The organism is Fervidobacterium sp., assembly GCA_026419195.1.
Classification (GTDB): Bacteria; Thermotogota; Thermotogae; order Thermotogales; family Fervidobacteriaceae; genus Fervidobacterium.
Map to the genome: position 1 here is coordinate 1 of JANZZV010000011.1, position 57671 is coordinate 57671.

General features: G+C 35.7%; 61 protein-coding genes and 5 tRNA genes. 17 read left to right on the forward strand and 49 right to left on the reverse strand.

Translation table 11 applies throughout. The features are described 5' to 3' along the window. Positions 1–269, forward strand: a 269-nt coding sequence (locus N2Z58_08165; protein MCX7654633.1) for a PD-(D/E)XK nuclease domain-containing protein, incomplete at its 5' end; no start/stop codon positions are given. Positions 270–1459: 1190 nt separating this feature from the next. On the opposite strand, the gene N2Z58_08170 is transcribed toward N2Z58_08165, so the two are convergent. Genes N2Z58_08170 through N2Z58_08200 form a run of 7 tightly spaced genes read right to left on the reverse strand, consistent with a single transcriptional unit; the run spans position 1460 to position 8372 of the window. Beyond that, complete coding sequence (locus N2Z58_08170) at positions 1460–2308, reverse strand: protease modulator HflC (protein ID MCX7654634.1); 849 nt, start codon at positions 2306–2308, stop codon at positions 1460–1462. Next, the gene (gene hflK / locus N2Z58_08175; protein ID MCX7654635.1) at positions 2305–3225 is read right to left on the reverse strand and encodes an FtsH protease activity modulator HflK; all 921 of its coding nucleotides are present in this window, start codon (positions 3223–3225) and stop codon (positions 2305–2307) included. Before hflK ends, N2Z58_08170 begins: the two co-directional genes overlap by 4 nt. Before the next feature lie 7 nt (positions 3226–3232). Then, positions 3233–4954, reverse strand: a complete 1722-nt coding sequence (locus N2Z58_08180; protein MCX7654636.1) for a hypothetical protein — start codon at positions 4952–4954, stop codon at positions 3233–3235. Continuing rightward, positions 4939–5358: a ribonuclease III gene (locus tag N2Z58_08185; GenBank protein ID MCX7654637.1), complete on the reverse strand. Its 420-nt coding sequence runs from the start codon at positions 5356–5358 to the stop codon at positions 4939–4941. Before N2Z58_08185 ends, N2Z58_08180 begins: the two co-directional genes overlap by 16 nt. Beyond that, positions 5321–5695: a DUF1667 domain-containing protein gene (locus tag N2Z58_08190; GenBank protein MCX7654638.1), complete on the reverse strand. Its 375-nt coding sequence runs from the start codon at positions 5693–5695 to the stop codon at positions 5321–5323. Before N2Z58_08190 ends, N2Z58_08185 begins: the two co-directional genes overlap by 38 nt. Beyond that, positions 5692–6930: an NAD(P)/FAD-dependent oxidoreductase gene (locus tag N2Z58_08195; protein ID MCX7654639.1), complete on the reverse strand. Its 1239-nt coding sequence runs from the start codon at positions 6928–6930 to the stop codon at positions 5692–5694. Before N2Z58_08195 ends, N2Z58_08190 begins: the two co-directional genes overlap by 4 nt. After that, on the reverse strand, positions 6927–8372 hold the full coding sequence (locus tag N2Z58_08200; protein MCX7654640.1) for an NAD(P)/FAD-dependent oxidoreductase: 1446 nt from the start codon (positions 8370–8372) through the stop codon (positions 6927–6929). The genes N2Z58_08195 and N2Z58_08200 overlap by 4 nt, the downstream gene beginning before the upstream one ends. A 114-nt stretch (positions 8373–8486) precedes the next feature. Here N2Z58_08200 and tmk point away from each other — a divergent pair, with 114 nt between their 5' ends. Beyond that, positions 8487–9104, forward strand: a complete 618-nt coding sequence (tmk, locus tag N2Z58_08205) for a dTMP kinase (GenBank protein MCX7654641.1) — start codon at positions 8487–8489, stop codon at positions 9102–9104. Here tmk and fliQ read toward each other — a convergent pair. From fliQ to N2Z58_08260, 11 genes are read right to left on the reverse strand one after another with little or no spacing between them, the layout of a single operon-like run. Further along, positions 9101–9367 (reverse strand): flagellar biosynthesis protein FliQ, encoded by a 267-nt coding sequence (gene fliQ, locus N2Z58_08210; GenBank protein MCX7654642.1) that lies wholly within the window; start codon positions 9365–9367, stop codon positions 9101–9103. The genes tmk and fliQ overlap by 4 nt on opposite strands. A gap of 26 nt (positions 9368–9393) precedes the next feature. Further along, positions 9394–10149, reverse strand: coding sequence for a flagellar type III secretion system pore protein FliP (fliP, locus tag N2Z58_08215; GenBank protein MCX7654643.1), 756 nt, complete (start codon positions 10147–10149; stop codon positions 9394–9396). Beyond that, on the reverse strand, positions 10146–10478 hold the full coding sequence (locus N2Z58_08220) for a flagellar biosynthetic protein FliO (GenBank protein MCX7654644.1): 333 nt from the start codon (positions 10476–10478) through the stop codon (positions 10146–10148). Before N2Z58_08220 ends, fliP begins: the two co-directional genes overlap by 4 nt. Before the next feature lie 8 nt (positions 10479–10486). Then, complete coding sequence (gene cheY, locus N2Z58_08225) at positions 10487–10846, reverse strand: chemotaxis protein CheY (GenBank protein ID MCX7654645.1); 360 nt, start codon at positions 10844–10846, stop codon at positions 10487–10489. Position 10847: 1 nt separating this feature from the next. After that, complete coding sequence (locus tag N2Z58_08230) at positions 10848–11291, reverse strand: chemotaxis protein CheW (GenBank protein ID MCX7654646.1); 444 nt, start codon at positions 11289–11291, stop codon at positions 10848–10850. A gap of 10 nt (positions 11292–11301) precedes the next feature. Beyond that, a complete protein-coding gene (locus N2Z58_08235; protein MCX7654647.1) occupies positions 11302–13323 on the reverse strand; it encodes a chemotaxis protein CheA in 2022 nt (673 codons plus the stop codon). 14 nt (positions 13324–13337) lie between these two features. Next, positions 13338–14726 (reverse strand): hypothetical protein, encoded by a 1389-nt coding sequence (locus N2Z58_08240; protein MCX7654648.1) that lies wholly within the window; start codon positions 14724–14726, stop codon positions 13338–13340. Further along, on the reverse strand, positions 14723–15517 hold the full coding sequence (locus N2Z58_08245; GenBank protein ID MCX7654649.1) for a TlyA family RNA methyltransferase: 795 nt from the start codon (positions 15515–15517) through the stop codon (positions 14723–14725). The genes N2Z58_08240 and N2Z58_08245 overlap by 4 nt, the downstream gene beginning before the upstream one ends. Then, entirely contained in the window at positions 15481–16539 is a 1059-nt protein-coding gene (locus N2Z58_08250) for a hypothetical protein (protein ID MCX7654650.1), read from the reverse strand. The genes N2Z58_08245 and N2Z58_08250 overlap by 37 nt, the downstream gene beginning before the upstream one ends. Next, complete coding sequence (gene truA, locus N2Z58_08255) at positions 16536–17279, reverse strand: tRNA pseudouridine(38-40) synthase TruA (protein MCX7654651.1); 744 nt, start codon at positions 17277–17279, stop codon at positions 16536–16538. Before truA ends, N2Z58_08250 begins: the two co-directional genes overlap by 4 nt. Next, complete coding sequence (locus N2Z58_08260; GenBank protein MCX7654652.1) at positions 17276–18922, reverse strand: GGDEF domain-containing protein; 1647 nt, start codon at positions 18920–18922, stop codon at positions 17276–17278. The genes truA and N2Z58_08260 overlap by 4 nt, the downstream gene beginning before the upstream one ends. Positions 18923–19056: 134 nt before the next feature. Here N2Z58_08260 and N2Z58_08265 point away from each other — a divergent pair, with 134 nt between their 5' ends. Beyond that, entirely contained in the window at positions 19057–20253 is a 1197-nt protein-coding gene (locus N2Z58_08265) for a type III PLP-dependent enzyme (protein MCX7654653.1), read from the forward strand. Positions 20254–20312: 59 nt separating this feature from the next. Here N2Z58_08265 and N2Z58_08270 read toward each other — a convergent pair whose 3' ends face one another. The 7 genes from N2Z58_08270 to N2Z58_08300 form a co-directional block, all read right to left on the reverse strand. Continuing rightward, positions 20313–21686 carry an MFS transporter gene (locus N2Z58_08270; protein MCX7654654.1) on the reverse strand — a complete coding sequence of 458 codons (1374 nt, stop codon included), beginning with the start codon at positions 21684–21686 and terminating at the stop codon, positions 20313–20315. Then, positions 21683–23101 (reverse strand): RtcB family protein, encoded by a 1419-nt coding sequence (locus N2Z58_08275; GenBank protein ID MCX7654655.1) that lies wholly within the window; start codon positions 23099–23101, stop codon positions 21683–21685. The genes N2Z58_08270 and N2Z58_08275 overlap by 4 nt, the downstream gene beginning before the upstream one ends. A gap of 124 nt (positions 23102–23225) precedes the next feature. Beyond that, complete coding sequence (locus N2Z58_08280; GenBank protein ID MCX7654656.1) at positions 23226–24944, reverse strand: proline--tRNA ligase; 1719 nt, start codon at positions 24942–24944, stop codon at positions 23226–23228. Beyond that, complete coding sequence (cysS, locus tag N2Z58_08285; protein ID MCX7654657.1) at positions 24941–26359, reverse strand: cysteine--tRNA ligase; 1419 nt, start codon at positions 26357–26359, stop codon at positions 24941–24943. Before cysS ends, N2Z58_08280 begins: the two co-directional genes overlap by 4 nt. 27 nt (positions 26360–26386) lie before the next feature. Next, on the reverse strand, positions 26387–27793 hold the full coding sequence (gene gltX / locus N2Z58_08290; GenBank protein ID MCX7654658.1) for a glutamate--tRNA ligase: 1407 nt from the start codon (positions 27791–27793) through the stop codon (positions 26387–26389). A gap of 89 nt (positions 27794–27882) precedes the next feature. Beyond that, on the reverse strand, positions 27883–28044 hold the full coding sequence (locus tag N2Z58_08295; GenBank protein ID MCX7654659.1) for a rubredoxin: 162 nt from the start codon (positions 28042–28044) through the stop codon (positions 27883–27885). 52 nt (positions 28045–28096) lie between these two features. Further along, positions 28097–29296 (reverse strand): MFS transporter, encoded by a 1200-nt coding sequence (locus N2Z58_08300; protein ID MCX7654660.1) that lies wholly within the window; start codon positions 29294–29296, stop codon positions 28097–28099. A 215-nt stretch (positions 29297–29511) separates the two neighbouring features. Between N2Z58_08300 and N2Z58_08305 the strand changes: the two genes are divergently transcribed. The 6 genes from N2Z58_08305 (at position 29512) to N2Z58_08330 (ending at position 31839) form a co-directional block, all read left to right on the forward strand. Then, positions 29512–29588, forward strand: a tRNA-Cys gene (locus tag N2Z58_08305). A 6-nt stretch (positions 29589–29594) separates the two neighbouring features. Next, positions 29595–29670 (forward strand) — tRNA-Met (locus N2Z58_08310). Positions 29671–29808: 138 nt separating this feature from the next. Next, positions 29809–30195, forward strand: a complete 387-nt coding sequence (gene rpsF / locus N2Z58_08315; protein MCX7654661.1) for a 30S ribosomal protein S6 — start codon at positions 29809–29811, stop codon at positions 30193–30195. Positions 30196–30197: 2 nt separating this feature from the next. Then, the gene (ssb, locus tag N2Z58_08320) at positions 30198–30608 is read left to right on the forward strand and encodes a single-stranded DNA-binding protein (GenBank protein ID MCX7654662.1); all 411 of its coding nucleotides are present in this window, start codon (positions 30198–30200) and stop codon (positions 30606–30608) included. A gap of 37 nt (positions 30609–30645) precedes the next feature. Then, entirely contained in the window at positions 30646–30876 is a 231-nt protein-coding gene (gene rpsR, locus N2Z58_08325; GenBank protein ID MCX7654663.1) for a 30S ribosomal protein S18, read from the forward strand. Between the two features lie 66 nt (positions 30877–30942). Next, entirely contained in the window at positions 30943–31839 is an 897-nt protein-coding gene (locus N2Z58_08330) for an endo alpha-1,4 polygalactosaminidase (protein MCX7654664.1), read from the forward strand. A gap of 22 nt (positions 31840–31861) precedes the next feature. On the opposite strand, the gene era is transcribed toward N2Z58_08330, so the two are convergent. The 16 genes from era to N2Z58_08410 form a co-directional block, all read right to left on the reverse strand. After that, positions 31862–32770 carry a GTPase Era gene (gene era, locus N2Z58_08335; protein MCX7654665.1) on the reverse strand — a complete coding sequence of 303 codons (909 nt, stop codon included), beginning with the start codon at positions 32768–32770 and terminating at the stop codon, positions 31862–31864. A 1-nt stretch (position 32771) separates the two neighbouring features. After that, on the reverse strand, positions 32772–33788 hold the full coding sequence (locus N2Z58_08340) for a DNA polymerase III subunit delta (protein ID MCX7654666.1): 1017 nt from the start codon (positions 33786–33788) through the stop codon (positions 32772–32774). Continuing rightward, a complete protein-coding gene (locus N2Z58_08345; protein MCX7654667.1) occupies positions 33766–34074 on the reverse strand; it encodes a hypothetical protein in 309 nt (102 codons plus the stop codon). Before N2Z58_08345 ends, N2Z58_08340 begins: the two co-directional genes overlap by 23 nt. Further along, positions 34071–34769: an ABC transporter ATP-binding protein gene (locus tag N2Z58_08350; protein MCX7654668.1), complete on the reverse strand. Its 699-nt coding sequence runs from the start codon at positions 34767–34769 to the stop codon at positions 34071–34073. The genes N2Z58_08345 and N2Z58_08350 overlap by 4 nt, the downstream gene beginning before the upstream one ends. 5 nt (positions 34770–34774) lie before the next feature. Further along, entirely contained in the window at positions 34775–35251 is a 477-nt protein-coding gene (coaD, locus tag N2Z58_08355; GenBank protein MCX7654669.1) for a pantetheine-phosphate adenylyltransferase, read from the reverse strand. 44 nt (positions 35252–35295) lie between these two features. Next, entirely contained in the window at positions 35296–36636 is a 1341-nt protein-coding gene (dnaB, locus tag N2Z58_08360) for a replicative DNA helicase (GenBank protein ID MCX7654670.1), read from the reverse strand. Between the two features lie 24 nt (positions 36637–36660). Beyond that, positions 36661–38133 carry an apolipoprotein N-acyltransferase gene (gene lnt, locus N2Z58_08365; protein MCX7654671.1) on the reverse strand — a complete coding sequence of 491 codons (1473 nt, stop codon included), beginning with the start codon at positions 38131–38133 and terminating at the stop codon, positions 36661–36663. 38 nt (positions 38134–38171) lie between these two features. Then, positions 38172–39311: a DegT/DnrJ/EryC1/StrS family aminotransferase gene (locus N2Z58_08370; protein ID MCX7654672.1), complete on the reverse strand. Its 1140-nt coding sequence runs from the start codon at positions 39309–39311 to the stop codon at positions 38172–38174. Positions 39312–39374: 63 nt separating this feature from the next. Then, a complete protein-coding gene (locus N2Z58_08375; protein ID MCX7654673.1) occupies positions 39375–40394 on the reverse strand; it encodes a hypothetical protein in 1020 nt (339 codons plus the stop codon). Continuing rightward, positions 40333–41268 carry a cation diffusion facilitator family transporter gene (locus N2Z58_08380; GenBank protein ID MCX7654674.1) on the reverse strand — a complete coding sequence of 312 codons (936 nt, stop codon included), beginning with the start codon at positions 41266–41268 and terminating at the stop codon, positions 40333–40335. The genes N2Z58_08375 and N2Z58_08380 overlap by 62 nt, the downstream gene beginning before the upstream one ends. A 76-nt stretch (positions 41269–41344) precedes the next feature. After that, positions 41345–41701 (reverse strand): 50S ribosomal protein L20, encoded by a 357-nt coding sequence (gene rplT, locus N2Z58_08385; GenBank protein MCX7654675.1) that lies wholly within the window; start codon positions 41699–41701, stop codon positions 41345–41347. A gap of 28 nt (positions 41702–41729) precedes the next feature. Continuing rightward, positions 41730–41933, reverse strand: coding sequence for a 50S ribosomal protein L35 (gene rpmI / locus N2Z58_08390; GenBank protein ID MCX7654676.1), 204 nt, complete (start codon positions 41931–41933; stop codon positions 41730–41732). A 61-nt stretch (positions 41934–41994) separates the two neighbouring features. After that, complete coding sequence (gene infC / locus N2Z58_08395) at positions 41995–42525, reverse strand: translation initiation factor IF-3 (protein ID MCX7654677.1); 531 nt, start codon at positions 42523–42525, stop codon at positions 41995–41997. A gap of 163 nt (positions 42526–42688) precedes the next feature. Then, a tRNA-Lys gene (locus N2Z58_08400) sits at positions 42689–42764 on the reverse strand. A gap of 5 nt (positions 42765–42769) precedes the next feature. Further along, positions 42770–42844, reverse strand: a tRNA-Arg gene (locus tag N2Z58_08405). A 27-nt stretch (positions 42845–42871) separates the two neighbouring features. Then, positions 42872–42946, reverse strand: a tRNA-Glu gene (locus tag N2Z58_08410). A gap of 147 nt (positions 42947–43093) precedes the next feature. Between N2Z58_08410 and N2Z58_08415 the strand changes: the two genes are divergently transcribed. From N2Z58_08415 to N2Z58_08445, 7 genes are all read left to right on the forward strand, one after another. Then, complete coding sequence (locus N2Z58_08415; protein ID MCX7654678.1) at positions 43094–44347, forward strand: HD domain-containing protein; 1254 nt, start codon at positions 43094–43096, stop codon at positions 44345–44347. A gap of 2 nt (positions 44348–44349) precedes the next feature. Beyond that, the gene (locus N2Z58_08420; GenBank protein MCX7654679.1) at positions 44350–44721 is read left to right on the forward strand and encodes a CoA-binding protein; all 372 of its coding nucleotides are present in this window, start codon (positions 44350–44352) and stop codon (positions 44719–44721) included. A gap of 23 nt (positions 44722–44744) precedes the next feature. Beyond that, a complete protein-coding gene (locus N2Z58_08425) occupies positions 44745–45674 on the forward strand; it encodes a CBS domain-containing protein (GenBank protein ID MCX7654680.1) in 930 nt (309 codons plus the stop codon). An 86-nt stretch (positions 45675–45760) separates the two neighbouring features. After that, positions 45761–46420 carry a hypothetical protein gene (locus tag N2Z58_08430; protein ID MCX7654681.1) on the forward strand — a complete coding sequence of 220 codons (660 nt, stop codon included), beginning with the start codon at positions 45761–45763 and terminating at the stop codon, positions 46418–46420. A 73-nt stretch (positions 46421–46493) separates the two neighbouring features. Beyond that, positions 46494–49187 (forward strand): hypothetical protein, encoded by a 2694-nt coding sequence (locus N2Z58_08435; GenBank protein ID MCX7654682.1) that lies wholly within the window; start codon positions 46494–46496, stop codon positions 49185–49187. 34 nt (positions 49188–49221) lie between these two features. Continuing rightward, on the forward strand, positions 49222–50388 hold the full coding sequence (locus tag N2Z58_08440) for a hypothetical protein (protein MCX7654683.1): 1167 nt from the start codon (positions 49222–49224) through the stop codon (positions 50386–50388). Between the two features lie 28 nt (positions 50389–50416). Next, positions 50417–51094, forward strand: a complete 678-nt coding sequence (locus N2Z58_08445) for a hypothetical protein (protein ID MCX7654684.1) — start codon at positions 50417–50419, stop codon at positions 51092–51094. Positions 51095–51124: 30 nt separating this feature from the next. On the opposite strand, the gene lepB is transcribed toward N2Z58_08445, so the two are convergent. From lepB to ffh, 8 genes are read right to left on the reverse strand one after another with little or no spacing between them, the layout of a single operon-like run. Then, a complete protein-coding gene (gene lepB, locus N2Z58_08450) occupies positions 51125–52021 on the reverse strand; it encodes a signal peptidase I (GenBank protein ID MCX7654685.1) in 897 nt (298 codons plus the stop codon). 1 nt (position 52022) lies between these two features. After that, on the reverse strand, positions 52023–52370 hold the full coding sequence (gene rplS, locus N2Z58_08455) for a 50S ribosomal protein L19 (GenBank protein ID MCX7654686.1): 348 nt from the start codon (positions 52368–52370) through the stop codon (positions 52023–52025). A 39-nt stretch (positions 52371–52409) separates the two neighbouring features. Further along, entirely contained in the window at positions 52410–52985 is a 576-nt protein-coding gene (locus N2Z58_08460) for an RNA methyltransferase (protein MCX7654687.1), read from the reverse strand. Beyond that, positions 52978–53715, reverse strand: coding sequence for a tRNA (guanosine(37)-N1)-methyltransferase TrmD (trmD, locus tag N2Z58_08465; GenBank protein MCX7654688.1), 738 nt, complete (start codon positions 53713–53715; stop codon positions 52978–52980). The genes N2Z58_08460 and trmD overlap by 8 nt, the downstream gene beginning before the upstream one ends. Continuing rightward, positions 53712–54242 (reverse strand): ribosome maturation factor RimM, encoded by a 531-nt coding sequence (rimM, locus tag N2Z58_08470; GenBank protein MCX7654689.1) that lies wholly within the window; start codon positions 54240–54242, stop codon positions 53712–53714. Before rimM ends, trmD begins: the two co-directional genes overlap by 4 nt. Before the next feature lie 5 nt (positions 54243–54247). Next, positions 54248–54472: a KH domain-containing protein gene (locus tag N2Z58_08475; protein MCX7654690.1), complete on the reverse strand. Its 225-nt coding sequence runs from the start codon at positions 54470–54472 to the stop codon at positions 54248–54250. Between the two features lie 17 nt (positions 54473–54489). Then, complete coding sequence (gene rpsP / locus N2Z58_08480; GenBank protein MCX7654691.1) at positions 54490–54762, reverse strand: 30S ribosomal protein S16; 273 nt, start codon at positions 54760–54762, stop codon at positions 54490–54492. A 40-nt stretch (positions 54763–54802) separates the two neighbouring features. Further along, entirely contained in the window at positions 54803–56107 is a 1305-nt protein-coding gene (ffh, locus tag N2Z58_08485) for a signal recognition particle protein (GenBank protein ID MCX7654692.1), read from the reverse strand. A 268-nt stretch (positions 56108–56375) separates the two neighbouring features. Between ffh and N2Z58_08490 the strand changes: the two genes are divergently transcribed. After that, a complete protein-coding gene (locus N2Z58_08490; GenBank protein MCX7654693.1) occupies positions 56376–57650 on the forward strand; it encodes an MFS transporter in 1275 nt (424 codons plus the stop codon). Positions 57651–57671 lie beyond the last annotated feature (21 nt).

A 57671-nucleotide genomic window follows, 5' to 3' on the forward strand; every position in this document is an offset into this window, starting at 1 on the left:
TAATAAGTGGGATACTGATGGGTAGTGGGATATATCATGAGATAGAAGTAGAGGTAGCGGGGGGAATAATAGACATACTGATAGAGAACAATGGAGTGGTGTATATAATAGAGTTGAAGGTAGACAGAAGTGCAAAAGAAGCAGTTGAGCAGATAAAAGAAAGAAGGTATTATGAAGGCTTTGCAGGTAGGAAATGCTATTTGATAGGAGTGAATATAGACAGTAGTAAGAGGAACATATCGGAATGGGAATATGAGGTGGTAGTTTAAAGTAATGAACAGACAAGTTTTACCCTATTTTAAGCTTCTCTGGAGAAGGAATACGATAATGTAAATTTTAGGATAGAACAGGTGAAGTGTTCCACAGAAAGCTTGTGCGAACAAGCGATGCGGAAAACCATATAACTGTTATGTTGCCATATTCGTAAACGCTTAAAACTCAAGAAACAAAGGAAAAGACTTCAATCTTAAAAATTAAACGATTAGGAAGTAATTGTATTTGCAAGATATATTATTGGCTAACGGATTTGATACGTGTTTTTGTCGTTGATTTGTTCATTTTAGCCATTTCTGTATAAACTCAAAAACAGTTACTCGATCTTTTCTTAATTTTCTTTACAGTTGGGTACCAAGTCGGAAAAGTCTCTGTATTTTTGTCTTTTAGAAAATTTCCTTTCCTATGTCTGCAAACTTTGCTTATTATATTGCAGTTAGTACTTGTTAGATCTTTTATACTTTTTTACAACGTTTTCTTGGACTTGTAGTATTATAAAGCTTTTTTGCACAAACCACTTTTACAAATTCTTTAGCCCTTCACGTAGTTTTGTGTTTCAACTTTGCGCTTTTGATAGTTAAAAAACTCAAAGATGTTACAAAATTGCCGAGGTATTTTCTTTGTGTTGTGTTCAAGTTTTAATTTGACCGCTTTGTATCTATCTTTTTGAACATTGCATGTAATAAACACAAATTCTACATTGTTTTTCCTCTTATTGTCTACTTTCTCTTTAAAACCCGAGATTCCCAATTTTTCTTTCAGTTTTTTTAGTTTCTCTTCACTGAGATTAAGTTTGTTTTCAATTTTCTATAGTTTGATAAGAAGTTTGTCTAATTTCTCTTGCTTTTGAAATTTCTTAGCTCTTTATAGTAATCTAAAATATTAAAAACTGTTTGCTATTTTTATCATTGCTACAAACCCCGAGGAAAAAACGAATATTCATCAAAATTACCGTAAACAGAATACTTTCTGTTTTGCAAGTAATGAATTTAGAACGGAAATTCTCCGATATTTATACTTGCACAAATGGTGCTTCTATTGATTGAAGGAATGTTCCAGTAGATTTTGTTAATAAAACAAAAGTCTCACATTTCTATGAATTAATGCTAGGTTACTATCCAAAACTTAACGCATATTCGAGAAAATTTTGCAGTTTTTTATGAATAAATATTGCATGGTATTTATTTTATTTCATATACTGTAATATCTCCATGTCTTTACCTATGATAATCGTACTACCAGGAATTATTTCCTTGTAGCTTTCCAAAATTTTCCAGAGTTTGTAAAACTTTTCATCTTTTTCGTAAGCTTCTGCATAAATTTTTGTCGCACTTGCATCCCCCGTACCTTTTATGTATTCTGCTCTGCTAAGTGCCTCTGCTTTTATAATAGCAGCCTTTTTATCTGCCTCTGACTTTATTCTTTGTGCTTCTTTTTCACCTTCTGCCCTTATGAGTGCAGCTATGCTCTGTCTTTCAGATTTCATTCTTTCAAAAACGGCATTCCTATTTTCAAGTGGAAGATCTGTTCGTTTGACCCTTACATCCATTATCTCTATACCAAATTCTTTCACGTTGTTTATAGAGAACTCGAGTACCTCCTTAAGGAAAGCCCTTTCTTGTGTAACAATTGTATCCATATCCAACTTTGCGAGAGTGTTTCTCAAACCAGAATAAACTATGTCATCAAGTCGTGACAATGCAAGATTTTCAGTTCTCATGCTTTCAAGAAATAACTTTGGATTAGAAATTTTCCATATTATGAACGAATCAACCACAAGGGTCTTTTTATCCTTAGTTATCACTCGTTCCGGAGGATTATCGTATATGGAATACCTTTTATCAAACTTTACTACGTTGTCTACAAAAGGTGTTTTGAAGTTCAAACCTGGTTTGTCTATTACCTGTTTTATTTCCCCAAATCTAAGTATTACAGCATACTGTGTTTCATCAACAATTACAACAGATAGGGAAATGAATATTATAAGTAGGACACTTAAAACTATCACGCTTATTACTACTAATTTTCTCGTCATTTTTCATCACCACCGAGTAATTTGTCCAAAGAAAGTAGGTTAATTTTCTGCGAATCATCGAGCATGATAATCTTTTTTGTCTTTGCAAGAACTTCTTGTAAAGTAGCAAGTTTTAGTCGTGTTTCTGTTACACGTGGAGATTTTTGGTATTCCTCAAGAAGTGCTAAATATCTCTGAGTTTCTCCTTTGGCTTTTAACACTTGTTGCTGCGCGTATGACTCAGCTTCTAAGATTATTTTCAAAGCCTCTCCTTCTATTTTTGGTATAAGGTCGTTTGCATATTTATTAGCTTCATTTATGTAACGTTCTTTGTCTTGTTTTGCATTGTTTACGTCATCAAAAGCAGATACAACTTCTGCTGGAGGCACTACTTCTTGAAGTAAGACATTGACTATTTTTATTCCGGCTTGGTATTTATCAAGCAAGTCTTGGACAATCAATAAGACCTCATCTGCAACTTTTTCACGTTCTTGGGTGAGGATTTCATCAACTGTTCGTTTTGAAATTCTGTCTCGTAAAGCGGATTCAGTAACAAATTTTACAAGATTACTCGGATCCTTTATCCTAAATGCAAATTTTACGGGGTCAGAGACTTTATACGACACAACAGCTTCAACACTTACTATGTTACCATCACCTGTAAGCATTAACGCTTCCAATTCTTTTGCCTCATATTTCCTGTCATCAACCGTTTTAAAACCTATTTCTTCCTTTCTTATACTTTGTACATCAACAATCACATGTGTCTGAAACGGAACAGGGGCATGCATATGGATACCTGGTCCGACTGTTGACGTGAATTTACCAAATGTTTTTATTAATGCAACTTCAGAAGGATTTACTTGGAAGATTCCAGTACCTAAGTAAATTAACAAGAGAATAACTATTATTGAAAATAAAATTACTCCTTTTTTCATATAGTTCTCACATCCTCTCAATTATTTTGTACAAAGTCTTTGCTGCAAGATAAGTTCCTTCCTTTTCATATCCTTCAACTCCGAGCATTGTTCTAATTTCACCAACTCTTACTCCTGTCTCAAACATTCTTTTTAAGAATATTTGTGCTATTTCATGATGTTTTTCTTTTCTTTGAACTGCTCCAAATGGATTGGCAAAGTAACTTTCTGTGAGTCCTTCCTCTGAAGTTGTACCTTTCGACATACGTTTACCAGCTGAGAATACTTCTAAGGCTTCCTCTAATTCATCAAAGAGTACTATCCGTTCATTATCATCTTTTACTTCTGTATAATTATTTGCGTACAGGAAGAAATCTATAGGTGTTGGTTTCACTATCTCTTTGTAATTGTTAAATGGAACAATAACCCTTGCGTTTATCTTGTCTGGATTCATAAAGATACTTCTATCCATAGTATAGTAGGCATAGCCTGGTGGTAAGTCATCTAATCTTACAAATGCCCCTGTCTCAGTGCCGTAAGCTACCACTTTGCCGTTCAATATGTCAAGTGTTCCCATGTCGTCTATTATAACATCAACGTATGCCACTTCTTCCAATCTGTTTAATGCATCTAAGGTTTCGCTTTTACCCGCACCACTGTCACCTACAAACATCGCAACTGCACTCTTGCCGTTTTTTAAAACGATTCTTGCCATTGAGCCATGTATTGGCAATTTTCCTTGGTCTATACGTATCAGGTTGTGTATGGTAAGTGTAGTTTTTTTCATGTAACCAAAGTAATCGTTTTCATCAAGTGCAGGTATTACTCCGATGTACAACTCACCATCTTTGAAGATAACGCCATTTTTCCACCGTTCTTCATAATCTGGAATATTTTCTATTGGTAGTCCAAAAATTAATACACCTGACACTATTTTACTTTTCATTTCTGTAATATCGGCAAATTGGAACAGATTTCCAAGACCTGCTGCATGTGACAAATACTCCTTTTGAACGTATATATACATGAGCAGTTCGCCAACAAAGATAGGAAAGAGAAACCAATCTTTATCTTTGTTTGGTAACACCAAATTATCAATCACTTTCTTTTCTACTACTGGTAATACGCCCTTTCTTTTATTGGAGCGCGTATAGAAAATAACAGGTGGATCAAATATAGCTCCCCATACAACCGGAATACCTGAAAGATTGCACAATCGCTCGTCAGTGCAGTCAACGTTATCAACAAGAAATGTTACTTGTGCACCACTTGGTAACTGACGAATTATGTTTGTACTATCCGGCGAGATATTTTTCATTATAGTTCTGTATAAGTTTCTCACAAGGTTTTTAAATTCCTCAGCTATCATCGTAGCTGTGAACACAATGCTTGTTTTTCTTGCGTTATCAACTGTATATTTCTCTTTCTTTATCATAAATCTGTGTTTGTTCCTCCAGAAGGAATAGAAGGATTCGATGAATTTTGCCAAATCATCAGGATTAACGTAGTTAATTATCGTCGTTATTTCTTTTATATCTCTTAAGGTTAACAAATGAAGGTATTCTGTAAAATGCCTTATATTGTAATCGTTCCCAACTCTAAACGCTTCGAGAGTTCTCAACAAAGGACTGTTACGCTCTTTAAGAAGATCGATATATTCTTGTAACAAATTTTCGAAACCAGAATTACTAAGGATTTCACTTGAATCTGTGTATACAATTGATCCATCAATGATTACACTTCGTCCCATTTAAGTCCCTCCTTTAAAAGGTAAGAAAGTCTCACCTTGTCTACAAGGTAAAGATATCCTACAAGCGCCTCAAATCCAGTACTTTCTTTGTACCGCAAATCATTACCGTGTTTCTTTGCACCTTTACTGTTGATCCCTCTACGAACAATTCCTTGCTCTTTTTCGTTCAGTAAAGGCAATATTGTTTTCAATATTTTACTTTGTCCTTCACGTGAAACATATTTGTTTGCCATCTTGTGCAGTTCAGTTACTTTTGTATCCGTAAGAATATGTAACTTTGCGTATAAATTGAAAACTGCATCGCCTATATATGCCAGTGAATCGGTGGACATTTCGTTTGGATTAACGCTTGGTTCTGGAAATATTTCAAGCGATTTTGATTCTTTCAACATTTCTTGTTGCAATTATATCAGCTCCCGTGTCAAGCACGTTTTTTATTAACACATCTCCAGAACTTACGGGTGCTTCAACAACTGTACTTTTCAAAATTTTCATAATGTCAGCCAAAAGTCTACGCGGAATAGGTTTTGAGGTTTTTACTGAAACCAATGGAATATCCCCATTGCGCACAAGTATACTTGATGTGAGTATTCTTAGGGGTTCAGTCATTTCTTGTCGTCCATACTCTATTCCACGGGGACATTTGTTACCTGTAACAATTATTTCACCATCATTTTCAAGGGTAACAATTAATCTGCATCCAAGTGGACACATTATACATACCATTTCATCTTTTTTCATTCTACCACCTCCACAGTAATGTCTCCTGTTCCAATTCTTGACTCGGGAATTTTGATGTTTATCATCTCACTTGGCATTAAATTTGCATGCTTTTTGTTGTAGAGTAGGTTGTTTCTTTGTTTGACTCTGATTGTTCCAATCTCCAAAGGTTTTTTTACTCTAAGATACAGATTCAAGTTTGTTCCTTCCTCATACCATGTTGGAAATAATATTCCAACGTTCTGTCCTTTTTCAACAGTGAATTTGGCTGCTTCCCAGTTATTCTTTACATACATAGCTGCAAACTTACCAGCGATGGCACCTTCTTCGGTAACCCAGTCAACTAAATCATATATAACTGTGCAATTACCTGCAGCAAATATCCAATTTAAAGAGGTTCTACCCGAACTTGACGTTACTATTCCTTTTGTCCAAGGATCAATTTTTAAGAAATCCTTGAAGAGTGTACTTTGTGGTATTAGACCAACTGAAAGAACTAGTGTATCTACATTAAAAGTTTTTTCAGTACCTGGTATAGGTTTGAAATTTTCATCTAATTGAGCGATGATAACTTTTTCAAGACGTTCCTTGCCGTATATGCCAACCACTGTATGACTTAAGTAAAGTGGAATATTAAAATCTTTGAGACATTGTCTAATATTCCGTTCAAGTCCTCCAGGATAAGGCATCCGTTCTACGACAGCTACAACTTCTACACCTTCTAACGTTAATCTTCTTGCCATGATAAGTCCTATATCTCCTGAACCTACTATTATAGCTTTTTTACCGGGGAGTCTATTTTCTAAGTTAACAAACCGCTGTGCTACACCTGCGGTGAAGACACCAGCTGGACGTGTACCCGGAACTAATATACCACCCATGGGTCTTTCTCTAGCTCCTGTGGCGACTACAAGGGTTTTGGGTTTGTAAATCGTTACACCTTCTGTTGAAACGACGACAACTTCTTTCCTCCTGTAATCAATTTGATGAACGTATTGTTCCACTTTTACGATTACGTTTGGATATTGTTTAACTATATTCTTAACTCTTTCAGCATATTCTGGTCCTGTTAATTCTTCTCTGAAATAATGGAGTCCAAAACCGTTGTGTATGCATTGATTCAAAATTCCTCCACTTCGTTCGTCTCGTTCTACTATGACCACTTCATTAACACCTTCTCGGGCAGCACCAATTGCAGCACCAAGTCCAGCGGCGCCGGCACCTATAACGAGTACGTCAACAGTTTGTTCTTTCATAACCCTCTCACCTTCCCGTTTAAGATAACACTTTTTTCGCTTCTAAGTCTTATTTCAGATAGATCAACATTAAGCTCTCTTGCAAGGATTTTCATAATTCGATGCATACAAAAGCCACCTTGACAACTACCAAACATCGCTCTCGTCCTAAACTTTATGCTATCAACTGTTTTTGCACCCTTTCTTATTGCTTGTATGATTTCGCGTTCAGTTACTTTGTTACAAAAGCAGATCATTTTACCGGCGAGTGGATCTTTTTTAATTTCTTCGTCCCATAATATTGTTGGTAAATCCGCATAATGTTTTATTCTTTCTCTGGTTGATTTAAAATCTTGTTTTGCAATAAATGTTTCACCAAGCACTTCTTGTATCTCCTCTACCATGAACTTTGCTATCGCTGGAGCTGCTGTTAAACCAGGTGAGCGCATCGCCATTGCATTGAAGAATCCAACAATATTTGTTCTACCAATGAAAAAGTCTTTTTGTGGGCTTTCCGGTCTAAGACCTGCGAATGTCTTAATTGATGTACGAAAATCTATAAGCGGAGTCATTTTAAGCGCCTTAGACATAAGTGATTCGAATCCCTCGAAGGTTGTTGATGTATCTTCTCTAAATTCACGTTCCGGTGGAAGATCAACAGCTGTTGGACCAACAAGTATCCCTCCATCCACCGTAGGAGTTACAAGAGTACCTTTACCGAGTACAGATGGTGTTGGGAAGAGAATACTTTTAACAAATCCACTAAACTCTTGCTTGTCTAGGAGTATATATTCACCTTTTCTTGGATGAAGTGGAACGTACGTAGCTTGAGCCATTTTTGCGATCTCGTCAGCGTATATACCAGCAGCATTTATGATAACATCAACGTCAAACTCTCCTTTATTTGTTATCAATTTTTCTATCCTTCCACTTGTTGTTTTTATACCAACAACTTCGGTTTCAAGATAGAGCTTGGCACCGTTTTCTACTGCATTTTCGACAGCTGCTATTGAGACCATCCAAGGCTCAGTGATACCTGCTGTTGGAGCCCAGAGAGCAGCTATAACCTCGGGGTTTACGTTTGGTTCATGGGAAAGTACTTTGTCTCTGTCCCATATTTCAAGACCTTCAACACCATTTTCTTCTCCACGTTTATACAAAGTTTCAAGAATTCTCACTTCCTCCTCTTTGAATGCTAAAACAAGAGAACCAATTCTTTTTAAATCAATCTGCAATTCTTTTGCAAGATCCGTGTACATCCTGTTGCCAGGTACGCAAAATTTTGCCCTCACTGTTCCAGGCTCGTCATCATATCCCGCATGAATTATTGCCGAATTAGCTTTTGTGATTCCCATCCCTACGTCACTGTTTTTTTCGAAGATCAAAACTTCAACATCATAACGCGATAATTCACGGGCTATCAATGCCCCAACTACTCCTGAACCAATAATCCCAATTTTCATGTAATTAATCCCTCCCAGATAGACAAAGAATAGCTAATTTAGCTTCTTTTATTATATTGTATCACATGATAAAATATTTTCTAAGCAAGCAAATTATTAATGGGAGGAGAACGGATGTTTGTATCCTTTGAAGGTATAGATGGTTGTGGGAAAAGCACTCAGGTAGAGCTTTTTACTGAATACTTAAAATCTAAGAATCTGGATTTTGTAAAAGTAAGAGAACCTGGCGGAACAGAGCTTGGAGAGAAAATCAGACAACTGTTAATAAATCAACAAATGTGCGCAAGAAGTGAGTTATTACTTTTTCTTGCTTCAAGAGCACAGCTTGTTGAGGAAATTATAAAACCAGCCTTGAGAAATAAAAAAGTTGTTGTAGCTGATAGATTTGCCCACTCGAGTTTAGCTTATCAAGGATGTGGAAGAGAACTTGGAATAGATACTGTACAGTTGCTCAACGACTTCGCAACAGATAAAGTATATCCAGATATTGTTTTTTTCATAGATGTAAGTGTTGACATCGCGATGAGTAGAATAAAAAATACACAAAAAGATCGAATAGAAAGAGAGGAAAGAGATTTTTGGGAAAAAATAAGAGACTGCTACATTGAACTGGCAAAAAAGGAAGCACACTTTGTAATTATCAATGGCGAGCGTGATCCAGAGAGTATCCATAGGGACATAGTAAATAGTTTTGAGAATTTTTACAAAAAAATGGAACTTCTGAATTGTTAAATCATACTTATATATTTTTCAATTATATCTTTCATAAATTCTAACATGCTTTCAATCATCCATCCGAATAAAAGCATAAGAGTCAAAAAAACTACGATGATTCTTGGAGCAAACGTAAGAGTTTGCTCATGGATTTGAGTGGCAGCTTGGAAGATGCTAATCAAAATACCAACCACCAAGCTTACAAGCAATGGAGGTGTTATTAGAATGAGTAACAACTGAATAGCATGCTTCGTTACATCTATGAAAACTTCTAGTGTCATATAATGCACCTCTAAGAATTTTTTGATTATTGAGCAAAACTTTTGACAAGGCTTACAATTATCGATTCCCAGCCATTTGCTAAAACAAAAACAAGTATTTTGAATGGTAACGACACAAGTACTGGTGGTATCATTATCATACCTAAGGAAAGTAATATACTTGCAACAACCATATCGATTACAATGAACGGTATATAGATTAATATCCCCATTTTAAATCCAATCTCCACTTCACCTAAGACGAATGCAGCTGTAAGTAAAGAATCTGAAGCTTCCTCTATTTTTCTCACGTTTTGCTTCAGTGCTGCTGCGATTGTAAACACGTTATCCTCGTTATGGTGGTTAACCAATTCGTTTATCATAAATTTCCTAACACTTCCCATGGTCCTTGAAAAAAAATCTTGATATGTTATCTTACCATCCATATATGGTTGTAAAGCTGTGTTGTTTATTTCATTCCATGTCGGTTGCATTATGAAGAAAGTCAATATCAAAGCCAACCCTATAAGTACCTGGTTCGGTGGGACCTGGCGTGTTCCAAGTGCGTTTCTTACAAACGAGAACACAATTATTATCCTGGTGAAAGAAGTAAAGAGTATTAATATACTTGGAGCTAAGGTTAGTACAGTTAAAACTAATAGTATTTCAAGTGTAGCTACAAGATCTCTGGGCTGTTGTGTTGGTGTGACTTGTATACTAATTCCAGGAATTGGTGCTTCTTCTTGAGGAAAAAGCGTTGAAGATAATAGAATTATTAACGCAAAAATTACGAATCTTTTCACTTTTTATCACCAACGTATTTGTGAAGGATATTTTTAAAATCTTCTTGTTGTTCAATTTCACCTTCTTCTATGGTGTCAAGTTTTTTTATAATTTGTGCTTTTCCAGGTGATATGAGTAAAACATAATATTCTTTGAATATTCTTACTAAGGCAAGGTATGTATTCCTATCTAAATAAACTTTACTTATAACCCTAGCAAAACGCCCCCCAACTAAATTGGGGAGCTTTCTTTTTACAAGCCAGTATGTAACTAACATCAAAGCAGTAAAAATCAAAAGCCCTATGAAGAAACTTATAAATTCCTTTATTTTATCCCACTCCTCAGTCAAGTTCTAAATTACTTAAGAACTTTTTGTACCGCTTCGACTACACGTGACGCTTGGAATGGCTTTACTATAAAATCTTTCGCACCAGCTTGTATAGCCTCTATAACCATCGCTTGTTGACCCATAGCACTGCAGACAATTACCGTGGCGTTAGGATCGAATTTCTTGATCTCTTTAATTGCATCGATTCCATTCATTTCAGGCATAGTTATATCCATTGTAACAACGTCCGGTTTGAGTTCTTTATATTTTTCTACCGCTTCTACACCGTTTGCAGCTTCTCCAACAACTTCATGCCCTGCTTTTGTAAGGATATCTTTCAGCATCATCCTCATAAATGCTGCATCATCAACAACTAAGACTTTCGCCATTTTATGCCACCTCCGAACCAATAATTTCTTTAACTATTTCTTCCAAATTAAGATAAACTATTAGTCTTGCACCTTTCTTGATCAATCCTCTTGCTTTTTTCCCGTACGTATTCATCTTCCCAAGATTTGTTTCAAGTTCCGAAGTATTCGTTCTCAAAACCCCAACCACTTCATCAACCATGAGACCAAATTCTATATCTTCTACTTTTGTAATTATTATCTTTTTATAATTTTTAGACTCGACACCTGCCAACAACATAGCAAGGCTTATGACCGGAATTATTTTACCACGCAAGTTTATAACACCTTCTATTATTTTTCTGGCACGAGGTACAGGTGTTATCTCAGTTTTGTCTATGACGATCTCGACCATCTCAACATCTATTGCCATCTCTTGGTTCAGTGCTTTGAAAACAAGTACTTCGAATTCTTTAATCTCATCCATCTTACTCACCTCACTCAACAATATTTGAAACATCAAGGATTAAAGCTATGCTTCCATCACCAAGTGTTGCTCCTCCACTAAATATTTTAACATCGCTGAAGATTTTTCCAAGCGATTTTATAACAATATCTTCTTGCCCTATTAATGTATCAACAGCTAATCCATACTTTCGTGTACCAGCTTTCACTACAACTACGTTCATTTCCTTTGGACTAACTTCATGTTCCATACCAAATACTTCCCAAAGTTTTACTATAGGTATTACCTCTCCTCGTATAACAATAACTTCCTCGTTTTGGACAACTTTTATTTCTTCTGTAGTTATTATCAACGTACTATCGATTATTGAAATGGGTATAGCATAAACGTAATTATTTACTTTTACAAGCAAAGCCTGTATTATGGCAAGTGTCAATGGAAGTCTGATGGTAACCTTTGTTCCTTTACCAATTTTACTTTCAATTGATACGGTACCGTTGAGAGCTTCTACCGTGTTTTTTACAACATCCATTCCAACGCCCCTACCTGAAAGTTCACTTACCTGCTCTTTCGTTGAGAACCCAGGTAGGAATATGAATTCAAATATTCTTTCATCAGGTAGGCCCGCAGCTTTTTCCTCAGTTATTAAACCTCTTTCAATTGCTTTTCTCAATATTTTTTCTCTACTCATTCCGCGTCCATCATCTTCTACTTCTATGACTACGTTATTTCCTTCGTGCCTTGCAGACAACTTAACAGTTCCTATTGGTGGTTTTCCATGAGCGATTCTCTCTTCTTTTGTTTCTATACCGTGGTCTATGGCATTTCTAATTAGATGAACTAATGGATCACCTATTACTTCTACAAATGTTCTATCAAGCTCTGTCTCCTCACCCTCCATGATGAAATTAATCTCTTTTCCAAGATTCTTTGACAAATCTCTAACCATCCTTGGGAATCGGTTGAACACAAATTCAATAGGAACCATTCTAACTTTCATAACAACATTTTGCAGATCAAGCGTTATACGACTCAGTTGAGCAAGTGATTCATCAACTTCCTTGATATTGTACTTTTTAAGTATATCTGCTATTCTACTTCTAGCTATTACCAATTCTCCCATAAGATTCATTAAATTATCAAGTTTCTCTATATCAACTCTCACCGTCTGGGTTACTTTTACCCTTTTTTGTTCTTCAGTACTTTTTTCCTTTTCAGTTTCTTTTCTTTCCTCTTCATTCACTTTTTCTCTTTCAAGCTTTACAGGTTTAACTATTACATTCTTTATCTCTGATATACCCATGATCTTGTCGTAAATCTTTTCTTGTGATACCTTGCCAATTCCTATGAGTTCAACAGTCAAGTCAAATTTTTCATTTTCAATATCTTCAACAGAAGGTATAGAGTGTATTATGTCAACACCTATCTCCTCAAGTGTATGGAATACCATGTACATCCTTGCAGACTTTAATTGTGTACCTTCTTGAAGGTTAACTACTATGTGATAGGCAGGTATACCTTTCTTGGCAGCCTCAGAAAGTACATCATTTATAACTTCCTGAGTAAAACTTTCATTTAACTTAATAGCCGGTCCAACTTCAGCAGAAGTTACAGCCTTTTCCTTTTCTTTTCCCTGTACTGATTCTTTAATTTTGGCAACTTTCTCGCCACTTGCAATCCTTTCAAATATTTCAACAAGTCCAGTAACATCTTCATCAATTTCATCTGACCCAGTGTTAACAATGTTGTTCAACATCTTCTCAATATAATCAAGCCCCGCGAAAAGATAGTCAAGTTCATCGCTACTTATTGATATATTTCCAGCTCTTGCAGCATCCAAATAATTTTCCATTCTGTGACACAGCTTCGCTAACAACTCAAATCCCATAGTACCTGCCATACCTTTTAATGTGTGCAAAGCACGGAACGCACGGTTGATCTGCTCAACATCGGATGGATTTTTCTCGAGTTCCAATAACGAGTCATTTAACAGCTGAATGTACTCTTTTGTCTCATCGATGAAAACACTAAGATATTCGTTGAACTCACCCATTTAACTCCCTCCCTTCAGGAGATGATAAATTTATAATAACTTAAATAACCGATTGAGTACTGCCAGAACAAAAGTTTTGAAATAACATTAAAACCTGTGGTTGTTTTTATTATATCACCGATATCCATGAAAAGCTTCATATCGTAAGTCGATATTTTTGAGAAATCAAAGTATATCGGCAGATCCTTCAAACGCTTGTTTAATCTTTCGTACTGCTCGAATTTTGACTTATCGATAGTTGAAGCTATTAACCTATTCCCACTTTTATATATGTAAAATTTTGAATTCTGAAAATTAAGGAGCCACTCTTGCTTTTGCGAATCATACTTTGGTCCCAACTTTGCAATGTTAAGTTCAAGATCCTTTCCTGTAAAGTTGTCAAATATGAATACAAGTTCCCCTGACTCGAACCTACCAACAACGTAAACATTGGTTGACGACAAGGCAATGTACTTAAGAAATTCAGTTAGTCTAGTCAAATCAGATGTTACACCGGAAAACCAAACCTCGATTGAGTTTATTAAAGCAGTTGTGTTCTTTGAGGGAACGCAAATATAGTAATTCCAACTTAATGGTAAAGTACCAATGTTGTCACTCACTTTGGAAGTGTTGTTTTGTTTCTTATTTTTTTGCTCTATAGTGAAGTTAAACATTCCGGCTGAAATCACAGAAGTGAAAAGCAAATACTCAGAATCAGAATCATCTATTTTTATTCCACCCGGTAAATTTATCTTTAAAGTATTTGGTTTAGAAAACCCACTGATAAAAAACGTTCCCGCTTTGAGTCTATCAAATTCTTTGAAAATTCTTGCCAATTGCATTTCTGGTGTCTGAAATGTTTTAAGCGCTAACTCCAGAGCTTGCTTGCTTCCTGCAATAATAAAATACTTACCGTTTACTGATGCGTAAAGTGTATCTCCAAACAAATACATATTCTGGGAGAATACTTTAAAATTAACACCTAAAAGATATGAAAGTGCTTTGGGCAACTGAGTTGGGTATTTTGTTTCGAAAACGATAAAGCTGTTTGTTGCAATATTTCTTATGAACTCCAGATAGTAGTTTATGTCAAAAGATACAAAATTAGATATGTCGATCTCTATTCCTTTGGAAGCGAACAGAACGTCATTTGACATTGCATCTCGAACAACATCAGGTAAAACCCCTGTTTTATATCTCATATCTTCTAAAACTCTTGAAAAAGAATCTTCAAATCCCAACCCTTTCCTATCCAACATGAATGCAAAAAACGGCACTTTTTTAACCTCGTCGTACCAGCTTCCGCCTTTCGATATTCGTAAAACAAAATCGTAATCTTTATGAACAAAGTTAAAAATATCAGATGCTGCGAATAAGTTTAAAAATAGCAAAAATAACATTGTAACGATCAACATTTTTTTCATCTAAGTGCCTCCCAAGCTGTGTCCACAATTTTTATTATATCAGTTTCTGTATAGTTTTTTTCAGTTATTTTTTTTGAGAATAAAGCAAAAAATTCAATATTACCATCCGAGCCTGGCAACTTGGAAAATGTTAGATATTCCGTATAAAAGTTGCATTCAGCAAAAGATTTGAGAACTTTATCAAGCACTTCAAAATGCACTTTTTTATTTGTTACGATACCATTCCTTGTTTTATTTGTTTCAAATTGTGGCTTTATAAGGGCTATTAACTTGGTTTTCTCTAAACACAACTTTTCCAATGCCGGTAATAGTTTTTCCAAGGATATGAAGGAAACATCAACGGTTATTATATCAAGCTGATCTTTTATATCATCATACGTTAGTAACCGTGCATTTTTTTCTATCTTGACCACTCTTTCATCCATGGCAATCTTTGGGTGCAACTGATCAGTATTTACATCTACTGCGTAAACTTTTCTTATACCATTTTGGAGCAGGTAATCAACAAAACCTCCTGTGGAACTTCCTATATCGCAAGCTATTTTTCCGAATATATCTACTTTGCGCTCTTTCATGAATCCTTCAAGTTTGTAACCCGCTCTACTTACGTACTTTACACCATCGATAAGTTCAATTTTATCTTTGTAAAAAAATCGCTTAGAAGGCTTGGTGACAACTACGTTGTTCACGGCAACAGAACCTGCTTGTATTAACAACTGCGCTTTTGTACGGCTCTCAACAAGGCCTTTCAAGACTAAAAGTTGATCCAATCTGATATATTTATCTTCCAAGTTCCCACTTCCGTAACCACATACGCTATTTTATCTTTTATATAAGTAAATTTAATTTGTTGACCTATAAATATATCTTCATAAAAATATCCAAAAGGAGTAACGTACAAATTTAAAATAGATGGATACACTATTGGAAACATACCTTTACTTCTTTGTTCTTCCACCTGCTTGCTATCGAAATTCGTTTCTTTTTCGTTTATTATAATATATCGCCCATTTGTGCTGTACACAATGAGCATGTTGTTTGGTTCCAGTTTTATCATGTAAGAACCTTCAAAAACTTTATTGAAAACAAACCGCCGGGTTTTTAAATTCAGCACAACGAGTTGCCCAGTAACATCAAGTAAAAAAAGCCTGTTTCCAGAAAATATGTAATCTAACGGAGTATTTGAAACTTTCATTTTCCATGTGAATGAAAGATCTGATACACTGCCATCAGCATATAGAACATAGTTATCCCATACAAAAACTATTTTATCATTTTTTAAACTTATTGAGTCTAATGAACGCTGCTCATTCTCAAAATCTATATTGTCATACAAAACAATGTAAGGTTCCCCAATAAATTTGCTTAAATACACTTTGTTCATTTTTTTATTGTGGATTATACTTTTTATTTCCCTTGCATCGTTTACCGGGTTTTTTCCAAAATCACCAAATATTTCTGAAAGTACTTTCATCATGTTACTAGGTTCATCCAAGATAACACCCTTAGGGATTGTGTACTCGTTTTCTTTGAAAGCTATATTCAAATAGTCATCTGTGCTCTCGAATATAATTATATCACTACCAAGTTTGATATTTTCAATGGAGGATGTTTTTAAAATATTCACGTCTATCGGTAAGACCCCCAAGGTGACTAATTGGCAAGATATGTATTTTTTAAGCACATTGTGAACATTTCTGAATTCTACAAATATGATAGGCCACTGAGATGATTTGTCAATATAGGTTTGTATTTCTTTATCGTTTATTTCTGGAATTAGATTTTTATACAATGTAGAAGCATTAATGTTCATTGAAAAAATAAAACTTTGTACAAGAACAATCCATGCGCAGGTGCTAAACCAGCTGATTTTGATCTGTCTTTTGATTCTAACACCTCCTGTACAGTTTGCGGTTCCCAAAGATTTGTGCCTACACGTACAAGATTTGCAACTATATTTCTTACCATACCTCGAAGGAAAGAAATACCTTCAACCCTTATAAGTATTAGTCCTTTTCTCAATTGCACAATTCTTATATTGTTTATCGTTCTTACAGTCTTTTTATCCTCTCCTTTCTTACTAAATGCAACAAAATCGTGTTCGCCTATTAAATATTTTGCAGCTTCGCGCATTTTTTGTATATCAAGATGATAAGGGAACCACCATACGTACTTCCTTAAAAACAAATCTTTCATTTTCGAGTTGCAAATGTAATAATGATATATCCTGCGTTTGGCATGATGCCTCGGGTTAAAATTCGGTTCTGTAAACCAAGCTCTTTTAACGTATATATCAGAAGGTAAATTTGCATTCAACGCGTTGCGAATATCAACTTCAGTTAGCTTATCGTTAGGACAATCAAAGGCGGCTACCTGTCCATTCGCGTGAACACCTGTATCTGTTCTGCCTGCTGCCAACGTATCAATGTGCACTTTAAATATACGTTCAAGTGCCTTTTCGAGTTCGCCCTGTACAGTTCGTACATCGTTTTGTATCTGATATCCAAAAAATTCAGATCCGTCGTATGAAAATTCTATTGCAACTCTTTTCATAAACTTATAATGCGCCCACCTCCGGATTTTTTTGCCGTAACGAGACCTGTTCTACACTTTTCGATTAATTCATCAAATGTTTGCGCATCAGTGGGATATTTAACAACACTGGCACTTATACTTATCATATTGTACCTTACCTTCATTTCCTCTATGATTCGCTCTGCGAGCAAGACTCCATCAGATTTACTTTTGCTCCAAAGAAGTATTATCTCTTCATCACCTACTTGCGAAAATACGCCAAGGTTCTTAACTTCCTCGGTTGTTATTTCACCGAGTGTTTTAAGTATCTCATCTCCTGTGTGGAAACCAAACAGCATGTTAACTTTCTCAAAATGATCGATATCAATATAAAGTAGTATGAAATTCTTTTTCAACTCTATGTTCTTTGAGATCTCTTCCATCAATATAGAATAAGGTTGCTTTTTCTCGTACTCACTTGCGAAAAATAACGAATATTTGCTTTCAGCAAGAATCTTCGATATTTGCCAAGAGAAAAATCTTGCAAATTCTACTTCCCTTTTAGAAGGTCTCAGTAAATTCTTGGGTTTGTCATAACTAACGTACCCAATTATTCTTCCTTCGTAATTTATCGGTACTATAAAAAGATCGTCTGGATCCCACGCATTTTCTGATTCCAGTTTAACATATTCAAATGGTCTGTATGTAAAAGTTTTATTTAAGTCAACACTACCTTTTGGTATGAAATATGCCCCTCCTATATCAAATCTTTGTTGCATGAATACAAATGTTTCTTTTATTTCAGGTTTTTTCTCCTTTAGCTTAACAAATTCTTCATCACTTATTCCCGACTTCGCTAACCTAATGACCTTTCCACTTCGGAAGTCGAAAATGCTAAGTAAAGCATACTCAAAACCTACTATTTGACAAGATATATCAAGCACCTTCTCGAGAACGGTTTCTATAGGTTTCTCTGAAATGTTATCCAATACCTCTGGTAGCTTCATAATATTTTGTATTTCCCTGATAATTTGCTGTTTTTCAAGTTCAAGTTCTTCATGCCATATTTCAGCATTAACTGTGTAATAAAGATGTATGATAAAACCAGCGTAAACAAGTGTTGAAAAAAGTAGTTGAGGCAATCTGGCCTCGGGAAATAAGTAAAACATTGTCAGTATAAACGAACTATATATAGATAAAATAAGTATTATCGCAATGGCTCGTAAGTATTTTCTTAAATCAGTTTTTGCAAGAACCTTCACGTACAATGCTGTTAAGATAAAATTGACAAAAAAGTATCCAATGGAGAAAAATAATATTCTAAGGTGATCGATCATAGCAAATCTTACCAAAAGTGTCCCTACAGCTATTTGTAGGAATTCAAAAGAGCCCCTGAACAAAAACGTTCTAATGTTATTTAAGTAAATCAGTAAGGTGAGTAAGCTTAACACAAGCAAACTTTCCGGTGTCAAATACAGAAGAAGATAAAGTAACACAAAACTTTTTAAATTGAGAACCAATCCACCGATTGTTATTTGCACTGACTGAGCAAAGAATATTAAAGCTAAAGATAGCAACATTAAAGGAACATCAGTAATGACTACAAGTGGTTGAGACATTAACAAAGCAGCAATTCCGATAAAAATAGTTGTTAGTACAAATATCCATTCATTTTTAGTCAACATCCTTCCCCCCAATGTAGAGTTATAGTAATTGTAACATATTCACGATATATTTTAAACTGATTTTTATGTATATTTTGGCATTTATATTCTATCATAAGTTCGATAATTCATAAAGGGAGGTATATGGGAAGATGGAAAAACTCAGGTATATCGCGGAAAAGTTCGGAACACCTGTCTTAGTCATGGACTTAAACGTAATTGCAAAAAACTACAGACAACTTGTGGATAACATAAATAACTGCAAAGTTTATTACGCGGTAAAAGCTAACTCCAACGTTGAGATAGTAAAGTTGCTCAGAGACATGGGCAGTCATTTTGATGTAGCCTCCCGTGGTGAGATTGAAAAATTGCTATCACTTGGTGTTGAACCCTACAGAATGAGTTTTGGAAATACAATAAAAAAACTTGAAGATATAAAATTTGCCTACGAAGTTGGTATAAAAATGTTTGCAGTTGATGCAGAGATGGAAATTGAGAAAATAGCGTTTGCCGCACCTGGTTCCGATATATATGTGAGAATTAGTACGAATGGCATGGAAAATGACGCAGATTGGCCACTGACAAGAAAATTTGGAACAAGTGTTAATCACGCAATTGAACTAGTAAAATACGCAAAAGAAAAAGGTCTTAACCCAATCGGATTGAGCTTTCACGTAGGCTCTCAAAATTATAATCCAGAAAACTGGAGAATCGCTATCAGAGAGGCTTCTATCGTTTTCGAGGAAGCAAGGCAATTTGGAATAGAGATGAAGATGATTAACACAGGTGGCGGAATGCCTGTGTTGTACACAAGAGAAATCCCAAAGATAAGTGAGATTGCAAAAGTTATAAATGAAGCAGTCGAAGAATATCTTGGAAGCGATGTAACTGTAATTGTCGAACCCGGAAGATCAATGGTTGGCAACGCAGGGATTATGATTACAAAGGTTATCTTAAGAAGTAAAAAAGCGGATGAAAATTGGTTGTATCTTGATGCTGGTGTTTTCCATGGACTAACAGAGACTATCCAAAACATCAGATACAGAATAACAGTGGATGGCAAAGAGAACGAAGAACTTGAAAAGTTTGTTCTTGCTGGTCCAACATGCGATAGTGTTGATGTAATGTATTACGATGCAATGCTTCCAAAAAGTACTACACTTGGAGATATTGTTTATTTCCATACTGCAGGAGCTTATACGACAGAATACGGCACTTCATTTAACGGAATAGCTTCACCAACAATTGTATTTGAAAATGGCATTCTCTTACCAGATGAAAATGAATTCGAAGACGAAGAAAGTCTGGAAAAGGAAAAACCAAGAGAAAAGTTGAGAATTGAAGATTAATTTTAAATAAAATAAAAAAGATGCCGATTTGTTCGGCATCTTTTTTATTTTGCTAACAATTACCACCATCTTTCCATGCGTTTACGCCCAATTATAACTTCTTGTCTGTTTCCTTCCTGAATTCTTATCATATGTCTTCCTGAGAGCATTGAAAGGACGTTTGTAAACAATGTTATAGGCGAGACGTATTTTTTTGTTGAAATTCCCGCAAACATTGGAATCGTAATAAATCTTAATATACTTTCTATGACAAAGAATATTTGCAGTCCAAAAACGTGGTATTCTTTTATGTAAAAATCAAAGGAATTAAAAAATTTTGCTACTGGTCCTCCAAGCATCGAACCAATCATACCACCAAGTCCCCCGAATGCCGAGAAAACGGCAAAGTACATCGGGGAATTGCTTGAGGCTGTTTCCATAGGTAATGTTATAAATGCCAAATTTACAGCTGCCCATCCAACACCAGATAAAATTGCGTCAAGTGTCATTCCAAATATCCAATCTTTTTCATTCATTAAAAACCATATAGCTGGAGTGATTGAGACAATCGATAATCCAGTAACCAAAACACTTTTGTGACCAAATTCGTCTGATAATCTCCCCCAAACTGTGTAGAATAACATAGATAACAGCGAAGCGGCTATTGAAGCATAACTTATGTATGTCATTGGTAATCTCAAATTGTGTATTTGATGATACGGAAAAAATGGCGCTGCGAATAGTACAACAAAATTCCAGATAAAATACGCCCTTGATAGTTTCATAAAGTTCTTATCTTTCAAGACAATTCTTAAATCATTTAAAGAACCTGTACGTTTGGATGGACTTTCCCTTACCGGTATCAGTGAAATCAAGGATAATAAAGAAGTTAGCATTGATATAATTATTACGATCATAAAATTGTATGGCTTCCTAAGGTTGTCTGTTATTATCGAGAACAAGTAAAATACTAACAAAGTTGCTAGGGAAACAAAAAAGTTCCGTACACCAAGATACTTTCCTCGCCGCTCTGGGTGGATTGTATCTGAAATAATACTGATCCAAACATTACCAGCAAAAGCACCAAAAATTTGACTCAGCGCAAAAATCAAAATGAACAACTCTGGTTTTTTGTGTTCAGAAAAGAGCATCGGTATCAAAACGAGCCATAAAAATCTGCCAGAATTGAAAAAAATCAGTAAGTACTTTTTGCTTGGTATTTTTTCAATTATTCCGGGCGCAAGTATTTGAAATATTTGAAATGCCATTGGAAAGGAAGAAACAAGTCCAAGTGTAACTTCATCTAAACCAAAATATATAGCTATTGCGGTAAAAACAACCGTTTGGGTTAAAACTAAATAAAAAGTAGATAGTACCCCTTCTAAGGTCAAAAGAAATTCATCTTTCGAAGTATGCCATTTTAGACCTTTTGATAGCTTGTGTGTTTCACTCATCCTTTTATCACTCCGACTGGAACGCACTTTGCTACTCTAAGCGATATTCCAAGCTCATCAACAACTTTTACAACTTTGTCCACATCTTTATAGGCTTCTGGTGCTTCTTCCACAATTCCTTTCTTTGACTTTGCCATAAGTTTAACACCCTTGTCATTTAGTTCCTTAATAACACGATCAGTTGAGAGTTCTCTTGTTGCTTCCCTTCTTCCAAGTGTTCGACCAGCACCATGTGCTGTCGAGCCAAATGTCATTTGTTCTGCTTTCTTGGTTCCCACAAGTATGTAAGAAGCCGTTCCCATACTTCCAGGAATGATCACTGGTTGACCTGTTTTTCTAAAAATTTCAGGTAATAGAGGGTGATTAGGTCCAAAAGCCCTCGTAGCGCCTTTCCTGTGTACCACAAGTTTTTTTACTTTTCCATCAATATCGTATTCTTCTACTTTTGCTATATTGTGTGCAACATCGTACACTAATTTCACATTTACACCAACAACGGCCTTGAAAACTTTTCTAATTAAATGTGTTATAATTTGTCTGTTGGAGAAGGCATAATTTGCTGCACAATTCATAGCATGGTAATAGGCTTGTCCCAATTCACTCTTGAAAGGCGCATTTATGAGTTGTTTATCAGGGAGATTTTTGTTGTGCTCTTTTAAATTATCCCTCATTATTCTTATATAATCCGTTGCTATCTGATGTCCAAAGCCTCGGCTACCTGTGTGAATTAATATTGTTATAGCACCTTTATATATTCCAAAAACCTTAGCTATCTCTTCGTTGTAAACCTCTTCTACAACCTGGATTTCTATGAAATGATTTCCCGCTCCCAAGGTTCCAAGTTCGTCTTTTCCTCTTTCAACGGCTTCTGAGCTAACTTTTGTAAAATCACATAGATGTATACAACCATAGTCTTCTATTCTCTCTAAATCACTTTCATATCCAAATCCAAGTTTTACAACTTCACGTACTCCCTCTGTAACTATCTTTTTAAAGTCATTCTTCGAAAAATGAAGCTCGCTTGTTTCACCAACACCAACTGGCACTGATTCATAAATGCGCTTTATCAATGTTTCTAAATTCTTCTTAACTAACTGTGCATCACCATCAACAACGAGCATTCTAACGCCGCAGTTGATATCAAAACCCACACCACCTGGGCTGATAATTCCATCGTCGACGTCAAACGCCGCCACACCACCTATAGGGAATCCATAACCCCAATGTATATCTGGCATTGCGTATGCAGCATTCACTATCCCAGGTAAAGTAGCTACATTTTTTATTTGTTCAATAGCTTCTTGATCAATGGTTTCCCAATCTGAAAGTATTATTGCGTCAACCAGCATCCTATCGTGCTTCTTGATTTTATAAATGTATTTGTCTATTTTTTCTAATCCATCTACCGAACTCATAGTTCTTCCCCCCTTTCATTAGATTATCTAATCTTTGAGATGCTCCGCAATTTTTTAGACAACAAAAGAATTGAATTTGTTTTTACAAAAAAGCCACCAAGATGGTGGCTTTCTCAAAATTATTTTATGCTCTAAAATGGGGATTATATTCTCTTTTGGCTTTTTCCAAAAATTGATGTATCTCTTCAAATTCTGCCTTAACCGTGAAATGATGACCTGTTCTGTATTTTATCTCCACTATACCTTGAGAAAGTGTCTTTCCCACAGTAATCCTGAACGGAACACCGATTAAATCTGCATCATTAAATTTCATACCCGGAGAAATATTTCTATCATCGAACAGTACTTCTTCACCTTTCTGAATAAGGTAATTGTACAAACCTTCGGAAAAATTCATTAAATTTTCGTTATTACTTACAGGTGTAATCACTACAGTGAATGGTGCAACAGAAACAGGCCAGATAATACCTTTCTCATCGTGAAGTTGTTCAACGATTGCTCCCATTGTTCGCGAGACACCCCAACCATAACACCCCATTATAAAGGGTTTAAGTTGACCGTCTCTATCCATATATTTTGTACCCATTGCTTCAGAGTACTTAGTTCCAAGTTTGAATATGTGTCCGAGTTCTATGCCTTTTTTTGAATTCAACGGTCTACCGCATACTGGGCATGGATCATTTTTCTGAGTTACGACCAAATCTGCCCAACTGTCTACCTTGAAATCTTTTCCCGGACTAACATTTACAAAATGATAATCTTTTTCCATACCACCAACAACAAAGTTTTTCATCCCTTTCACGAGGTTATCTGCTATAATTCTTATCCCCTTCGCTCCAACAGGACCAAGAAATCCAATTGGTACACCAAAGTCTTTTAGTATATCTTCCGGGGAAGCAAATACTAAGGATTGGTCATTTACAAACGATTTGAGCTTTTCCTCATTTAATTCCCGGTCACCAGGTACGAGCGCCATGTAGTATCCATTTCTTCCTTTATAAATTAACGTTTTTACTATTTTCCTTACAGGTACATTCAAAAAGTCTGCTACATCCTGCGCCGTTTTGACATTTGGAGTGAAAACTTTCTCTATACTTTTTTCTTCCTCGTTATCGTACTGTATATTACCTACATACGGAACTCTTTCATCATTACCTGCGTACCCGCATTCACAGAAAAGGATATTACTTTCTCCCGTATCAGCAAATGCAACAAACTCATGCGATTCACTCCCACCAATCGTGCCTGTTGAAGCCTCAACTACCGCATATTTCAATCCTATTCGTTCCATTATATTTGAGTACGCTTTTCTATGCGCTTGGTAGGTTTCATCCAAGGATTCAAAACTACTGTGAAAACTATATCCGTCTTTCATTATGAATTCCCTTGCTCTTAATACCCCAAATCTTGGTCTTATTTCGTCTCTGTATTTATTAGCAATCTGATAAAGGGTTATAGGTAATTGCTTATAACTGTTCAATTCATTTTGCACAAGGAAAGTAACAAGTTCTTCATGAGTTGGTCCCAGTGTAAAATCTCTTCCGTGTCTGTCTTTTAGTTTCATCATTTCCGGTCCGTAATCATCCCATCTTCCAGACTGCTTCCATAGTTCTGCAGGTTGTATTATTGGCATTAATATTTCATTTGCTCCAATTTTATCCATTTCTTCTCTCACTATTTTCTCGATTTTCAAGAGCACCTTTCTACCAAGTGGGAGATATGTGTAAACTCCTGCTGCAATTTTTCTTATAAAACCCGCTCTTATCAGTAATTCTTGACTTGGTACTTCTGCATCTGAAGGTGCTTCTTTAAGCGTTGGAGCATAAAATTGCGAATACCTCATCTTTCTCCCTCCACAATCTCATACTTTGTTCCTTCCGGTGTATCGAGTAATCTTATTCCAGATTTGGTGAGGACATTCCTTATTTTATCTGCAAATTCGAATTGTCTTTGTTTTCTAAATTCACTTCTCAGCTCGATCAGATTGTTAATTAAATTGCCAAATTGTTCAGAATCAAATGATGTGCGTTTTTCAAACTCGCTGTCAAAAATTCCCAAAACAGATCCGTACACTCTCTTAACAAGATGATACATCCTCAATGCTCTTTCATCTTTGCCCTCATCCATGGACTTATTTAACTCTTTAACAGTATCAAATAACACTGAAAGCGCAATAGGTGTATTAAGATCATCTGCAAGTGCATCTACAAATCTGTTTATGTATTCTTTCATTTCTTCATCGTACTTTGGTACAAGTGGATAAGGGTATTTTTCAGTAAATCTTTTCAGTGAAGCATGAACTCTATAAGCCGCTTTCATGTTATCTTGCAGCACTTCTTCAGAAAACTCTATTGGAGATCTGTAATGTTTAGAAAGCAAAAACAATTTCACAGCATCTTTACCGTATCTTCTTACAGCTTCTCTTATCATGAAAATGTTTCCCAAAGACTTGCTCATTTTATCCCCGCGAACTATTATCATTCCGTTATGCATCCAATATTTTGCTGGTGGTTTACCAGTTAACGCTTCACTCTGTGCAATTTCATCTTCATGATGTGGAAATATCAAGTCTTCGCCACCACCGTGTATATCAAACATATCTCCGAGTAATTTTTGCGACATCACGGAACACTCGATGTGCCATCCTGGTCTACCATCACACCAAGGACTTTTCCAAGTTGGCTCCGCCGGTTTTGCTGATTTCCAAAGAACAAAATCGAGTGGGTCTCTTTTTTTCTCATTCACATCAACTCTTGCACCCGCCACTAAATCATTCAAATTTTTTCCTGATAGCTTGCCGTAGCTTGGCAATTTCCTAACAGAAAAGTACACATCACCATTTTCAACAACGTATGCAAACTCTTTTCTAATCATCATTTCTATTGCTTTAACAATATCATCTACAAAGTCAGTTGTCCTCGGGTGATAGTTTGCTGCTCTAACTCCAAGCAACTGAGCATCGTGAAAATACTCTGATATAAACGTGTCAGCTACTGTTCTCCAGTCAACATTCCATTCTTTTGCCTCGTTTATAATCTTGTCATCAATATCCGTAAAATTCTGAACTAAGGTAACACGATACCCAATAAATTCTAAGAACCTTCTAAATGCATCAAAAATCACCATAGGGCGAGCATTACCTATATGTATGTAATTGTACACCGTCGGACCACATACATACATCTTTACTTCTCCCGGATTTATAGGTTCAAATTTTACCTTGTTCTTATTAAGTGTGTCAGTTATGTAAACGTCGATCACAGTACCACCTACTTTGAGATTATATTATGAAACGAAATTCTTTATCCTAGCTATAACTTCTGACTTACCAAGTATTTCAATTATGTCTATCAACTCTGGACCTTCTGTTTTTCCTGTTAGAATAAGCCTAAGAGTCATATAAAACTCTTTTCCTTTTAGTCTTGCGCCTTTCATTGCATTTTTAAATGCTAGATATATTTCCTCTTTTGTCCATTGGTCAAGCTTTTCGAGTTCTTGAACAAGCATTCGATAGGTCTCAACAGCTTCAACACTTTTTTCTACAACAATCGAAGGTCTTTCGAAGAAAAATTCGGTGAGTTCGGGAAGTTGAGAAAGTTCTTCTAATCTATCTCTAACAGCATGTAGTATTTTTTCAAAATACTCATCACTCACACTGCGTTTTAAAAAGTCTTTGGCAATAACTGTAAGTTCTTTTAAATCTTTCATTCTAATATGTTCTGCATTCATCCATCTGAGTTTATCAGGGTTAAAAATTGCAGGGTTTTTAACTAGTCGTTCAAGAGAAAAACTTTCAATTAATTCAAATTTGGTCAATATTTCTCTACCCTCTGGATGAGACCATCCGAGCAAAGCGAGGAAGTTGACGAGTGCTTCTGGTAGGTATCCTCTTGCTTTAAATTCCTCAACAGAAGTTGCTCCATGTCTTTTGCTCAACTTGCTGCCATCTGGTCCAAGAATCATAGAAACATGTCCAAACACAGGTGTACTCCAACCAAAAGCTTCATAAAGGGCTACTTGCTTTACGGTATTTGAGAGATGATCATCACCACGAAGAACATGAGTAATCTTCATCAAACCATCATCTATTACACAAGCATAATTGTACGTTGGCATGCCGTTACTTCTTAAAAGCGCAAAATCTCCTACACTCCCTGCTTTAAAAACGACCTCACCTTTTACTATGTCATGTAACACATAATCTTTTCTGGGCATTGAAAAATAAACAGCTGGTCTGAGACCTTTCGCCTCGTATTCTCTTTTTCTTTCAGCAGTATTGTAAGGTTCAAGCATTTCTCTTGTGTAATGTGGGGCTTTTCCTTCAGCAAGTAATCTTTCTCTCAGTTGTTCTATTTCTTCAGGATATGCATAAACTTCATAGGCTATACCTTGGTCTATAAGCTTTTGTGCGTACTCTTGATAAAGATGCGCTCTCTCACTCTGCCTATAAGGGCCATATTCTCCACCAACATCAGGTCCTTCATCCCAATCGAGTCCAAGCCATCTCAAAGCTGACATCAATTGCTCTTCGAAAATTTTTTCTGATCTTTCTATATCCGTATCTTCAATTCTTAATATAAACTTGCCATTCATCTTCCTTGCGTAAAGATAATTAAATAGTGCCGTTCTTGCTCCGCCAACATGTAAATATCCGGTTGGACTGGGAGCAAATCTTACCCTAACTTCACTCATTTAACCCTCTCCTTCCTTATTGAATTGCTAAATATATTTAATAAACGGGGGGCTTTGCCCCCCTGATTGTATGCAATCAAGACAGTCAATCACTCTTCTAAAGGTTCGAACATGTCCTTACTAACTCCACAAACGGGGCAGGTCCAATCTTCGGGAAGATCTTCAAAAGATGTTCCTGGATTGATTCCGGAATCTGGATCACCAACTTCTGGATCATAGATATAACCGCAAACTGTGCATCTGTACTTCATTTCTTCCACCTCCATTTTTTGCGTGGTACATAAATTATACCACACAATACATTTACTTTTCAACTAAAAGTTTTCTTGTACTGAAAATAAACTGTGTCGCGTATATAAAAAGTGTCATAAGAAAAGAAAGCAAAGTAAGTCCAAAACTACTTTTGAAAAGGTCGAGAAAAACTCCGCCAACAAGAGGACCTATTCCAAATAACAAACCAATAACCATCTCGTGGAGAGCACCTTGCTTTCCGTGTTCAACAGAGGTAGAAAGCAAACCATAAAATATGGCAAATGTATACGGAACAGCATAACTACATCCAGCTGCAAAAGCTGTCAAGAAAAACAGAAGAGAACTTTTTGCAAAGAAAGAAAGTACTCCAGTTATTGGAACAACCAAGAGAAGTAATGCACAAATTTTTTCATTACCCACCCACTTTTTCCAATACTGAAGAATAATAAATGTTAGTAGAACACCTATATTTGCACCAACTGTCAAAAAGCCTGATCTTTCAAGCTTTAAACCAGCCATTGTAACCAATTTTGGAAAATCTGCAAGTACGGATGTGTATATCAAACCACCAAGGAAGAGAATAATTCGATACTCAAAACGTAAGTGCCTCATCCGAAGTTCATCAACCACAACATTTGAATTAGATGAATGCTCTTTCAATTTATCTGTTGGTGAAAATTCCACAAGTGGACCATTATTCTTGAAATCTAAGAATATCAAAAAGCTCAATAAACCTGACACAAAAAGTCCGTATAAGAATATAATATTCTTTGCGTAGACTGTAAGATAAGGACCAAAAGCCATTCCAAATATATTACCAGTACTCCAAGATAGAGTAAATCTCCCAGTAATTGATGGTGGATCAACACCCAGTGTAGTTTCAGACTTTGCAATTAATCCCTCTACTTGAGGAAAAAAAGCGCCAAAGAATACCCCTTGCATTATTGCAAATATGTGCAAAAATAAACTGCTTTTAATCAATAAACCAACTATACAAACTAAGAACAAATACAGAAACAAACCAGAAATAACCTTTTTGTAACCTTGCTTATCACCAAGATGACCAATACTAATACTCGCCAGGGCATAAACAAACGACGCGAGAAAATTAAGAAAACCAATCTGTGAGAACGTAAAACCCCATCTTGTTGCTGTCGCATTCATAAACGAATTGAACAAATATGCTTGAATAGAAACTAGGAAAGCAACTAAATGATAAAAGTGGAAAGTGGAATTCCTATTTACTCTCATATCTACCTACCCCCAACAAATATGCTCTGAAAAAATTTGGCATAAACAAATTAAAATACAAATGAATTAATTGATATTTTAACATAAGAAATCTCAAAGTTCAACATTGAAGAGGTAGAGCTTGTTTGATTACCATTTGATTACCAAATGTACTAATTGGAGAATTAACCTGTTGACAGTCAAAAAACTCTGTGGTAGAATTTAACACGCGATGGGGCGACGTAGCCAAGGGGTCTAAGGCGGAGGTCTGCAAAATCTCTATTCGAGGGTTCAAATCCCTCCGTCGCCTCCACAAATTGGGCTCGTAGCTCAGTTGGTAGAGCATCCGGCTCATAACCGGACGGTCGGGGGTTCGATCCCTCCCGAGCCCACCAAAAATTTTTATAAGAGACTAAACGGGCTTGTTTGCCCGTGTTTGTTTTATAGTTTATATGAAATTTAGAGTATTATAAATCCCGCTCTGCTTTGGAAGGCATGAGCAGGGCCGCATAGACCGAGGGAGGAGGTGCTTTATGAGGATTTACGAAACGATGTTCATCATCAAACCTGATATACCAGAAGAAGAGAGAAACAAGCTTGTGGAGAACGTGAAGAAGTTTTTGGAAGAAAGAGTAAAGGCTCAAGTGGATAACGTTGACAGATGGGGTATGAGGAAGCTTGCTTATAAGATAGGAAGATATTTTGACGGCGATTACACTGTGGTTTACTTCCGATGCAATGGACAAGGTTTGGATCAACTTGAAAATTACTTCAAGGTACATCCAGAATTCATAAGATGGCAGACTTTTAGAAGAGAAGATCTCGAAAAGAAAGAAAGGAGAGCAGCAAGAGCTAAGAAAGAAGAAGCTGTTCAACAAGTTGTTCAAGAGGAAGGTAAATCAGAAGAGAAGGTGGAGTAATAATGTCTTATAACAAGGTAGTGTTGGTTGGTAGGCTTACACGAGATCCCGAAACAAGACAAACCTTAGATGGGAATTTGATTGCAACTTTTACATTGGCTGTTAACAGATCAAATAATGGAGAAGCTGATTTTATACGTATAGTTGCATTTAGGAAACTTGCTGAGTTAGTTCATAATTACCTTCAGAAAGGTAGAATGGTTCTTGTAGAAGGTAAGTTAAGGATAAATAAATGGAAAACTAACGATGGACAGACAAGATCAACACCAGAAATTTGGGCTGATAATATAGTCTTCGTCGAATCAAAAAGGACTGACAAAGACGTACCGGAAGAGATACCATACGAGGATGTCTTCGGCACAGATGAAGAGTTAATCGAAGATATACCAGATGACGACGAACCACCATTTTGATTTACCTAAACTTAACGCTTAAAGGAGGGATTAAAAAATGCCCAAAGTAAGGCAAAGGAGAAGAAAGGTTAAAGCATGCAAAATGTGTGAAATGAAAGTTGAATATGTTGATTATAAAGATACAAGAATTCTCAGAGATTTTCTCAACGAAAAGGGTAAGATATTACCAAGAAGATTGACAGGGAACTGTGCAAAACATCAAAGAATGGTCAAAGATGCTATAAAGAGAGCTAGACAAATGGCACTTTTACCATACATAAGATACTAATTCAAACAAATCGCCCTATACTGGGCGATTTGTTTTTTAAGAACTTTTGAAATGGAAGTGACAAACATGTTGAATGAAATTGTGAAATATTTAGTTTTAACACTTTTGACAATTTTAATATCAGTTTTAATGTTTACTGCCGAGATAAAGCAAGATTGGATCTTGTTCACTAATGGTAGCAAGATAGAGTTATTAGTAAATGTTGATTCTAAAGTAGTCATAATTGATTATTCTGCTGATGGTACTGAAAAAGGTGAGTTCAGCAAAGAGCAAATAGATACTCTCAGAAATTCTGGAAAAAAGGTATTTGCTTATCTTAATGTTGGTATAGCTGAAGATTGGCGTTTTTACTGGAAAAATCTTGACAAATCACTTATATTGATGCCTCTTGAAGGATGGAAAGGTGAATTCTATGTAAAATACTGGGAACAGAAATGGTTTGAAATCGTTAGCGAATACATCAAAAGAATTAGCTATGCAAATTTTGATGGTGTAATGTTTGATTGGGTTAATGTGTATGAGCATAGCAGTTTGCAAAAGTCTTCAAAAAAATCCCAGCACGATTTGGAAAAATCTATGGTAGAACTTTTGAAAAAATTAATAAATAATTATCCTAATCTCGAAATTGCCTTGGTGAATGGTGAAAAATTGCTGAAGAATTATCCAGAACTTACTCAAAGAGTCAAATATGTAGTAGTTGAGAGTCTATTTTTCAAAAAAGGAAAATTAAACGTAGATTCATCAGAATTTTTGTCTCGAATTAACCTAATATCAAGTATACAAAAACTTGGGGTAATTGTTCTTTCGGTAGAATACATTGATAACGGTAATCCACTGGACAGGAACAACGTAGAAAGAGTTAAGCAATACATAAGTCTTGCAAAAAAATACAACTTCTTTTATTATGTGGCACGAGATGATTTAAAACTCGACAGTGTAAATATTCCTCGGATATCAAATTAAACTCTGGTTGTGTTGAGTTATCTTAGCCGTCAATATCGTCACGCATTCCTACTTCATTTAGTATTATAAAATCTTTGTTTCTCCAGTCTTTTTTCACTTTTACAAAAAGGTCCAAATAAACCTTTGATTCTATAAAATACTCAATATCCTTCCTTGCACTCTCTCCTATCTTTTTTATCATTTGTCCTTTTTGACCTATAATTATTCCCTTTTGACTCTCTCTTTCTACGTATATGTTTGCCCTAATGTATGTTACACCTTTCTCTCTCTCTTTTACTTCCTCTACTATAACAGCAACTGAGTGGGGAATTTCTTCGTACGTGAATTGAAATACCTTTTCTCGGATCAATTCTGCGACAATAAATGAGAGAGGTCTATCCACAATAACATCATCCGGGTAAAATTGAGGACCTTCAGGAAGATTTTCCTTTATCTTACCTAGCAATTCATCGAGTCCTTCCCCAGTTACCGCTGAAGTATCAACAGTACAAATAAGATTATTGACTTTTTCTTGGAGTAAATTTTTAATACGATCTATTTTCTCTCTTTTAACAAGGTCTATCTTGTTTATCACACCTATCACTGGTGTTTGTACTCTATTTATATGCTGAGTAATGTATTCTTCGGAATTTTCGAATCCTTCCTTAGCATCTATTATGAAAAGCAAGATATCCACATTCTTCAAAGCTTCAATAGCTGCTCTTACCATGTATTCTCCTAGCCTGTGAAGTGGTTTGTGGATACCTGGTGTATCAACAAAAATTATTTGACTTTCGCCATCGTTGTATACCACATTTATCCTGTTTCTAGTTGTTTGAGGTTTTTCTGAAACAATAACAACTTTTCTCTTCATTATCGAATTTATTATTGAAGATTTACCAACATTTGGCTTTCCTACAAAACAAACAAATCCAGATTTTTTTGATTCCATATCAATCTTCACCTTCTTCTAATGGTGTTGAGACCTCTGCAGCTTCAATGTGCTTATCTAAGTTTTTGAGTTTTTGAATAAAGTCCAGCAGAAGTATTTTCAGTTCATTTCCCAATTTTACTTGTCTGTCAATATAATACAAAATTTCCAAAATGGATTTAATTTTCTTTGGAGTATACATTTCCATATGGTTTACAGGCATATATTTTGAATCTTTGAATTTGAATCCGACAAATCTGGCTACTTTTGGTATAGGGACTGAAGTTTTTTTGGAGATTTCCACAATTTCTGGCCATGAATAAAATGGTTTTCCACTGCAAAGAACAACAATTTGCATTAGATCAATAAAATGCTTACTTAACGAATAGACTACAATAACAGGTTCATATTGCTTGACCACCTCGTCGATTAATCCATAGGCTTTTACTAACTGCATTTCACTTAAAGCAAATAAGAATTCATCAAGTTTACTTACAGTTCTTTTGTAAACTATCTCCCCTATGTCTTCTAAAGAAATTCTATCAGAATACACTCTTAACTTCTCGAGTTCCGTCAAGAGTGCCATTTCGTCCGTTCCTATTAGTCTGAAAAGTTCTATTGCCATCTGGTTTGATAATTCAACACCAAGCCATTTTGAGTTTTCAACTATGAACTCTATCCACTTTTCTTCTTCCCACTCCTTAGGTTTCTCAAAGCTTAGTATTGATACATGCTTAGAATCTTTTACATCCTTACCTACCTTCTCTGTTCGTACAAAAACGATGAGCTCCTCTTTAGAAAAATCTATTTTAGAAAACTCTTCTCTCTCCGACTTTGACCATTGATCGAAATCTACAAGATCGTATATCTTCCTATTTGAAAATAACCCTCCACTCATAGAGGCGTTGATCAATTCTTGGATTTTCCCATTTTCATCCGAAAATATCTTTCTGTATTCACAATTTTTTTCTTTTTTGAGAAATTCACGTATGTAAAGCTCTTTTCTCAATTCAGAATCACCAGTAAGGTAAACTAACATTTTTAGTACCCCTTTTCGTTTTCACAATTTGAAAGTTAACCTTAAAGTTTCTTAAAAGCAATTTGTACATCATTATCATATGAAACATTAATCTTGTTATTTCTTTCTTTGTAGACGTGAACTGTCTGTTGGATTTTTTCTTTCCGTGAACCAAACATACAGCTACCTTTTGTCTCTCTTGTTTGCCCGGTAAGTATTTTTCTTGCTGGTATTCTGAAAGTTTTCCAGATCTTATTTTTAACTTGAGTTTCGATGTTCCAATTAAAAGGAGTATATTGATCCTCATTTTTCGATTATCTCGGCTATCTTTCCACTTTCCATTTTCACGATTCGGTCGGCAATTTGTGCAACGGATGGGTCGTGTGTTACGATAACAAATGTCGTTCTTAATTCTTTATTGAGTTGAATGATGAGATTTTTTATTTGTTCACCATTTTTCGAATCAAGAGCTCCAGTGGGCTCGTCTGCCCAAATTATTTTTGGTTTTGTCGATAAAGCACGTGCTATAGATACTCTCTGCTGTTCTCCACCAGAAAGCTGGGGTGGATACGCATCTTTTCTATGTAAAATGTTCATTTTCTCAAGTAATTCAAGTGCTCTTCTTCTTGCCTCAGAGATCGGGTACTTGTTGAGCAACATTGGAAGTTCAACATTTTCTATGGCTGTTAAAACTGGAACAAGGTTGAAAAACTGGAATATGAATCCCATATTTCTCGCCCTAAATCTTGTCTTTTCTTCTTCACTCAAACTTGTAATTTCCACACCATCGATTACAACACGACCGGTTGTTGGTAAGTCTAAGCCAGCTAACAGGTTAAGCAATGTAGTCTTACCCGATCCAGAAGGACCTAATATTGCAATTATTTCCCCTTTGTAGATGGTTAAGTTTACATTATCCAATGCTACGACTTTTGAATTTCCACTTCCATAGACTTTTGATAAACTTTCGGCTGATACGATAATATCTTTTGAGTTAGACACAGAATTCACCTCTTATACTTTTCCAGAAGTTTCTTTTCCACATTCTCCGGTACCCATTGGGAAATTTTACCACCAAAAGAAGCAACTTCTTTTACAAGACTAGACGAAAGAAAAGAAAAGCTCTTGTCTGTCATAAGAAATACAGTTTCTACACCGTTACAGATCTCTTTATTTGCGAGTGCCATTTGGAGCTCATACTCAAAGTCTGTTACTGCTCTTAATCCACGAATTACAACGTCAATCTTATTCTTAATTGTGTATTCTACAAGTAATCCGGAGAAACTTTCAACCCTTATATTTGGTATATCTTTGAGACATTCTTTTACCATTTCAATTCTTTCATCAACAGTAAATGTGTAAGTCTTTCTTTTATTTTCCATAACAACAACGTACAGTTCATCAAATAGTTTCGAAGCTCTTTTTGCAATATCTATGTGACCATAAGTTATTGGATCAAAAGATCCAGGATAAGCAGCTTTTATCATTTTAGATTCCTCCAATTAAAAGTTTGGCTTGCTGTTTTACCTCATTCCTCTTTATGAAATACATCTGCCTCAAAGAAATTAGTAAATGAAGGATTAAACATCAGAGTAACAGTACCAATAGGTCCATTTCGCTGCTTGCCTATTATTATTTCAGTTTCATGAGGAAGGTCTATATGCTGTTTTTTGTAATACTCGTCTCTGTAAAGAAATATGACAACGTCTGCATCTTGTTCTATAGCTCCAGACTCTCTAAGATCACTAAGTCTTGGTCTCTTATCTTCCCTTTGTTCAACAGCCCTTGATAGCTGTGAGAGTGCTATTATTGAAATATCAAGTTCCCTTGCTAAAAGTTTTAGGGAACGGGAGATTTCAGAAATCTCTTGTTGTCTACTATCTCTTCTGTCACCTAAATTCATTAGTTGAAGATAATCTATAAATATAGCATCCACGTTGTATTCCTTCTTCATTCTTCTTGCCTTTGCTCTTAAAACTCTTGGTTCAAGATTGGATTCATCGTCTACTACAATATTTGCCTTCATCAATTTTGACGCGCCTTGCACGAGCCTTTTCCACTCGTCGTCACTCAGCCAACCTCTTCTCACTTTTTGAAGATCTACAAGCGATTCCATACACAACAACCTTTGAATAAGCTGTTCTCTGCTCATTTCAAGGCTGAAGATTCCAACAGATGCTTCGCCAATTGTTGACATATTCTTTGCTATGTTTAATGCAAACGCTGTTTTTCCAACACTTGGTCTTGCAGCTATTATTATAAGATCAGACTTATGAAATCCGGATGTCATCTCGTCAAGCCTTTTAAATCCAGTTGGTATACCTGTAACCAGTCCACTTAATCCCTTAAGGTGTTTGGAACGTAAATCCTCCAAGTGCTCAAATACTTCTGTCAATGCACTTTTTACATCTACATAGGTTTTAGTAGCCTTAGATTCTGCTATTCTGAAAATTAATCTTTCTGCTTCATCAAGTATCTCATCCACATCACTATCGGAATAAGCATTTTGAACAATTTGACTGCCAGCAGCAATTAGTTCCCTTAATATCGATTTATCGCGCACAATCTGAGCATAGACTTCCGCGTGTGCTGATGTCGGAACGTTATCGGCAAGTTGAGCAACGTACAATTCTCCTCCTACCTTTTCTAACAAACCCTGATCCTTTAACCTGTCACAGACCGAGATAATATCAATAGGTAATCCTTCATCATGTAGTTGTTCTATAACTGAGAAAATATATCTATGACGCTGATCATAAAAATCCGCTGAACTAACTATGGAAACTATATTATCTAATCTTTCCGGTTCTATAAATATACTACCTATTAATGCCTGTTCAGCCTCTATATTTGCTGGAATGTTCTTCACATATCACCCTCCTGAACACTATAATCAGTCAAACATGTAATTTTTTCTTTTAGCTGTTAACCCAGCGGTTATAACCATTAACAACGAAACAAGAAAAATGTAATCCCCATGTTTGTTGTAAAATGTTATTTTATTAATCGGATCAACATATAAAATCTTCCAGTTTGTTTTCTCAGGTAGTAATTGAAAATTGCCGAACGGATCGGAAATTCCACTTATCCCCGTGTTCGAAACTTGTACAAAATATCGATTGTTCTCAACTGCCCTGAATATCATTTGCACAAAGTGCTGCATCAAAGCTATCTGTGAGTTATACCATCCATCATTAGTTGATACTACGATAAATTCAGACTGAGTTGCTAATTTTCTTACAACGGAAGGAAAGAAAGATTCAAAACAAATTATCATACCAACGTTTCCGTATTTCTCTATATTGATACTTTTTTGAGTACCTGCAGTAAAGTAATATATTCCTTTAAGAAAGTCAAACTTGCCGAATACAGATTTGTAAGGTAACATTTCAACAAATGGAAAGAGCTTAACTTTGTCATATCTACCAATGTATTTCCCTTTCGAATAGATATGCAGACTATTAAACACATCTTTTTCTTCCACTGTAGGATATCCAATAACTATGGTTTTATCCCCAAATGTGTTCAGTAATCTTTTCTCAATATCAGAATTTCTGATATCCTCTCCGGGGAAAACAGCTTCTGGAAATATTATCAAATAATCCGGCACTTCAGAAAACTTTTGCTCGAGATATCGCAGTATCTTTTCTGATGGATAGTTGTATTTCACATTTTGTGGCACATTTGTCTGAGCTAAAACAACAGGTTTACTTCCAATACTTTTAGGTAATTGTGATTCAACAACTCCGTTTATCAAAATGATTCCAGCAAATATAGACAGCACATATGGCATATTCCACTTGTTCTTTTTTAATATCCTGTAAAATTCATAATTTACCACTGTAATTAAAAAAACTAAACCAAGTGTTCCTGTAAATGGTAGAATCTGTAGTAAACCCTTAAAATTGTATAAAGCATCGCTTAACCTACCACCTGTAAATCCTATATCGCCAATTCCCCTCAAGAAATCTGAAATAACGTACAGGGAAGCTACAAAAATTGGTTCAAGTACTCTAAATCTAATTTTTTGACTCCAAAGTCCGTAAAAGATTCCAAAAATTATAAAAGGTATTGCCTCTATGATACAAAAAAGTATGTAAATAAAGATTCCCGTCAAAGGAGAAAACCTTCCAAATAATTCTGGTAATCCTTTTGTTAAAATTGGGATCAAGTAGTTAAAGTTGAGAAAAGAAAATAGGAAAAAGTAAAGGAAACATATCAATCCACCTACTATCGGACCTTTCTTGTCAAGAGCAAAAAATAACGGAATCAGAGCAAAAAAAACAAAACCTCCGTAAATGTAACCAGGCATTGCTGCTGTGAGTAAAAGAGAAGAAAGTAAAACATTAAGTATAGTATCCAACATGTAAATCCCCCTTATTCTTTCATTCAATCTTTCAAACTTTATTTTATGAACAATTCAAGGGCATTTTTTAACTTTTCAACAACGTATTCTTGATCTTCCAACGTTAGATCAGTATAGAATGGTAAAGCAATTGTTCTGGTTGAAACTTGTTCAGTAACGGGGAGCATTCCCTCTTTCCATCCTAATTCTCTGTAAGGTTTTTGAAGATGAACTGGTTCAAAATAACTTCTTACCTGCACACCTTCCATTTCCAAGTATTCCATAATTCTTTGTCGAGTCAATCTATCTACATGTTCTGGTAATCGAATAACGTAAACAAACCAAGACATTCTTGTAACATAATCTTTTACAACTGGAATTTGAATACCTAATTTTGACAAAAGTTTGTTGTATCTATTTGCAACATCACTTCTTCTATTTATGATTTCATCAATTCTTTGCATCTGTGACCAACCCAATGCTGCTGACATTTCATCAATTCTATAGTTATAACCTACATATTCATGCACAAGCCACTCTGAGCCTTCTCCTCTTCCCTGATTTCTAAGAGACTTTGAAATTTTGTAAACAGTTTCGTCGTTAGTTACAATTATTCCTCCTTCTCCTGTTGTGATTTGCTTATTAGCATAAAATGCAAATGCACCCGCGATTCCAAAAGTTCCTACTTTTTTGCCTTTATACTCACTACCAAGTGCTTCACAGGAATCTTCGATAATTGTTACGTTGTAGTTTGAGCAAATTTCTGTTATTTTATCCCAGTCCATCGGATGACCAAAAATGTCAACCCCCATCAAGTATATTTCCGAATACTCTTTTGAACATTTGTCAAGCACATATTCTAACGCGAAAGGATCAATATTCATTGTATCTGGCTGTATATCTACAAAGGCAACTTTACCTTTTTCAAAAAGCGCTACATTGGCAGAGGCAACAAATGTAAAAGAAGGTACTATTAAGAGTGATTTTTCATTAAAATTAGCGGCTTTTAATATAAGATGCAGCGCACTTGTACCGCTGGAGACTGCAACAGCATACCTAAGACCAGTGAATTCAGCAATAACTTTTTCAAACGCTTCAGTGTAAGGACCTATACTTAACCTTCCTGACTTGAGAACCTGAACAACCACATCTATATCAGATTGAGATATCTGCGGACTTGAAAGCTGGACTTTTTTCAATCCTCTTCACATCCTTTTTACTTTTTTCAATTGTATTATATCATCGATTTACATAACATTGCCCTATTCAAGTTTTATTCTTTTTAGGAAATTGTATTCGTTCAATGCTTCATCGTACATTCCTGCCTTTTCGTATAACTGAGCTAGCTTTAACCTTTTGTTTTCGTTCAACGGGTCTTTTTCAACGACTTTTCTATAATTCAAAGCAGCTTTCCTCCAGATCCCAAAAGTTAACCAAACATAATATCTAACTATTGGGAAAGAAAGAAGAATCGAAAACAACAAAATACAAACAGCTACAACTAACAGCAAAAGATATTTTAGTGAGCTGAACATCTTCTTTGAAATAATTTCCAGTAATTTTTGTATATTTTCTTGTAAATTTTTAAGAGCAGGTGTACTTGATTTGTAAGAACTTTTTAAATTTGGTTCTTTGTATTCTGGATAGTACTCAACAATCGAATTGTAAATTTCCAAATACCTTTGTTTTTTTTCTTCAGTTTTTTCCTTGGATAACTTTTCGAAAAGAACCTTTACAATGCTCCTTAACAACTTATCTTTGCTTTGGACTTTTGAGAGTATTTGAACATAACCTTTTTTGCCTCCATCTTTTAAGAGTACGTTTATTAGTTCTTCCGAGATTTTTTCATAATCATATTCGTTTATTACATCGATAATCACATCAAACAAGTATAAAACATCTGGATTATTTTGCACGTTATTTATGGCATAATCAAGGAGTGTATCTTTGTTAAATATATCAATTAGGTAATACCTCATAACCTTTGTCAAAGAAGCAGACTTTAAAAAATTCACAAGTCCCTCGATGTCTTCTTTAACTGCGAACTCGTAATCTTTTAACTTGCGTTTGGCGTGTAGGAATTTACCTAACTTGTCTATAGTTTCGGTATCTGAAGTTTGTTGATTAGAAATATACAACAAATACATATCCCAAGCAAATTCTGGGTCTACTTTAGATTTTGCAATGATATCTTCAACAGTAAGTGAGAATGCCAAAAAGTTACTTAGAATCACTATTATTAGAATCTTTATTTTCAGAAAGGCCGTACGGTTCTTTTTCATCGTTATCCTCCGGTTCAACATGAATAACGACATCGTAAATATTTTTAGTATCACAAAGTTTTTCTTTTATACACTTTGTTATATCATGAGCTTCCCTAACACTCATATGCTCATCAACTTCAACATCCATATCGATATCAAATTTTCCACCTATTTTTCTAACTCTTACCTTGTGTGGATTTGATGCACCACATACTTTACAAGCATTGAAGATCTTTTCATATATCCACATTTCCTCTTCCTTCAGTCCATCCATCAATTCGTGAGCATTCTCTTCGAAAACTTCCCATGCTACTTTTATTATTATACCAGACATGATCAAACCAACAAGCGGATCCATCCAAGATAAACCAATTTTGTTTAAAAATACACCGAGAAACACCAATCCAGACATCATAATATCGTTCCGCATATTCTTTGCTTCTGCAATCATAGCATAGCTTTTGTTTTTCTTACCAGCTGAATATTCTATTGCAAACAGGAAAGTCTTTCCAATTACGGATATGACCGCTGCTAAAAGCGGAAGCACACCTGAAAGTATTTCGTGTTCACCTGTTATCAATCTTTTTGCGCTCTCAATTAAAAGTGTAAGACCTGCATAAAATATGACAAAAGATATGACCTTTGCTCCTATGTTTTCGGCTTTCTGGTGTCCATACGGATGTTCCTTATCGGCTGGTCTACGCGATATTACAGTCGATACAAGCATTGTCGAAGATGTAAGTATATCCGTTGAAGTATCAATACCATCAGCAAGAACTGCCATACTTTTAAATATTAATCCTATGCTTACCTTTATCACTGCAAGTATAAGATTAGTGACAACGGCAATAGTTGAAACTATTTTTAGTTCCCTTTCTGCCGAGCTTTCCATACTAATTCCTCCAATCTTTACGAATAAAAAACAAGGGGCTTTTCTAACCCCTTGTTAATGAGATTCATTATCATCCTTACTTTCCAAGCGCCACCTTTGCTATATTCACATACTCTTTGAAACTTTCTGGATCATTCACGGCAAGTTCTGCAAGCATCTTTCTATTAATTGCAACATTTGCAAGCTTCAATCCGTGAATAAGTTCATTGTATTTCAGCCCTTCATTTCTCGCTGCGATGTTTATTCTTGTTATCCACAATTTTCTGAAATTACCTTTTTTATTTTTCCTTCCATCAAATGCGAATTTTAAAGCCCTGTAATACGACTGCTTAGCTAGTGTATATCTTCTACTTAAAGCACCTCTGAATCCTTTCACAAATTTAAGAAATTTCTTTTTCTTCTTTTTCGAATTTAAAGCATTTTTGACGCGCATATACACTTCCTCCTTTTCAAAGATCTATTTATTTTCTACCAAGTAACCTGAGAATCCTTGCTTCGTCAGATTTTGAAACAACATCTTCAAGTCTTAGAGCTCTCAACGTTGATCTTCTTTTCTTACCTGTTTTATGCCATGCATTTGCATGTCTTCTCATGATTTTTCCATTCTTTGTAACCCTGAAGCGCTTTGCGGCTGTTTTGCTTGTCTTCATTTTCCTCTTAGCCATGTTTATCCCTCCTGTCTTATTGGTAAGAAGTTACAGGTAACGAATTATGAGTTGATCAAAACTATAAATTCTTTGGTTTCAAAACCATCCACATGTCTCGACCTTCCATTTTAGCTTCCTTTTCTACATTCCCAATATCAGAAATATCCTTAGCGATCCTGTCTAATATTTCCTTACCCTTTTCAACGAAAGCCAATTCTCTTCCCCTGAACATTACAGTAACTTTAACTTTGTTTCCATCGTTCAAGAATCTCTTTATATGTTTTAGTTTCGTTTGATAATCATGTTCATTTATAACTGGTCTGAACTTCATTTCCTTAACTTCAATAATCTTTTGATTTTTCTTTGCTTTCTGTTCCTTCTTTGACAATTCGTACTTGTATTTTCCATAATCCAGTACACGGGCAACTGGTGGTTGAGCATTTGGGGCTACCAATATCAAGTCCAAACCTTTTGACCTTGCAAAATCAATGGCAGCAGACTTTGACATGATTCCAATAGCTTTGCCTTCTTCGTCAACTACTCGAACCTCACTGAATGGAATTTCTTCGTTTTTTATAATTTTCTCTTTCTCGTTTTTAATAGTTTTCACCCTCCTGTTAACATATATTATTAAAAAAGTTTAGGCGGACTCGACGCCCGCCTAAATCTTTTCGATTAATTATTTACTAAAAGCTATCACCTCAAAATACCTAACGAGCCTGCGCTGTTAGGTGGGAAGCCGGGCGCCTCCACTTCCAAATTATCATACCTTTTGGTGGGCCGCGTGGGATTCGAACCCACGGCCACCTGATTAAGAGTCAGGTGCTCTACCTACTGAGCTAGCGGCCCGATCATGGTGCCCCCAGGAGGAATCGAACCTCCATTTGCGGATTAGGAATCCGCCGTTCTATCCTTTGAACTATGGGGGCTGTTAACTAACGTTGTTATATTACATCTGGCAGCCCCACGGGGAATCGAACCCCGACCCTCGGACTGAGAATCCGATGGACTAGCCGTTATCCTATGGGGCCAAAGATTGAAAATGCCAAAAGCTGAAATTTGGTAAAATAATTACTGACCGTGATATATATTAGCACAAGCCTAAAAAAAGTCAAGTACTTTTTTCTTGTGTGACAAATATAGCATAATTTGTGTTATAATTATTTTGAGGTGGTCCAATGATAGACGTATTGTTAAAAACTATTCTCTTCGTACCACGGTTTGGTATACATTCTTTTCAAGTAGGTTTTTTAGCATCGCAGATAGCAAATTCCTTAGGTTTGGATGCTTTGGAAGCCTTTTATTGTGGCGTGCTTCACGATATAGGTGTTTTAACCCCTCACAAAGGTATAATATTGGACGATATCGACAATCAATTTTTAATTCATCAGGATATTCCTACCCACGAATCACCTACTAAAGATCACACTCTTATATCGGCGTTTGAGATTTCTAAAATCTCTGTTTTGACAGAGAAGTTCAAAAACATTTCGTCATCTACTCTTCTTCATCATTCGATGCCTCACTATCTGAACGATACCATTTTAGATAACGTTTATGCAAACATACTATCGATAAGCGAAGAAATCTCCAAGTACGTCCTTGTAAACGATGAAGAACTTAGTTATGATGATATAATGATACCACTTTCTACCATCAGTAACAGATATTTCGACTTCATCTACGAAGCTGCAAAAAAAGTGTTAAAAAAAGAATACGTAAGGTGGATGCTATACGATATAAAAGCCGGTTACAACAGAGAAAAGTTAATTTTGGAATACAGTTTTGATATAAATCCAACCTTTGAACAGATTGTAGAGATAGGTGCCGTTTTATCTTACATAATAGATTCAAAAAGTCAGTTCACAAGAGAACATTCCTGGAGGGTTGCAAAGGTATCTTCAGCAATAGCAAAAGAGATAATGTTAAAGGATGAAGAATTTTTTATCGCTGGTTTGTTCCACGATATAGGTAAGATTACAACACCTGTACAAGTTTTAGAAAAAAAGGGAAAACTAACACCGCAAGAAATGGAGATTATGAGGAAGCATGTGTATTATAGCTACGTTATTTTAGATAATCATAAAGATGAACCTTGGTTTTTGCCTGCCGTGAGACATCAGGAAAGAATTGACGGAAGCGGTTATCCATGGAAATTGAAGGGTGATCAAATGACATTCAAAGATAAAATTCTTCAAGTAGCAGACTACTTTGTAGCAGTTCTTGAACCAAGGCCTTATAGGGGGCCTAATACTCCTGAAAAAGCTTTTGAGGAAGTTGCTCGTGCTGTTGAAAATGGAACTCTTGACAAGGGACCAGCAAACATCCTCAAAGAACTTGTGTATGGTGGTTATAATTTTGATAAGATTGACTTTATGTCATCTATTCAGGAAGATATATCCAATTTTGAAAAAAGTTTAGCGGAGGGATAGCTATGGTTATTGATAAAATTAAAAAAATAGCCTTGATCGGCGCAACAAAAAACAAAGAAAAGTTTGGTAACATAATTTTGAAAGATCTGGTGAAGAAAGGTTACATCGTATTCCCCGTTAATCCAAATTACGAGGAAATCGAAGGAATAAAAACGTACAGGAGCGTACAAGAATTACCAAAAGATGTCGAACTTTTAGTCTTCGTTGTTCCACCACAAATCGGACTTGAAGAAATGAAGAAAGCCTACAAATTTGGTTTTAGAAAATTTTGGTTCCAACCAGGTGCTGAATCGGATGACATAATAACTTACTCTAAAACCCTTAAGGACGCGGAATTTTCTTTTTCAAAATGTATAATGGTAGAAACAAAATAAAAGTTGATATGGAGTGAAGTCTTGTGACAGAAATTCTTGAAAAAGTGCAAAAAGTATTTGCGAATATAAAAGTTGCGGAATTTATGACAAAGGATGTTGTATATGTAAAACCAGACAGAACAGTGGCTCAAGTGAAAGAGATATTAAGGCTTAAAAGAATCTCAGGTGTGCCGGTGCTAGATGAAGATGGTAAAGTTGTGGGAATTATAAGCATTGAAGATATAATCAAATGTCTTGAAAATGGCACACTAAACGAAAAAGTTTCGGAACACATGACCAAAAATGTTGTTTGTTTAAACAGTGATGCGACTCTTCAGGATGTGATAAAACAATTTGAGAGGTATAAATATGGAAGATTTCCCGTTATCGATAGCGAACAAAAACTTGTTGGCATAGTTACAAAAAACGACATCTTAGCTGCTGTAGCAACACGTCTTGGTTTGTTGTACCTTCACGATGAAAGGCGGAAAGAAGTGCTTGATTCCGATATACTGAACAGATCTCTAATCACAGGAGAAGAAATAAATAAGAAGGGAGCCGATTTTTATTTCAAGATAGATTATTTTGATGTCAATCTTGCTGGAGTTGGTGCAGCTCAACTGAAAAAATTTTTGCTCAGCAAAGGAGTCAAAGACAATGTTGTTAGAAGAGTGGCAGTAGCGGCTTATGAGGCAGAAACCAATGTGGTAATTCACAGTGGTAGTGAGGGTGAACTTTATTGTTTCATAGCAGATGATAGAATAATCATCAGAGTGGAAGATACAGGAAAAGGGATAGAGAACATCGAGCTTGCAATGAAAGAAGGATACTCAACAGCACCAGATTATGTGCGCGAACTAGGATTTGGTGCCGGTATGGGCTTACCAAACATGCGGCGCTTTTCAGATAAGATGGTTGTACTTTCCGAAAAGGGAAAAGGCGTTGTTGTTGAAATGGTTTTCTACTTAAACTAAAATCTTATGAACGAAATTCAAAAATTGTGAGTCTAAAGATCGTAGATATTTTTGTTAAACTACCCTACAAATAGGAGGGGATTTTTGTGGATAACACGATGATGTGGGTACTTGTAGGTGTTTTAGCGGCTGTTTTAATAGTTGGTGGTATATTCTTACTTATGCCAAAAGAGAGATATATTGAAGTTGATGGTGTCAAGATTTGGATGATTCCAGACGATGCAGAAGTTACGTTTATAAACCAAGCACAAGCAAATGCTGTGAAAAGTCTGAAGCAAAAGAATCAGCTTGTGGCATTCGTAGGTGAAGCTCAAGGTACAGGTACGGCACAAGATCAAGAAGTTGCAAAAATAAGAGCATTCCAGCAGGTAGCAGAGTTTTTGAACGCAAAGGTAACTACATTTGCCCAATTAGTTGAAGGTCAGCTGCAGAATGTCCAGGTCTCTGGTAAAAAACAAGATATTGTTAGTGCTTCAGTTAGTGCGTACAAAAGAGTCAGCGAACTTTTTGCTCAGGGAAGAGTTTCCGGTGCATATGTCTTTGCTGTATGGAGAGTTAAAAAAGGCAATATTGTTAACACTTACTCTTTACTCGTTTACGATCCTGGTGCAATATTGAAACTTGTCGAACTTGATGCGCAAGTTCAAAGAACAGTTGAGGAACTTGGAAAACAAGGTGTTGACTTCTTCAAAAACTTGAATGATGTAATGATGGAAGCCACAAAGGGGACACCAATGCAAAAGTAATTGCTCTTTTTCATCACCCCCTGCAATAATGCAGGGGGTTATTTCTTTTGAAGAAGTATTTGGAGGTGATTTAATGGACAATACAGCACTTGTATTAATAGCCTTAGCCATCGCAATTGGAATCGTTGGTTTATTTTTTCTTATGCAACCGAAAGAACAATGGATTCAAGCAGATGGACTAAATGTGTGGAAAATACCCTCAAATTCAGAAATCTTAGAAATTAACATTGCAAAATCTTCTTCTGTGAAAAAATTGAAGGAATCAAACAAGTTGATGGCGTTTCAGGGTGAACATGTAGGAAGTGGTGCTGTACAAGATAAAGAAGTTGCAAAGATACGTGCTTATCAACAGCTTGCTGAACTTCTAAACGCGAAGATTTCAACTTTTGCTCAAGTTGTGGAAGGTCAAATTCAAAGCTTACAAACGAATGCAGATAAGCAACAACTGAAAAGTGCCTCACTTAGTGCTTACAAAAGAATTACCGAATTGTTGGCACAAGCTCGTGTATCCGGTGCATACGTTTACGCTGTTTGGAGGATTAAAGAAGGGAATAATTACAGAACATACGTGCTTTTAGTTTACGATCCAGAAGATGTTAAAAAGTTTTTACAAATTCAACCTGATGTAAACCAAACAATTAATGAGCTTGGAAGTATTGGAATTGATTTTTTTGGTGCATTAAATAGCGTGATTGACGAGGCTATTAGAGGTACACCTCTTACTTCGAATATAACAGAGCAGGCCCAACAAACACCTTCGTCACAATCTTCGCAAACTCAGAGTCCACAACTAACGCAGCAAATTCAACCAGTTCAGCAGTCGCTTCAACCTGGTGTAAAATACATGAAAGGTATCGGAGAAGCTTACGGAAAAACAGAACTTGAAGCAGAGGAACTTGCTAAGAAAAATGCCCTTGCAAATCTTTCAGAACAACTCTACGTAGACGTTCAAGCTATTACACGATTGAAAGATCAATTTATGCAAGTTGTAATAGGTAACGAAGCTAAGGGGAAATTACAAACAGAGTACCAAAAAACAATTGAAACACGATCACAATTTGAGTTTGTTGATGTTATATATAGAACACTCGACAAGAAAGCAACTGGTGGTAAGTACTATGCAAAGGTAGAAGCTAATGTTGAGGAAGAAAACGCAAAAATGACTTTTGAAACATACATTTCTCTAAAACTTGCAAGCACTTTAACCGATGGAAAACTCCCATTTTCTGCGAAAAAAATATTGGATAGATACGAACCAATGGTTTCAAAATACAAATTTCCGCCAAAAATATCACAAGAAATAGCTGCTTACATTAGCAAAGTTAAGTCAAGATACAATGAAGTTGATGTGACAATTAAAGACATTAATTCAAGAAAAGTTTTTGACACTAAAAGCGCTATTGAAGTTGCACAACTTATAAACATGTTGGATATAATTGCTTCTGATCTACCTGATGGAATCATAAATAGAGAGCAATTAAGACCTTTTCTTAAAGAAATCACTATAGACATTGCTGGACCAAATGAGCTAATTATAGGAGAACAAGCGACACTGCAAATAAAGACAAACAATTCACAAGTAACATTATTGAGGGTAATAAATAACAAAGTTGACGGCCAAGAATTAGTAAGCTTAAAAGACGGAAACGCAGCACTTTCGGGTGTTATAAAAGGTCTTGATCCAAAGATTACTTTGAGCCTTGGTGGAATTGTTAACGCCACATGGGCACCTGGTAAGATCTTAGTCAACCCAGATTTTTTGAGAGTTACTTACAAAGATAAAGATACAATAAGAATAATTGCTGGGGGAACTTCAAAACCATCTGGTGATCAAAAATTGACACACGAAAAGGCTGTTAAAGATGCTTTAATAAAGATTGTCAGAAAGGTAGCAGCAGAAGTATTGATAGGTCAAGATAGAGACCTGCTGGACGTACCAATTGATGATTACATAATAAATAAAGTGATATCCAGTACAGATTATGAAATAACGGCTACAGGTGAGTATCAAGGGTTGTATTATACCGTTGTAAGTTGTACGGTAGATAAAAAACGATTTGAAGAGGACATCAAAGATGCACTTAAAAAGGCGCCAACGGGTTTTGCTTTGCTAATAGTCGAAGGTGATACTCTTGGATACATAGAACCAACCATAACATCAAAATTAGTCAATTCCGGCATAAAGTTAGTATCAAAAGATTTTTCAAAAAAACTCTTAGAAGAACAACAAAGACTTGGTTATAACATTACAACTTTTGGAAAACTATCAGCCCTTTCAGCGGCAAGGTACGTGCTATACACCAAGGCAAACGTAACATCTACATGGCTGAACGATTATAACATCTATTCAGTACGAATACTTGTAACTACCCAAGTTATAGATACGATAACAGGTAATATACTCTCTGCTCCGCAATTTGAGGACGTAAATTCTGGTGCAACAGTTCAGGCAGCAGTGTCAAAAATAGTAAGTAGTCAAAAATTTCTTGACTACACACAGCAGATAGTCAATACGCTTAACTTTGAGAATGTAGAAATAAAGAAAGTGTACAAATACATATTTATACTTGAGAGAGCGGCGTACGGTTCAATGCTCATGGACTATCTCAATGCAAAATTTGATGGTATCAAGATTTTGGAAAAGGTAGACACAAGATTAGTTATAGAAACAAACGTAACCCCAAGCGAATTAGAAAACTCTATGAAAGCCATTGATACACTCAAGATCAAGAAAATATCAGATGACACGTATCAAGTTACGCGTTAGTAAAAACCAGTTTCCCCCTATGGAGGTGGGATTTATGCGTAAAGGTGTTGTGTTAATTATTCTTTCAGTATTATTATCGTTAATATTTGCAGCAGGTGGCATCACTGTCACTGAGAAAATAAAACTTGTCATCTTACCTGGAAAAATAGGTACCGGGTGGAATATGGATGAAGTTGATTATCTACTTTCTGTTCTCGAAGAGCAAGCACTCGAGCTTGGTAGATTCCAACTTTTTCCGAGATCAGATCTTCAACAAATTATGAAAGAACGAAATATGGTAGAATTTGGTGTGTCAGAAGCTATCCAAATCGGTAAACTTGGGGGTTCAAAATATGCTTTGCTTTTAACATTAACAGAACTATCCGCTGCATGGAGTAGTAAAACAAGTACTTACGAAGCAGTTTCACGCTATACAATAAAATTGTACAATATCGAAAACGGTGAATTACTTGCATCGAAAACCATGCAATCCTTAGGAAGCTCAAAGGAAACTTCCCAAAAAGCTATAAGTAATGCCCTGAGATCAACTTCTTCTGACATTTGGGTTGAGCTGAGGAATATATTTAAACTTGAAGCATATGTTAAATCTGTTCAAGGAGATACGGTCATTCTTGCTGGTGTTGATCCAAAACTTGCAAAAACAGGCTTCATATTTCAAATTGAAACGGAAAGAGGAACCGGTTATGTAAGAGTTTCGGGGACAAATAAAGTTGAACAAACCGTCGTGACAAAATTTTTGTATGGAGAGAGACCCAACCAATACGATGTTGCGATTGAATATCCAACACTTCCAATTCACGCAGGCTTCGGTTTATCTGTATTTTCCTCTATGTTCGGAATTGGGCTGACTGCTTGGTCTGATGCAAGTGGTGACATACCATTACCAATTTATCTTGGTTTTGGAACTTTCCTATTTTCTATTTACTCTGATACCCCAGCTTATTTAAATTTTGGTGTGAATCTGAAAATTCTTGAGATGGGGCGAATAAGTGCTTCAATCAACGGTGGGTTAAGTATTCTTGGCTTGTTTGATCTGAACAATTTTGAGCCAAGTTCAATTATATACGGAGCTTTTGCTGGTGGATTGGTAACTTACGAATTTAATCCAAAATTTGGTATTTACTGTAGCACTGGGTATTCTTTGTATATTAGTGGGGCTGGACCTTCTGGTATCAGTTTTCAAATTGGTGTATACTTTTAGGTGAGTAACTTAATTTTTGAATACAGAGGTGGTTTGTTTGTTTGACTTCTTTTCTCAAAATTGGTTAATCATCGTATTAGTTTTTGCCATAATAAGTATCATGTTTATTCTAAGTATGCCGAAAGACGAATATCAATGGATCTTGGCTGATGGAGTTAGGATCCAAAGTATATCTAAGGAAGCAAAAATTGTTTATGTAAACAATGCTTTCGAGTCAAGAGTAAAAGAACTTAAGTTGAAAAATAAGTTGATAGCCTTCAGAGGTGAATCTATAGGAGGTGGTGTAGATACAATAAGAGCAAGAGATAAAGCAAAGATGAATGCATACAAAGAACTTGCAGAATATTTTAACGCTAAAATACAGACGTTCGCACAACTTGTTGAAGGACAACTCCAATCAGTCTCAACTTCAGGAAAAAATCAACAAATTAAAGATGCCGCAATAAGTGCCTACAAGAGAGTTACAGAAATGTTTTCAGAAGCTCAGGTCTCTGGTACATATATTTACGCTATTTGGGAAGAGTACGCTGGAAGTCTTGTTTACACAAATGTACTTTTAATATTTGATCCAGAAGGTGCCATTGAAGCAGCCAAGCAAAAGGTATTAGCTGATAAAGAATTGTCTAACCAAATTGAAGAACTTGGAAAAAGTGGAGTGGATTTCTTTAAAGCTTTGAACTCAATAATCGAAGAAGCGAAAAAATAAAGAAAAAAGGGATGGTTTACCATCCCTTTTTTATTTTACAAGTGGTTGAACAGGTCCAAATGCCTTAAATGGCCATATCCTAAGTATAGGACGACCTATTACAGTATGTTTTGGTACAAATCCAAAATACCTTCCATCAAGACTCTGTGGAGCATTATCACCCATGAAGAAATAAAACCCCTTAGGAATTTTGATATAAACTTGTCCATTTTCTTCCCAAACATAGTCAGAGAATTTTATACCCTTAGGTTCCAAATATCTTTTTACATAAACACTGTAATCAATTCCGTAAGTAATTGGATCAAGTCCGCCAAGTATGCTAAATACAATATTTGCCAGTTGTGAACCTTCTTTTTGTGCAAGTGAAAATAAATAAACTTTGTATTGCTCCTTGTTATTTTTTAGCTTACTCGCTTCAGCAAGATAATCCCACAATTTTGGGTATCTGAATATTCCATCAGGTTCGTAATCCACATTTTTAAGATGCTCGGGTATAACCCCATTCACAAAAAGTTTCCACTTTCCATCGACTTGTTTAAGTGTTAGCACATCTCCTTCTTTACCAACTAAACGTTTTACGTATTTCACAGAACCTTTGAACTCTTTTGGTGAAAATGCATCCATGAACTTATCGAAAGCTCTTAGCATCTGCTGAGCTCTTTCATCAGGAAACGGTGTATAAAAGACAACAATTTCTCCAATTTGTGGTTCACGTGCCGAATAGGTTATCTTTTCAACAAAAAGTCGATCCCCCACGTTTATCGTGGGGACCATTGATGGAGTAGGAACGAGCATTGTCTCAAACACATACAACCTAATTATCGTAGCAGCAACAACTGCATATATGAGTGTAATTATAGTTTCTTTTAGTATGTTCTTTCCCTTTTCCAACTTTGATGACTTTTTGCGTTTTTCATTTGGGGGCATCTTACTTTCTCTCCTTGATCTTCACCTTACCTTTTACGTTCCTAAGATAATACAATTTCGCCCTCCTCACTCTACCTCTTCTAACAACTTCTATTTTATCAATAGTAGGTGCATAAAGTGGGAATATTCTTTCAACACCGACTCCTCCAGCAGCTATTCTTCTAACTGTAAATGTTTTGCTTATACCTGAACCTCTTATGGATATAACTATACCTTCGTATGCTTGAATTCTTTCTTTATCTCCTTCTTTGACTTTAACATGTACCCTTACAGTATCCCCTGGTCTGAATTCCGGAACTTCTTTCAACTGTGTTTTTTCTATAATCCTAACAATGTGATCCATGCTCATATCTATGCCCTCCTTTGTGCTATTCTTGTACTAAAATAGCTATTTCTTAAAAACATCTTCTCCTATGAGTCTATCAAGAATTATTGCCACGGCAGCTCTCACAGAGAGATGATTAAAATCACTCTTACCCCTGACTGGTTCTAAAGAATAATCACACATCTGTTCCAATTCCTTCGGCATTCCCCATCCGGTTCCGAATAGTAATAAAACAGGTCTCGGATCAGTTAAAATAATTCTTCTACCTTCTTCGTAGGTTATCGTATTTGGCCTAACTTTTGCTGATGTGAACATAACAATAGGTCTTACCCCTTCTTCTTTTTCGATATCTTGTATTACTTCTTCTACGTAAGATTTTAACTCAACTATTGAAAGTGCATCCGATCTGTTTGGATTGTACGTCTTCCCAAATCCTTCAGTCCAATATCCAAGAACTTTCTTGACTATATCTTGTTGAGCGGGTAAATGCGTTACTACGTAATATTTTTTCACATTATAAGTTCTTGAACTTCTCGCTATGTCATGAATATCAAGATTTGTCACAGCAGTGGTGATTATTCTTCCATCTCTACCTAGAACTGGATAATGCACAAGTGCAGTATAAATCTTGTCAAGCACTTCTCATCAACTCCTTAAAAAGCAAAAGTAGCGCTTTTTTGTCCAGATCATCCATTGTGTGTTTTAAAAATAAATCTGGTCTTTTCAACATTGTCTTTTTAAGTGACTCTTTCCTACGCCACAGTTCAACTTCTTCATGATTGCCACTCAACAATACCTCAGGTACCTTCAAATTTTCAATTTGTCTTGGTCTTGTATAGTGTGGATGGTCGAGCAAGTCATTGTAAAATGAATCATTCTTAACGGACTCTTCCTCAACTACACCCGGGACAAACCGTGACAAAACATCTACTATAACCATTGCTGGTAATTCTCCACCTGTTAGTACATAATCACCTATGGAAATTTCTTCATTAACAAATTCCATAACGCGCTCATCTATTCCTTCATATCTTCCACAAATAATAACAATGTTTTCCTCCTTACAAAGTCTTTTCGCGACTTCGTTAGTCAATGTGATTCCTTGGGGTGAAGTAAGAATCACATATGGCTTACCGTAAGACTTGGTGTAAAATTCGAAAAATCTAAAAAATGGCTCGGGTTTCATAACCATTCCTGGTCCGCCGCCATATGGATAATCATCAACAACCTTATGTTTATCTACAGTGTAATCTCTGAGATTGAATATTTCAATTTCCAAAAGCTTATTTTCAACAGCCTGAGCAATGACTCCGTACTCTTTTATAACCCTAACAAACTCCGGAAAAATGGTCAGAACACTAATTTTCACTCCAACCACTCCGGCACTTTTACATAGACCTTCTTACCTTCTTTGTCAATCCTTTTCACATATCTTTCAATAACGGGTATGAGCATCTCTTGTTTTTCTTTTCTCACAACAATCACATCGTTACTACCTGTTTCAATTATGTCTTCAATTACACCTATTAAATTTCCACTCTCGTCGTAAACTTCACACTTCAGAAGTTCAAAAAAGTAATATTCACCATCTTTTGATTTTGGGAAAAAGCTTCTATCAAGATAAATCACAAAACCTTTTAACTTTTCTGCTTCTGAGATAGTGTTAACACCAACAAGATGGACAATAAAATATCCTTGTGCCTTCCTAACTTTTTCAAACTTTATAACAACAGCTTTCTTTTGAGTTTCGTTATAGGCCAACGCCTCTGTCAACTTTCCAACGAGTTCAGGCATGTTGGAAAATATATACAATTTCATATCACCACTAAGTCCATGGGTATTGCTCAATATTCCGAACGGAACTTTATCCATTAGAAGATCTTCTATCCTTTTCATGATAATCACCTTAAGACCTTAAGAATAAATTCAGAATCTTCTGACATGCTTGATAGTAATATTTTAATTGATTTAATAGTTCTTCCATCTTTTCCAATAACCTGTCCCACATCATCCGGATGAACTGAAATATCGAACACCTTTTTTCCGTCCTCTTCGTATTCAACGACCACTACATCATCTGGATGTTTTACAATAGATCGGAGGACGTACTCAAGGAAATCTCTCACGTTTATGCCTCCTCATATCATACCTTTTTAGATTTTGCAGCTTCAAGTTTTTCATACAGCCCAAGTTTTCCAAGCAACTTCGAAACAGTTTCGCTTGGTTGAGCACCCTTGAGCATCCATTCAACAGCCTTTTCAATGTCAACCTTTACTTCGTAAGGTTCCTTTAGCGGATTGTAATAACCTAAGCTCTCAATATAAGCACCATCTCTCTTTTTCCTCTGGTCAACTACAACAATCCTATAAAATGGTTGTTTCTTCTTTCCCATGCGAGTAAGCCTAATCCTAACCACTAACAACACCTCCAGTTTTCTTCAATTTAAAAGATTAAAACTACCATTTAAAACCTCTTAGTCCAAATGGAACCTTACCTTTTTTAAACATCTTCATGAGCTTTTTCATCTCTTCATAAGATTTTAGAAGTTTATTTACATCTTGTACGCTCGTACCGCTTCCCATTGCAATTCGCTTCTTTCGGCTCGCGTTTATAATATCTGGATTATTCCGTTCTTCTGGCGTCATAGAGTTTATTATAGCTTCAATACGTTTAAGTTCTTTTTCACTTGTGTTCAAATCAACCTGTGGTGCCCCTGGTAGTGCTTCAAGCACTTTGTCTATTCCCAGCTTTTTAATCTCTCTTATTTGTTCCTTAAAATCTTCAAGCGTGAACTCTGCACGAATGAATTTTTGACCCATTTTTTCCATCTTTTCCTTATCAAGCTCACGCTCTACTTTTTCGATCAAAGACAAAACATCGCCTAGCGCAAGAATTCTATTTGCTATCCTATCTGGATAAAACTCATCGAAATCGTCTATTTTCTCACCAACACCTACGAACTTTATAGGTTTACCTGTAATATACCTTATCGTCAGAATAACTCCACCTCGGGAGTCACCGTCCAATTTAGTAACAACAAATCCAGTTATTCCAAGTCTGTCATTAAAAGCCTTACCAGAGTTTACAGCATCCTGACCTGCCATTGCGTCTACGGTAAGCAGAATTTCATCGGGCTCGACTAACTCTTTCACCTTTTCAAGTTCTTGCATCATCTCATCGTCTATATGCAACCTTCCAGCGGTATCAAGTATCACAACATCATATCCACTATCTTTGACCTGTCTTTTTGCCTCTTCAACAATCTTTATGGCATTCTTTCTGTCACCCGTTATAACTGGTACACCTATCTTTTTGCCAAGAGTTTCAAGTTGATCAATCGCAGCAGGTCTATATGTGTCTGCTGCAACCAGTATTGGATGTTTTCCATGCTTTTTAAGGTAATTTGCTATTTTAGCTGCACTTGTTGTTTTTCCAGTACCTTGTAAACCCACCATCATAATGTAAGCTGGCCTATGTATCAATTTAAACGGTTCTTTCTCACCCAGCAGTTTGACAATTTCATCTCTTATTATCTTGATAAACATCTGATCAGGTGTAAGGGATTTTAGCACCTCTTCTCCAAGTGCTCTCTTTTTTACATTTTCGACAAACTCTTTAACCACCTTATAATTCACGTCGGCAGCGAGAAGAGAAGTCTTAACTATTTGTAGAGCCTCTTCTATATTCCTCTCAGTGATTTTTCCTTTCCCCGAAAGAATTTTAAAGGCATTAGACAACTTGTCTCTTAAACCTTCAAACATGCCCTCACCTCACGATTTTCACTCACGAATAATATAATACTATAACAAGCAAGAAAATCAATTAACTTGCCACTGCTAATGTAAACATTGAGAAAACATAAGATTAATTTCATGTTGAAAATTGGTGGTATGTTAACTTAACACACACATTGGTTGTTACTTTTTTGTAAGATTTATAGTTGAAGGAATATTTACAATTTTATGATAGAATAAAAATACGGTCTATTTAACAAATCAGTTTCTGGATAATTTAAGGAGGAGATGTTGATTGCTGTTTTACATAAACCTATATACATTTCTCATTGGCATATCGAAAGCTGCATATACTGCGTTATTTAATCTTTACCTACGTTCAGCCTCATATGGTAATCAGGTGGTTGGGAAGGCTACATTCTATTATTCTTGGGGAATAGCCATAGGTGGTCTTGTATTTTCAAGTATTTCAGACAGAATAGGAAGAAAAACTACATTATTGTTAACTATGCCTTTGTTCTCATTTTTTGGATTCTTAAGACTATATCCAATGCCCGTTTTTTGGTTATATCTTTTTTCATTTTTATTTGGATTTTTTGACACATCTATAATTATACCAACTATCTCTGTTATAGAGGGCTCAGATGAAAAGAAAAAGTTGAGAAATTCAAACATTAACTTTGCCATTGTTATGCTAACTGGCGTAATTGGTTATCTTGGTTCTGGTATTCTTTCTGAAAAGGTAGGTCTAAAAGAAAGTTTGAAAATATCGATGTTAATTTCTGTAGTTTCTCTGTTGCCTTTGTTGAAACTTCCAAAAGTAACAGTAAATCTGAAAAAAGCTGCACCAGTTTTAAACTTAGTACAATTGGTGATACTTATATATTATTTTACTTCCAGTGCTCTTGTAAGTGCTGCTGCTGGAGTTTTTATCAACTTTGGAAACGTAATTTTTTTGGATTTGTTTGCCTTTTCTGCACCGGTAATTACGCTGATATTGACAATATCTCAGTTGTCAACAGCAATAACCTCCGTTTTTTCACACAAATTGACAAAAAAGCTTGGATTTAAATTTTCATTGTTTTTCTTCTATCTCTTGGTAACCATATTGATCTTTACAATGCCTGCAATTATGAACAAACCTGCTTACTTTACGCTTGCTTATGTACTTAGGTATGTTCTTTTAAACATAACAACTCCTACTTTTACTGTCTTTTGTTTGTCTTATCTCCCAAATTCTTTCCTTGCAACATTCTCCGGGGTAAGTTATTTATTAAATAACATAATGCGTGCTACTTCAGCTCAAATATTTTCTCATCTATCAAATGATAAAACAACAAATTATTCTCAATTATTCTTTACTACAGGTATATTTTATCTAACAAACACCCTTTTAACTTTGTTTACATTTATTGTCGTAAACGTGATTTCCCAGCGCAATATAAACTTACAAATATCCTTAGCTCTTCCGAAAAGGAAAAGGCGAAAAGTACTTATTGTTTCTAAAATAAACAAACCGACAAAATCAAGTGTTCATTATCATAGTCATCTTGTAAACAGAAAAAGATAGGAAAAAACATTTTTATGGTAA

Bases quoted from the DNA above. Each gene is read 5' to 3' on its own strand.
- N2Z58_08170 (MCX7654634.1), bottom strand. From the start codon at position 2,308: ATGACGAGAAAATTAGTAGTAATAAGCGTGATAGTTTTAAGTGTCCTA.
- hflK (MCX7654635.1), bottom strand. From the start codon at position 3,225: ATGAAAAAAGGAGTAATTTTATTTTCAATAATAGTTATTCTCTTGTTA.
- N2Z58_08180 (MCX7654636.1), bottom strand. From the start codon at position 4,954: ATGGGACGAAGTGTAATCATTGATGGATCAATTGTATACACAGATTCA.
- N2Z58_08190 (MCX7654638.1), bottom strand. From the start codon at position 5,695: ATGAAAAAAGATGAAATGGTATGTATAATGTGTCCACTTGGATGCAGA.
- N2Z58_08195 (MCX7654639.1), bottom strand. From the start codon at position 6,930: ATGAAAGAACAAACTGTTGACGTACTCGTTATAGGTGCCGGCGCCGCT.
- N2Z58_08200 (MCX7654640.1), bottom strand. From the start codon at position 8,372: ATGAAAATTGGGATTATTGGTTCAGGAGTAGTTGGGGCATTGATAGCC.
- tmk (MCX7654641.1), top strand. From the start codon at position 8,487: ATGTTTGTATCCTTTGAAGGTATAGATGGTTGTGGGAAAAGCACTCAG.
- fliQ (MCX7654642.1), bottom strand. From the start codon at position 9,367: ATGACACTAGAAGTTTTCATAGATGTAACGAAGCATGCTATTCAGTTG.
- cheY (MCX7654645.1), bottom strand. From the start codon at position 10,846: ATGGCGAAAGTCTTAGTTGTTGATGATGCAGCATTTATGAGGATGATG.
- N2Z58_08230 (MCX7654646.1), bottom strand. From the start codon at position 11,291: ATGGATGAGATTAAAGAATTCGAAGTACTTGTTTTCAAAGCACTGAAC.
- N2Z58_08235 (MCX7654647.1), bottom strand. From the start codon at position 13,323: ATGGGTGAGTTCAACGAATATCTTAGTGTTTTCATCGATGAGACAAAA.
- N2Z58_08240 (MCX7654648.1), bottom strand. From the start codon at position 14,726: ATGAAAAAAATGTTGATCGTTACAATGTTATTTTTGCTATTTTTAAAC.
- N2Z58_08250 (MCX7654650.1), bottom strand. From the start codon at position 16,539: ATGAACATTAATGCTTCTACATTGTATAAAAATCTAATTCCAGAAATA.
- truA (MCX7654651.1), bottom strand. From the start codon at position 17,279: ATGAAAAGAGTTGCAATAGAATTTTCATACGACGGATCTGAATTTTTT.
- N2Z58_08265 (MCX7654653.1), top strand. From the start codon at position 19,057: ATGGAAAAACTCAGGTATATCGCGGAAAAGTTCGGAACACCTGTCTTA.
- N2Z58_08270 (MCX7654654.1), bottom strand. From the start codon at position 21,686: ATGAGTGAAACACACAAGCTATCAAAAGGTCTAAAATGGCATACTTCG.
- N2Z58_08275 (MCX7654655.1), bottom strand. From the start codon at position 23,101: ATGAGTTCGGTAGATGGATTAGAAAAAATAGACAAATACATTTATAAA.
- N2Z58_08280 (MCX7654656.1), bottom strand. From the start codon at position 24,944: ATGAGGTATTCGCAATTTTATGCTCCAACGCTTAAAGAAGCACCTTCA.
- gltX (MCX7654658.1), bottom strand. From the start codon at position 27,793: ATGAGTGAAGTTAGGGTAAGATTTGCTCCCAGTCCAACCGGATATTTA.
- N2Z58_08295 (MCX7654659.1), bottom strand. From the start codon at position 28,044: ATGAAGTACAGATGCACAGTTTGCGGTTATATCTATGATCCAGAAGTT.
- N2Z58_08300 (MCX7654660.1), bottom strand. From the start codon at position 29,296: ATGAGAGTAAATAGGAATTCCACTTTCCACTTTTATCATTTAGTTGCT.
- rpsF (MCX7654661.1), top strand. From the start codon at position 29,809: ATGAGGATTTACGAAACGATGTTCATCATCAAACCTGATATACCAGAA.
- ssb (MCX7654662.1), top strand. From the start codon at position 30,198: ATGTCTTATAACAAGGTAGTGTTGGTTGGTAGGCTTACACGAGATCCC.
- rpsR (MCX7654663.1), top strand. From the start codon at position 30,646: ATGCCCAAAGTAAGGCAAAGGAGAAGAAAGGTTAAAGCATGCAAAATG.
- N2Z58_08330 (MCX7654664.1), top strand. From the start codon at position 30,943: ATGTTGAATGAAATTGTGAAATATTTAGTTTTAACACTTTTGACAATT.
- era (MCX7654665.1), bottom strand. From the start codon at position 32,770: ATGGAATCAAAAAAATCTGGATTTGTTTGTTTTGTAGGAAAGCCAAAT.
- N2Z58_08340 (MCX7654666.1), bottom strand. From the start codon at position 33,788: ATGTTAGTTTACCTTACTGGTGATTCTGAATTGAGAAAAGAGCTTTAC.
- N2Z58_08345 (MCX7654667.1), bottom strand. From the start codon at position 34,074: ATGAGGATCAATATACTCCTTTTAATTGGAACATCGAAACTCAAGTTA.
- lnt (MCX7654671.1), bottom strand. From the start codon at position 38,133: ATGTTGGATACTATACTTAATGTTTTACTTTCTTCTCTTTTACTCACA.
- N2Z58_08375 (MCX7654673.1), bottom strand. From the start codon at position 40,394: ATGAAAAAGAACCGTACGGCCTTTCTGAAAATAAAGATTCTAATAATA.
- N2Z58_08380 (MCX7654674.1), bottom strand. From the start codon at position 41,268: ATGGAAAGCTCGGCAGAAAGGGAACTAAAAATAGTTTCAACTATTGCC.
- rplT (MCX7654675.1), bottom strand. From the start codon at position 41,701: ATGCGCGTCAAAAATGCTTTAAATTCGAAAAAGAAGAAAAAGAAATTT.
- rpmI (MCX7654676.1), bottom strand. From the start codon at position 41,933: ATGGCTAAGAGGAAAATGAAGACAAGCAAAACAGCCGCAAAGCGCTTC.
- N2Z58_08415 (MCX7654678.1), top strand. From the start codon at position 43,094: ATGATAGACGTATTGTTAAAAACTATTCTCTTCGTACCACGGTTTGGT.
- N2Z58_08420 (MCX7654679.1), top strand. From the start codon at position 44,350: ATGGTTATTGATAAAATTAAAAAAATAGCCTTGATCGGCGCAACAAAA.
- N2Z58_08435 (MCX7654682.1), top strand. From the start codon at position 46,494: ATGGACAATACAGCACTTGTATTAATAGCCTTAGCCATCGCAATTGGA.
- N2Z58_08440 (MCX7654683.1), top strand. From the start codon at position 49,222: ATGCGTAAAGGTGTTGTGTTAATTATTCTTTCAGTATTATTATCGTTA.
- lepB (MCX7654685.1), bottom strand. From the start codon at position 52,021: ATGCCCCCAAATGAAAAACGCAAAAAGTCATCAAAGTTGGAAAAGGGA.
- rplS (MCX7654686.1), bottom strand. From the start codon at position 52,370: ATGAGCATGGATCACATTGTTAGGATTATAGAAAAAACACAGTTGAAA.
- rimM (MCX7654689.1), bottom strand. From the start codon at position 54,242: ATGAAAAGGATAGAAGATCTTCTAATGGATAAAGTTCCGTTCGGAATA.
- ffh (MCX7654692.1), bottom strand. From the start codon at position 56,107: ATGTTTGAAGGTTTAAGAGACAAGTTGTCTAATGCCTTTAAAATTCTT.